The organism is Marinobacterium sedimentorum (genome assembly GCF_024267675.1).
Lineage (GTDB): Bacteria > Pseudomonadota > Gammaproteobacteria > Pseudomonadales > Balneatricaceae > Marinobacterium_A > Marinobacterium_A sedimentorum.
The window spans coordinates 57,516-113,529 of sequence record NZ_JALDYX010000012.1 but is presented as its reverse complement, the minus strand read 5'-3'; the positions used below and the strand labels follow the sequence as shown (position 1 = coordinate 113,529).

General features: G+C 58.1%; 58 protein-coding genes (2 of these 58 only partly in view). 21 read left to right on the top strand and 37 right to left on the bottom strand.

What is annotated here, in order from left to right; translation table 11 throughout:
- The 4 genes from MRS74_RS12385 to phoU all read left to right on the top strand — a co-directional run.
- On the top strand, positions 1–382 hold the end of the coding sequence (locus MRS74_RS12385; protein ID WP_254580601.1) for an ABC transporter permease subunit. It extends 1,895 nt beyond the left edge of the window; 382 of the gene's 2,277 nt are visible here — the last part of the coding sequence; the start codon falls outside the window, past its left edge; it ends in the stop codon at positions 380–382.
- Between the two features lie 23 nt (positions 383–405).
- Positions 406–2,094, top strand: a complete 1,689-nt coding sequence (gene pstA / locus MRS74_RS12380; protein ID WP_254580600.1) for a phosphate ABC transporter permease PstA — start codon at positions 406–408, stop codon at positions 2,092–2,094.
- Positions 2,095–2,132: 38 nt separating this feature from the next.
- Positions 2,133–2,966 (top strand): phosphate ABC transporter ATP-binding protein PstB, encoded by an 834-nt coding sequence (gene pstB, locus MRS74_RS12375; RefSeq protein WP_306421997.1) that lies wholly within the window; start codon positions 2,133–2,135, stop codon positions 2,964–2,966.
- A 111-nt stretch (positions 2,967–3,077) separates the two neighbouring features.
- Positions 3,078–3,830 (top strand): phosphate signaling complex protein PhoU, encoded by a 753-nt coding sequence (gene phoU, locus MRS74_RS12370; RefSeq protein WP_254580599.1) that lies wholly within the window; start codon positions 3,078–3,080, stop codon positions 3,828–3,830.
- Between the two features lie 97 nt (positions 3,831–3,927).
- Here phoU and MRS74_RS12365 read toward each other — a convergent pair whose 3' ends face one another.
- A complete protein-coding gene (locus MRS74_RS12365) occupies positions 3,928–4,503 on the bottom strand; it encodes a DUF1415 domain-containing protein (RefSeq protein WP_254580598.1) in 576 nt (191 codons plus the stop codon).
- A gap of 105 nt (positions 4,504–4,608) precedes the next feature.
- Between MRS74_RS12365 and MRS74_RS12360 the strand changes: the two genes are divergently transcribed.
- From MRS74_RS12360 to phoR, 4 genes are all read left to right on the top strand, one after another.
- Positions 4,609–5,172 (top strand): chorismate--pyruvate lyase family protein, encoded by a 564-nt coding sequence (locus tag MRS74_RS12360; RefSeq protein ID WP_254580597.1) that lies wholly within the window; start codon positions 4,609–4,611, stop codon positions 5,170–5,172.
- 5 nt (positions 5,173–5,177) lie between these two features.
- Positions 5,178–6,071 (top strand): 4-hydroxybenzoate octaprenyltransferase, encoded by an 894-nt coding sequence (ubiA, locus tag MRS74_RS12355; protein ID WP_254580596.1) that lies wholly within the window; start codon positions 5,178–5,180, stop codon positions 6,069–6,071.
- Between the two features lie 121 nt (positions 6,072–6,192).
- Entirely contained in the window at positions 6,193–6,888 is a 696-nt protein-coding gene (phoB, locus tag MRS74_RS12350) for a phosphate regulon transcriptional regulator PhoB (protein ID WP_254580595.1), read from the top strand.
- A gap of 33 nt (positions 6,889–6,921) precedes the next feature.
- On the top strand, positions 6,922–8,244 hold the full coding sequence (gene phoR, locus MRS74_RS12345; RefSeq protein ID WP_254580594.1) for a phosphate regulon sensor histidine kinase PhoR: 1,323 nt from the start codon (positions 6,922–6,924) through the stop codon (positions 8,242–8,244).
- Between the two features lie 11 nt (positions 8,245–8,255).
- On the opposite strand, the gene cysZ is transcribed toward phoR, so the two are convergent.
- Positions 8,256–9,029 carry a sulfate transporter CysZ gene (gene cysZ, locus MRS74_RS12340; protein ID WP_254580593.1) on the bottom strand — a complete coding sequence of 258 codons (774 nt, stop codon included), beginning with the start codon at positions 9,027–9,029 and terminating at the stop codon, positions 8,256–8,258.
- 125 nt (positions 9,030–9,154) lie between these two features.
- Complete coding sequence (locus MRS74_RS12335; RefSeq protein WP_254580592.1) at positions 9,155–9,382, bottom strand: hypothetical protein; 228 nt, start codon at positions 9,380–9,382, stop codon at positions 9,155–9,157.
- 156 nt (positions 9,383–9,538) lie between these two features.
- Between MRS74_RS12335 and MRS74_RS12330 the strand changes: the two genes are divergently transcribed.
- Positions 9,539–10,477 (top strand): NADP-dependent oxidoreductase, encoded by a 939-nt coding sequence (locus tag MRS74_RS12330; protein WP_254580591.1) that lies wholly within the window; start codon positions 9,539–9,541, stop codon positions 10,475–10,477.
- A gap of 24 nt (positions 10,478–10,501) precedes the next feature.
- Here the strand turns inward: MRS74_RS12330 and MRS74_RS12325 are convergent, their stop codons facing one another.
- The 3 genes from MRS74_RS12325 to MRS74_RS12315 are packed head-to-tail and all read right to left on the bottom strand — an operon-like array spanning position 10,502 to position 11,860.
- Positions 10,502–10,960: a hypothetical protein gene (locus tag MRS74_RS12325; protein WP_254580590.1), complete on the bottom strand. Its 459-nt coding sequence runs from the start codon at positions 10,958–10,960 to the stop codon at positions 10,502–10,504.
- A gap of 34 nt (positions 10,961–10,994) precedes the next feature.
- Positions 10,995–11,255, bottom strand: coding sequence for a hypothetical protein (locus MRS74_RS12320; protein ID WP_254580589.1), 261 nt, complete (start codon positions 11,253–11,255; stop codon positions 10,995–10,997).
- The gene (locus MRS74_RS12315) at positions 11,255–11,860 is read right to left on the bottom strand and encodes a YjaG family protein (protein ID WP_254580588.1); all 606 of its coding nucleotides are present in this window, start codon (positions 11,858–11,860) and stop codon (positions 11,255–11,257) included. The genes MRS74_RS12320 and MRS74_RS12315 overlap by 1 nt, the downstream gene beginning before the upstream one ends.
- A 141-nt stretch (positions 11,861–12,001) precedes the next feature.
- Here MRS74_RS12315 and MRS74_RS12310 point away from each other — a divergent pair, with 141 nt between their 5' ends.
- Positions 12,002–12,553, top strand: a complete 552-nt coding sequence (locus MRS74_RS12310) for a TRAP transporter small permease subunit (protein ID WP_254580587.1) — start codon at positions 12,002–12,004, stop codon at positions 12,551–12,553.
- A complete protein-coding gene (locus tag MRS74_RS12305; protein ID WP_254580586.1) occupies positions 12,550–13,929 on the top strand; it encodes a TRAP transporter large permease in 1,380 nt (459 codons plus the stop codon). The genes MRS74_RS12310 and MRS74_RS12305 overlap by 4 nt, the downstream gene beginning before the upstream one ends.
- Before the next feature lie 70 nt (positions 13,930–13,999).
- Here the strand turns inward: MRS74_RS12305 and MRS74_RS12300 are convergent, their stop codons facing one another.
- Positions 14,000–15,076, bottom strand: coding sequence for a TRAP transporter substrate-binding protein (locus MRS74_RS12300; RefSeq protein WP_254580585.1), 1,077 nt, complete (start codon positions 15,074–15,076; stop codon positions 14,000–14,002).
- A 206-nt stretch (positions 15,077–15,282) separates the two neighbouring features.
- Between MRS74_RS12300 and MRS74_RS12295 the strand changes: the two genes are divergently transcribed.
- Together MRS74_RS12295 and MRS74_RS12290 are read left to right on the top strand one after the other, a co-directional pair.
- On the top strand, positions 15,283–16,164 hold the full coding sequence (locus MRS74_RS12295; RefSeq protein ID WP_254580584.1) for a MurR/RpiR family transcriptional regulator: 882 nt from the start codon (positions 15,283–15,285) through the stop codon (positions 16,162–16,164).
- Between the two features lie 212 nt (positions 16,165–16,376).
- Complete coding sequence (locus MRS74_RS12290; RefSeq protein WP_254580583.1) at positions 16,377–16,583, top strand: PA3496 family putative envelope integrity protein; 207 nt, start codon at positions 16,377–16,379, stop codon at positions 16,581–16,583.
- Between the two features lie 69 nt (positions 16,584–16,652).
- Here the strand turns inward: MRS74_RS12290 and MRS74_RS12285 are convergent, their stop codons facing one another.
- From MRS74_RS12285 to hppD, 4 genes are all read right to left on the bottom strand, one after another.
- A complete protein-coding gene (locus MRS74_RS12285; protein ID WP_254580582.1) occupies positions 16,653–18,170 on the bottom strand; it encodes an FMN-binding glutamate synthase family protein in 1,518 nt (505 codons plus the stop codon).
- A gap of 273 nt (positions 18,171–18,443) precedes the next feature.
- Positions 18,444–19,670: a Glu/Leu/Phe/Val dehydrogenase dimerization domain-containing protein gene (locus tag MRS74_RS12280; RefSeq protein ID WP_254580581.1), complete on the bottom strand. Its 1,227-nt coding sequence runs from the start codon at positions 19,668–19,670 to the stop codon at positions 18,444–18,446.
- Between the two features lie 84 nt (positions 19,671–19,754).
- Positions 19,755–21,146: a sodium-dependent transporter gene (locus MRS74_RS12275; RefSeq protein WP_254580580.1), complete on the bottom strand. Its 1,392-nt coding sequence runs from the start codon at positions 21,144–21,146 to the stop codon at positions 19,755–19,757.
- Positions 21,147–21,250: 104 nt separating this feature from the next.
- A complete protein-coding gene (gene hppD / locus MRS74_RS12270; protein ID WP_254580579.1) occupies positions 21,251–22,345 on the bottom strand; it encodes a 4-hydroxyphenylpyruvate dioxygenase in 1,095 nt (364 codons plus the stop codon).
- Positions 22,346–22,513: 168 nt separating this feature from the next.
- On the opposite strand from hppD, the gene MRS74_RS24235 reads away from it, so the two are divergent.
- From MRS74_RS24235 to MRS74_RS12255, 3 genes are all read left to right on the top strand, one after another.
- Positions 22,514–23,002 (top strand): Lrp/AsnC family transcriptional regulator, encoded by a 489-nt coding sequence (locus MRS74_RS24235; protein ID WP_067386763.1) that lies wholly within the window; start codon positions 22,514–22,516, stop codon positions 23,000–23,002.
- 119 nt (positions 23,003–23,121) lie between these two features.
- The gene (locus MRS74_RS12260) at positions 23,122–23,262 is read left to right on the top strand and encodes a hypothetical protein (RefSeq protein ID WP_216821256.1); all 141 of its coding nucleotides are present in this window, start codon (positions 23,122–23,124) and stop codon (positions 23,260–23,262) included.
- Positions 23,263–23,381: 119 nt separating this feature from the next.
- Positions 23,382–23,522, top strand: coding sequence for a hypothetical protein (locus MRS74_RS12255; protein WP_216821256.1), 141 nt, complete (start codon positions 23,382–23,384; stop codon positions 23,520–23,522).
- A gap of 88 nt (positions 23,523–23,610) precedes the next feature.
- Here the strand turns inward: MRS74_RS12255 and MRS74_RS12250 are convergent, their stop codons facing one another.
- On the bottom strand, positions 23,611–24,954 hold the full coding sequence (locus tag MRS74_RS12250; protein WP_254580578.1) for a glutamine synthetase family protein: 1,344 nt from the start codon (positions 24,952–24,954) through the stop codon (positions 23,611–23,613).
- Positions 24,955–25,152: 198 nt separating this feature from the next.
- Between MRS74_RS12250 and MRS74_RS12245 the strand changes: the two genes are divergently transcribed.
- Positions 25,153–26,460, top strand: a complete 1,308-nt coding sequence (locus tag MRS74_RS12245; RefSeq protein WP_254580577.1) for an NAD(P)/FAD-dependent oxidoreductase — start codon at positions 25,153–25,155, stop codon at positions 26,458–26,460.
- Between the two features lie 148 nt (positions 26,461–26,608).
- On the opposite strand, the gene MRS74_RS12240 is transcribed toward MRS74_RS12245, so the two are convergent.
- From MRS74_RS12240 to glmU, 8 genes are all read right to left on the bottom strand, one after another.
- On the bottom strand, positions 26,609–27,322 hold the full coding sequence (locus MRS74_RS12240) for a ZIP family metal transporter (protein ID WP_254580576.1): 714 nt from the start codon (positions 27,320–27,322) through the stop codon (positions 26,609–26,611).
- A gap of 192 nt (positions 27,323–27,514) precedes the next feature.
- Positions 27,515–27,901 carry a SpoIIAA family protein gene (locus MRS74_RS24230; protein ID WP_368671266.1) on the bottom strand — a complete coding sequence of 129 codons (387 nt, stop codon included), beginning with the start codon at positions 27,899–27,901 and terminating at the stop codon, positions 27,515–27,517.
- 77 nt (positions 27,902–27,978) lie between these two features.
- Positions 27,979–28,173: a mercury resistance system transport protein MerF gene (gene merF, locus MRS74_RS24225; RefSeq protein WP_368671265.1), complete on the bottom strand. Its 195-nt coding sequence runs from the start codon at positions 28,171–28,173 to the stop codon at positions 27,979–27,981.
- Between the two features lie 11 nt (positions 28,174–28,184).
- Positions 28,185–28,397, bottom strand: a complete 213-nt coding sequence (locus tag MRS74_RS24110) for a GDCCVxC domain-containing (seleno)protein (RefSeq protein WP_306421996.1) — start codon at positions 28,395–28,397, stop codon at positions 28,185–28,187.
- 109 nt (positions 28,398–28,506) lie between these two features.
- The gene (locus MRS74_RS12230) at positions 28,507–29,148 is read right to left on the bottom strand and encodes a 3-keto-disaccharide hydrolase (RefSeq protein WP_254580574.1); all 642 of its coding nucleotides are present in this window, start codon (positions 29,146–29,148) and stop codon (positions 28,507–28,509) included.
- An 848-nt stretch (positions 29,149–29,996) separates the two neighbouring features.
- Complete coding sequence (locus MRS74_RS12225) at positions 29,997–30,455, bottom strand: tellurite resistance TerB family protein (RefSeq protein ID WP_254580573.1); 459 nt, start codon at positions 30,453–30,455, stop codon at positions 29,997–29,999.
- 145 nt (positions 30,456–30,600) lie between these two features.
- Complete coding sequence (gene glmS, locus MRS74_RS12220; protein ID WP_254580572.1) at positions 30,601–32,427, bottom strand: glutamine--fructose-6-phosphate transaminase (isomerizing); 1,827 nt, start codon at positions 32,425–32,427, stop codon at positions 30,601–30,603.
- A 176-nt stretch (positions 32,428–32,603) separates the two neighbouring features.
- Positions 32,604–33,971: a bifunctional UDP-N-acetylglucosamine diphosphorylase/glucosamine-1-phosphate N-acetyltransferase GlmU gene (gene glmU / locus MRS74_RS12215; RefSeq protein ID WP_254580571.1), complete on the bottom strand. Its 1,368-nt coding sequence runs from the start codon at positions 33,969–33,971 to the stop codon at positions 32,604–32,606.
- 121 nt (positions 33,972–34,092) lie between these two features.
- On the opposite strand from glmU, the gene MRS74_RS12210 reads away from it, so the two are divergent.
- Positions 34,093–34,833 carry a TrmB family transcriptional regulator gene (locus MRS74_RS12210; RefSeq protein ID WP_254580570.1) on the top strand — a complete coding sequence of 247 codons (741 nt, stop codon included), beginning with the start codon at positions 34,093–34,095 and terminating at the stop codon, positions 34,831–34,833.
- A gap of 222 nt (positions 34,834–35,055) precedes the next feature.
- Here MRS74_RS12210 and MRS74_RS12205 read toward each other — a convergent pair whose 3' ends face one another.
- From MRS74_RS12205 to mnmG, 13 genes are all read right to left on the bottom strand, one after another.
- Complete coding sequence (locus MRS74_RS12205; protein ID WP_254580569.1) at positions 35,056–35,481, bottom strand: F0F1 ATP synthase subunit epsilon; 426 nt, start codon at positions 35,479–35,481, stop codon at positions 35,056–35,058.
- Positions 35,482–35,515: 34 nt separating this feature from the next.
- The gene (atpD, locus tag MRS74_RS12200) at positions 35,516–36,892 is read right to left on the bottom strand and encodes a F0F1 ATP synthase subunit beta (RefSeq protein WP_254580568.1); all 1,377 of its coding nucleotides are present in this window, start codon (positions 36,890–36,892) and stop codon (positions 35,516–35,518) included.
- Between the two features lie 38 nt (positions 36,893–36,930).
- Positions 36,931–37,794, bottom strand: coding sequence for a F0F1 ATP synthase subunit gamma (gene atpG / locus MRS74_RS12195; protein WP_254580567.1), 864 nt, complete (start codon positions 37,792–37,794; stop codon positions 36,931–36,933).
- A gap of 73 nt (positions 37,795–37,867) precedes the next feature.
- Positions 37,868–39,412, bottom strand: coding sequence for a F0F1 ATP synthase subunit alpha (gene atpA / locus MRS74_RS12190; protein ID WP_254580566.1), 1,545 nt, complete (start codon positions 39,410–39,412; stop codon positions 37,868–37,870).
- Between the two features lie 15 nt (positions 39,413–39,427).
- Positions 39,428–39,964, bottom strand: coding sequence for a F0F1 ATP synthase subunit delta (locus tag MRS74_RS12185; RefSeq protein ID WP_254580565.1), 537 nt, complete (start codon positions 39,962–39,964; stop codon positions 39,428–39,430).
- Positions 39,965–39,976: 12 nt separating this feature from the next.
- A complete protein-coding gene (locus tag MRS74_RS12180; protein ID WP_254580564.1) occupies positions 39,977–40,447 on the bottom strand; it encodes a F0F1 ATP synthase subunit B in 471 nt (156 codons plus the stop codon).
- Positions 40,448–40,513: 66 nt separating this feature from the next.
- The gene (atpE, locus tag MRS74_RS12175; RefSeq protein ID WP_438362336.1) at positions 40,514–40,741 is read right to left on the bottom strand and encodes a F0F1 ATP synthase subunit C; all 228 of its coding nucleotides are present in this window, start codon (positions 40,739–40,741) and stop codon (positions 40,514–40,516) included.
- An 85-nt stretch (positions 40,742–40,826) separates the two neighbouring features.
- Positions 40,827–41,648, bottom strand: a complete 822-nt coding sequence (gene atpB / locus MRS74_RS12170; RefSeq protein WP_254580562.1) for a F0F1 ATP synthase subunit A — start codon at positions 41,646–41,648, stop codon at positions 40,827–40,829.
- 16 nt (positions 41,649–41,664) lie between these two features.
- The gene (locus MRS74_RS12165) at positions 41,665–42,075 is read right to left on the bottom strand and encodes an ATP synthase subunit I (RefSeq protein ID WP_254580561.1); all 411 of its coding nucleotides are present in this window, start codon (positions 42,073–42,075) and stop codon (positions 41,665–41,667) included.
- A gap of 251 nt (positions 42,076–42,326) precedes the next feature.
- Positions 42,327–43,205: a ParB/RepB/Spo0J family partition protein gene (locus MRS74_RS12160; RefSeq protein ID WP_254580560.1), complete on the bottom strand. Its 879-nt coding sequence runs from the start codon at positions 43,203–43,205 to the stop codon at positions 42,327–42,329.
- Positions 43,205–44,035 carry a ParA family protein gene (locus MRS74_RS12155; protein ID WP_254580559.1) on the bottom strand — a complete coding sequence of 277 codons (831 nt, stop codon included), beginning with the start codon at positions 44,033–44,035 and terminating at the stop codon, positions 43,205–43,207. Before MRS74_RS12155 ends, MRS74_RS12160 begins: the two co-directional genes overlap by 1 nt.
- Before the next feature lie 2 nt (positions 44,036–44,037).
- Positions 44,038–44,664, bottom strand: coding sequence for a 16S rRNA (guanine(527)-N(7))-methyltransferase RsmG (rsmG, locus tag MRS74_RS12150; RefSeq protein ID WP_254580558.1), 627 nt, complete (start codon positions 44,662–44,664; stop codon positions 44,038–44,040).
- Complete coding sequence (gene mnmG / locus MRS74_RS12145; RefSeq protein WP_254580557.1) at positions 44,664–46,559, bottom strand: tRNA uridine-5-carboxymethylaminomethyl(34) synthesis enzyme MnmG; 1,896 nt, start codon at positions 46,557–46,559, stop codon at positions 44,664–44,666. The genes rsmG and mnmG overlap by 1 nt, the downstream gene beginning before the upstream one ends.
- Positions 46,560–47,600: 1,041 nt before the next feature.
- Here mnmG and MRS74_RS12140 point away from each other — a divergent pair.
- Together MRS74_RS12140 and MRS74_RS12135 are read left to right on the top strand one after the other, a co-directional pair.
- The gene (locus tag MRS74_RS12140; RefSeq protein WP_254580556.1) at positions 47,601–48,851 is read left to right on the top strand and encodes a M24 family metallopeptidase; all 1,251 of its coding nucleotides are present in this window, start codon (positions 47,601–47,603) and stop codon (positions 48,849–48,851) included.
- Positions 48,852–48,931: 80 nt separating this feature from the next.
- A complete protein-coding gene (locus tag MRS74_RS12135; protein ID WP_254580555.1) occupies positions 48,932–49,810 on the top strand; it encodes a DMT family transporter in 879 nt (292 codons plus the stop codon).
- 203 nt (positions 49,811–50,013) lie between these two features.
- Here the strand turns inward: MRS74_RS12135 and mnmE are convergent, their stop codons facing one another.
- From mnmE to rpmH, 4 genes are all read right to left on the bottom strand, one after another.
- Positions 50,014–51,381 (bottom strand): tRNA uridine-5-carboxymethylaminomethyl(34) synthesis GTPase MnmE, encoded by a 1,368-nt coding sequence (gene mnmE / locus MRS74_RS12130; protein WP_254580554.1) that lies wholly within the window; start codon positions 51,379–51,381, stop codon positions 50,014–50,016.
- A 276-nt stretch (positions 51,382–51,657) separates the two neighbouring features.
- Positions 51,658–53,340 carry a membrane protein insertase YidC gene (gene yidC, locus MRS74_RS12125; protein ID WP_254580553.1) on the bottom strand — a complete coding sequence of 561 codons (1,683 nt, stop codon included), beginning with the start codon at positions 53,338–53,340 and terminating at the stop codon, positions 51,658–51,660.
- 13 nt (positions 53,341–53,353) lie between these two features.
- Entirely contained in the window at positions 53,354–53,728 is a 375-nt protein-coding gene (gene rnpA / locus MRS74_RS12120) for a ribonuclease P protein component (protein ID WP_067289207.1), read from the bottom strand.
- A 32-nt stretch (positions 53,729–53,760) separates the two neighbouring features.
- Positions 53,761–53,895 (bottom strand): 50S ribosomal protein L34, encoded by a 135-nt coding sequence (gene rpmH / locus MRS74_RS12115; RefSeq protein WP_082708503.1) that lies wholly within the window; start codon positions 53,893–53,895, stop codon positions 53,761–53,763.
- A 598-nt stretch (positions 53,896–54,493) separates the two neighbouring features.
- Between rpmH and dnaA the strand changes: the two genes are divergently transcribed.
- Positions 54,494–56,014, top strand: partial view of a chromosomal replication initiator protein DnaA gene (gene dnaA, locus MRS74_RS12110; protein WP_254580552.1) — the 5' portion only. Its footprint extends 66 nt past the window's final position; the window shows 1,521 of its 1,587 coding nt (coding positions 1–1,521); the start codon lies at positions 54,494–54,496; its stop codon lies off the right edge, out of view.

Sequence of the window (56,014 nt, the reverse complement as noted above, 5' to 3'; positions counted from 1 at the left end):
CTTCGCGGTGCCCAAGAGCCTGAGCTACGGCTCGCTGGCACTGGGTGCAACGCCCTGGCAGACGCTGGTGCGCGTAGTCATGCCGACTGCCAGCCCTGGTATCTTCTCGGCGGTGATGATCGGCATGGGCCGTGCGGTGGGTGAAACCATGATCGTACTCATGGCCACCGGCAACACCCCGATCATGGATGTGAACATCTTTGAGGGCATGCGTACCCTGGCCGCCAATATCGCGGTGGAAATGCCAGAGTCGGAAGTCGGCAGCACCCATTTCCGCATCCTGTTCCTGGCCGCCTTCGTACTGTTCATGTTCACCTTTGTGGTGAACACCCTGGCCGAGAGCATTCGCCAGCATCTGCGCCAGAAATATGGCTCTCTGTAACCGGGTGACTGAGGATTAATGTGATGAGAATTTCCGTTTCCGACTGGACCCGTTCCGGCTCCCCCTGGGTCTGGCTCAATGCCGGCGCCGTGGCCATCTGTATCATCATGGTACTGGGCCTGCTGTCGCTGATCGCCGTGCGCGGCCTGGGTCACTTCTGGCCCGCCGACGTGCTCAGCGCCAGCTACGAACAGAACGGACAACGCTCCGTTCTGGTGGGCGAGCTGGTGGAGTCCGAGCTTGTTCCCGCCGCCCAGCTGCGCGGTTCCGGCGTCGATGTGCCTGCCGGCGTCGACCACATGCAACGCGACCTGTTCAAGGTCGGTAACCGCGATATCACCGGCGCCGACTTTGTCTGGGCGCTGGACGACAGCGTGACCGACCGCAGTTATCCGGCGATGATGTTTGTCGCCGAGCGACGCGAATGGGGCAACCTCTACGGTTACCTGCAGGCCCTCAAACAGGACGGCGAGCTGGTCGCCCAGCATGACGGCTACGCCCCGGGCCCGGAATATGATGCGCTCTGGCAGGACTTTCAGCGTCGCATCAACCGTGCCCAGGATCTGCATGCCCAGATTGAGGATATCCAGCAAGGCGCTATAGGTTCCATCAACTATGAACTGGAGCGCCTGCGCCTGAAGCAGCGTTCGCTGGAGCTGAAAAACGTCACCGATCCGCAGCCCTATGCCGACATCGAAGACCGCCGCAGCGAGCTCAATGCCGAGTACGACGTCCTGCAGGTGCAGCTGCTGGAGCTGAGCAATGCGCTGAATCGCGACAGCTTCGTGGCCGAAGTGGCCGACGGTCGCAGCGTCGAAGTACAGCTGTCCAAGGTTGTGCGCGCCTTCCTGCCCAACAGCATGAACATCGGCAACAAGATCATGCACTACCTGGCCAAGATCTGGGAATTCATCGCCGATGATCCCCGTGAAGCCAACACCGAGGGCGGCATCTTCCCGGCCATCTACGGTACCGTGATGATGGTACTGCTGATGTCCGTGATGGTGACACCGTTCGGCGTTATCGCAGCGGTTTACCTGCGCGAGTATGCCCGCCAGGGCTTCACCACCCGCGTGCTGCGCATCGCCGTCAACAACCTGGCCGGTGTACCCTCCATCGTCTACGGTGTGTTCGGCCTGGGCTTTTTCGTCTACTTCCTGGGGGGCAGCATCGATGACCTCTTCTTCCCTGAAGCCAAGCCGTCGCCAACCTTTGGCACCGGCGGCCTGATGTGGGCCTCACTGACCCTGGCGCTGCTGACGGTACCGGTGGTCATCGTCGCCACCGAGGAAGGTCTGAGCCGTATCCCCCGCGCCGTGCGTGAAGGCTCGCTGGCACTGGGCGCCACCAAGGCCGAAACGCTGTGGAAGGTGGTGCTGCCCATGGCAAGCCCCGCCATCATGACCGGTGTTATCCTGGCCATTGCCCGCGCCGCCGGTGAAGTGGCGCCGCTGATGCTGGTCGGTGTCGTCAAGCTGGCGCCCAGCCTGCCGCTGGACATGAACTACCCGTACCTGCATCTGGATCAGAAATTCATGCACCTGGGCTTCCACATCTATGATGTGGGTTTCCAGAGCCCGAACGTGGAAGCGGCCCGTCCGCTGGTTTATGCCACAGCGCTGCTGCTGGTGGTTGTAATCGCCCTGCTGAACCTCTCGGCCATCGCGATTCGCAACCATCTGCGCGAGAAATACAAAGCGCTTGAAATGTAACGCTGGCCTGACGTGCTGACTTAACAAAGGTTTGAGACATGACTAGCAATATGAAAACCCATGCGATCGACATTTCCTCGCTCAGGCGCGACCCCCGTGTACTGAACATGGACGATGAGGAAATCACCCTCAGGGTAAATGACCTGCGCCTGCGCTACGGCGACAAGGAAGCGCTGCACGGCATCAACATGCAGATTCCGAAGAACCGGGTTACCGCCTTTATAGGCCCGTCAGGCTGCGGCAAATCGACACTGCTGCGCTGCTTCAACCGCATGAACGACCTGGTGGACGGCTGCCAGATCGACGGCGAGATACTGCTGGACGACAACAACATCTACGGCCGTGGCGTGGATGTCGCCGAGCTGCGCCGTCGCGTTGGCATGGTATTCCAGAAGCCCAACCCCTTCCCCAAGTCCATCTACGAAAACGTGGCTTACGGCCTGCGCATTCAGGGCCTGAAGAAGAAGCGCCTGATTGATGACACCGTCGAATGGGCGCTGCGCTCCGCCGCCCTCTGGGACGAGGTCAAGGATCGTTTGCACGAAAGCGCTTTGGGCATGTCCGGTGGTCAGCAGCAGCGTCTGGTCATCGCCCGCACCATCGCCGTGAAGCCCGAAGTCCTGCTGCTCGACGAGCCGGCATCGGCACTGGACCCGATCTCTACCCTGAAGATCGAGGAACTGATCCATGCGCTGAAAAAGGACTTCACCATCGCCATCGTTACCCACAACATGCAGCAGGCGGCCCGTGTGTCCGACTACACGGCCTTCATGTACATGGGCGACCTGATCGAGTTTGGCGTCACGGACACCCTCTTTACCAAACCGGTGCAGAAGCAGACCGAAGACTACATCACCGGCCGCTACGGCTGATGCAGCCTTGCAGCCTGTCGGGCTTACCACTGATCTACTGCGGAAAAGTCCGAAAGGCTGCTTGCCTGCCAAGACGCGATACCCCGAATAACCGCTACGGAGAACGACACCGTGGAATATGAAAAAGACGGCTACAGCACTCACATTTCCCAGCAGTTCAACGAAGATCTGGAGCAGATCCGTACCGAACTGCTGACCATGGGCGGGCTGGTGGAGCGCCAGGTGCAGGACAGCATCGAAGCCCTGCTGAACGGCGACAGCGATCTGGCCGAACGCGCACTGCGCGGCGACAAGCAGACCAACGACATGGAACTGATGATCGACGAGCACTGCACGCGCATCATAGCCCGCCGTCAGCCCGCCGCCAGCGACCTGCGCATGATCATGGCGATCTCGCGGGCGGTGGTGGATCTGGAGCGCATCGGCGACGAGGCGACCCGCATCTCGCGTCAGGCCATTGAGCTGGTCAAGGGCGGCGAGTCTCCCCGCGGCTACCAGGAGATTCGCCATATCGGCAGCCTGGTACGCGTCATGGTGCGCGATGTCCTCACCGCCTTTGCCCGCAGCGATATCAACCTGGCCTACCAGGTTGCCAAGCAGGACAAGGCCGTGGACCAGGAATACCGTTCCGCCATGCGCTCGCTGGCCACCTACATGATGGAAGATCCGCGCTCCATCAGCAGCGTGCTGAATGTGATCTGGGTGCTGCGCTCGCTCGAGCGTATCGGCGATCACGTCTGCAACCTGGCTGAGCATCTGGTCTATCTGGTCAGCGGCACAGACGTGCGCCACCAGAGCTTGCAGGAAATGCGCCGCACCGTGCGTGAAGAAACCGATACCCCGGACGACGACGACGACGCCTGAGTCGCGTTGCCACGCCGCATGCAACGGGCACACCTGCAATGGCCGCGGCAGCCTAAAGCTCCGCGGCCATTGTCGCTAGGCCGTTGTCTGGCAGGTATCAGCAGTAGTCGGCGAAAGGCGGGAAGAGCCGGATAAGCCCGTCGCGGCCCAGGGCCCGCAGGTGCGCAATATTGCGTTCGGGAATGGCATCCGGGTCGGGATAGTGTGCCAGCACGCGGCTCATCTGGCCTTCACGCAGCAGGTGAAACATCGGATAGGGTGAGCGGTTGGTCCAGTGGCTGATATCGTCCGGCGGCACGCCACCAAAGCGATAGCGCGGATGGAAGCTGGCCAGCTGAAACACCCCCTCCAGCCCGGCTTCGGCGATCAGCGTCTCGCACTGCGCCAGCACATCCAGATAGTCGTAGAAGTCACCCAGGGCTGCGGGCAGGATCAGCAGCGTGGTGGCGATCTCATCTTCCGGCGCCTGCTGGATCAGGGCCAGTTCCTGCAGGAAATCGCGGGTCACGGCCTCGGCGCTGCCTGCCTGTGAAACGGCGAAGCGCAGCTGCTCACGCTTGAGGACAGCAGCGGCAAAGGGGCACAGATTCTCCCCCACCACCATGACCTCAACCCAGCGCTCGGTCAGCGCACGTACCTGATCGGCACTCAATTTTGTCGTCTTTTCGTTCATCGCGCGATGCTACCACAGCCTGACCGCAAAGATGTATGCCCCCGCCCGCTTGAGCCCAGCAACCTGAGTGCTAAGATAGGCCCCTTTCCAGCCCCGGATCCTGCCGTGACACCCGCTCAAGCCCTGACTCGCAACCACTTTTCCACCCGCTGGCGGGCCTTCAGGCGACCGTCCCGGCTGGCCGCACCGCAGCCATGGCGCAACTGGTTGCAGGATCGCGGCAGCCTGACTAAGCGGCTGACACGGGCCAGTCACGGCCAGTTCAGTGTCCGGCTTGTGCGTCTGGGCTACGCCCGCCCAACCCGCTCCGAAGCCCGCGCCCTGGGCATGCAGCCCCGGCGCCTGGCGCTGATTCGCGAGGTGCAGCTACTGGGCCAGGGTGAGCCCTGGGTCTATGCCCGCTCGGTGTTTCCCATCGATACCCTGTCGGGGCCCCAGCGTCAGCTCAGGGGCGTGGGCAGCCGCTCCCTGGGCACACTGCTGTTCAGCGACCCGTCGATGCTGCGCGAGCCACTACAGATCGGCCAGCTGCGCCTGCACGGCAGCGACCCGCTCTGGGCCCGCCGGTCGGTGTTCCGGCTGGCCAACAAGCCCTTGCTGGTGTGCGAGGTGTTCCTGCCCGCGCTCCGGCACGTCGACTATCCCCGCTATCGGAGTCACAACGGATAACGCCCATGCACCAGCCACCCGCTAGCCACCATCTGTCCGAGCGCCTGGACGCCTATATCCAGCTGTCCAGAGTCAACAAGCCGATCGGCATCTACCTGCTGCTGTGGCCCAGCTTCTGGGCGCTGTGGATCGCGGCGGACGGCGTACCGCCGCTCGACATCCTGCTGATATTCAGCGCCGGTGTGGTGCTGACCCGCGCCGGCGGCTGTGTCATCAATGACTTCGCCGACCGCAAGGTCGACGGCCATGTCAAGCGTACCGCCGGCCGGCCGCTGCCCTCCGGCCGCGTCAGCAGCCGCGAGGCCCTGTACCTGTTCGCCGTGCTGATGATACTGGCCTTCATACTGGTGCTCTATACCAACTACACCACGGTGCTGATGTCCCTGGGCGGCCTGCTGCTGGCGTTTTGCTACCCCTTTATGAAGCGCTACACCCATCTGCCCCAGGTGGTACTGGGCGCCGCCTTTTCCTGGGCCATCCCCATGGCCTTTACCGCGCTGGAGGCCGAACTGATTCCCAACGCCTGGCTGCTGTTCCTGGCCAATCTATTGTGGACCGTGGCCTACGACACTTACTACGCCATGGTGGACCGTGACGACGACCTCCAGATTGGCGTCAAATCCACCGCCATTCTGTTCGGCGATGCGGACCGGCTGATTATTGGCCTGCTACAGGGGCTGTCACTGCTGTGCCTGGTACTGGTGGGGCAAAACCTCGACCTCGGCGTCTGGTACTACGGCGGCCTTGTCGCAGCAGCCGGCCTTTTCGTCTACCAGGCCTGGCTCGCCCGCGAGCGGATGCGCGATGCCTGCTTTAGTGCCTTTCTCAACAACCACTATGTGGGCCTGGTGATCTTTATCGGCCTGGCAGCGGACTACGGACTGGGCACAGGCGCCTGATCGGCACTTTTTAGCCAGAAAAACCAATGGATTAGCGCTGATTACGGCCTTCGTCACATCTCTGTCATAATTTACGTTTGTAATGATGTCGTCTTAATTGCTACGTACAGAGGCAGGACCCATGTCTGCAGCAAAACGTGTACTGATTGTCGACGATGAAGCGCCGATTCGTGAAATGATCGCGGTGGCGCTGGAAATGGCCGGCTACGAGTGCCTGGAAGCTGATAACGCCCGCGATGCCCACGAACTGGTCGTGGACAGCCCACCGGATCTGGTGTTGCTGGATTGGATGATGCCCGGCATGACCGGCATCGAATTTGCCCGCAGGTTGCGCAAGGATGCACTCACCGCAGAAATTCCCATCATCATGCTGACCGCCAAGGGCGAAGAGGACAGCAAGGTGAAGGGGCTTGAGGCCGGAGTGGATGACTATATCACCAAGCCCTTCTCGCCACGCGAGCTGGTGGCACGGCTGAAAACGGTCTTGCGCCGCACCACGCCCAAGGGCGTCGAGGAACCGGTCAGCGTAGATGGCCTGATGCTGGACCCCATCTCGCACCGCGTCACCGCCGACGACAAGCCCATTGAACTGGGGCCCACCGAGTTCCGCCTGCTGCAGTTCTTCATGACGCACCAGGATCGCGCCTATTCCCGCAGTCAGCTGCTGGACATGGTCTGGGGCGGCAATGTCTATGTAGAAGAACGTACCGTCGATGTGCATATCCGGCGCCTGAGAAAGGCACTGGGAGAACGTCACGACTACCTGGTGCAAACCGTTCGCGGCACCGGTTACCGTTTCTCGTCCCAGGTGGCATAATTCGCCATCTGACAACCTGGGGCACAGACGACTATGCAGAACACGCAGCACGCAATGTTCGTCAGCCTGTGCCTGAGCGCACTGGCCGGAGCCAGTGCCGGTCTGCTGTTTGGCCTCCCTGCCTGGGGTGCCATTGCCGGCCTGCTGGGCTGGGGTAGCTACCAGATCCGCCAGTTCCAGAAACTGCAGGCCTGGCTTCAGCGCAACGATGGCACAGCGCCACCCGAGGCCACCGGTTACTGGGGTGAGCTGCTGGACGAGCTGGCACGCACGCAAAAGACCGACCGCGGCCGCGAGCAAAGCCTGCAGGCCGTCATCCGGCGTTTCCATCAGTCCTCCGCCGCCCTGCAGGACGGCATCGTCATTGTCGATCGCAACAATAACCTGGAGTGGTGGAACCGTTCGGCAGACAAGCTGCTGGGCCTGAAGGCGTCTTCGGATCGCGGCAAGCCGGTGATCAACCTGCTGCGTGATCCGCGCTTTATCCGCTATTTCCGCAAGGGACAGTATGCCGAGCCACTGGAGCTGCCGAGCCCCGTCAACAACGACCTGCACCTGCAGTACCAGATCACCAGCTTCGGTGAAGGCGACCGACTGCTGGTGGCCCGGGACATCACCCGGCTGGTGCGTCTGGAACAGACCCGCCAGGACTTTGTCGCCAACGCCTCCCACGAGCTGCGCACACCTCTGACGGTCATTCGCGGCTACGTCGAAACCTTTATGGATCAGGATCTGCCGCGCCCGCTGGCCCGCGCCATGGGGCAGATGCAGGCCCAGGCAAAGCGCATGGAGAGCCTGGTCAATGACCTGCTGCTGCTGTCACGGCTGGAGTCCAGCAACCATATCGCCGATGAGCACCAGATACAGCTCAGGCCCATGCTGGAGCAGATTCATCAGGATGCGCTGGTGCTGACGCAAACCCAGGAAAAAGACCAGGCCATCAGTCTGCAGCTGGACAGCCGCTTCGACCTTGCCGGCCAGGAGCTGGAGCTGCACAGCGCCTTCTCGAATCTGGTATTCAATGCCGTGCGCTACACACCGGCCCGGGGCACTATAGTGCTGCGCTGGTGGACAGACGCCAGCGGTGGGCACTTCTCGGTCACGGACGACGGCATCGGTATCGACTCCATCCATATTCCGCGCCTGACCGAACGCTTTTACCGCGTCGATGAAAGCCGCTCATCTTCCAGCGGTGGCACCGGCCTTGGGCTCGCCATCGTCAAGCATGTGCTGGTGCGCCACGGCGCCCATCTCAGTATCGACAGCCGGCCCGGCAAGGGCAGCACCTTCAGCTGCCACTTCCCGCCCGAGATGCTGGTCAGCAGTGCTGAGCGGGCCGGTAGCCAGACGGGCTAACGCACTACGGGCTATCGCAACTGCAGCCCAGACGACCCGCCCTCCACCACAGGCGCATGCTCCTCCACCCAGTACAGGGTGGCACCCACCACCGCCGCCGGCATCAGGAGCAGGTTCAACAACGGCACCATCATGCCCAGCTGCACCAGGCCCCCAAAGCCGATCGATGTCAGACGTTTCTCTTTGAGCAGCAGTTTCATCTGCCCAAAGCTGACCTTGTTGTTGTCCATGGGGTAGTCGCAGTACTGGATTGACATCATCCAGGCCCCGAACAGGAACCACAGCAGCGGCGATATCAGACCGACCACCGGCACAAAGGTCAGCACCAGCAGCAACAGCACCCGCGGCAGATAATAGATGATCTTGGAGACTTCCCGCGCCAGGGTACGCGGCACCAGTGCCAGCACGCCCCGCCAGCCCTCATCCGCGGTGCGCACACCGCGCAGGTTGTTTTCGACCTTTTCCGCCAGCAGACCGTTAAAGGGGGCGGCAATCAGATTGGCCACCAGGGTAAAGCTGTAGTAAACCAGCACCAGCACCACCAGCGCCAGCAGCGGCCACAGCAGATAGCGCAGGAACGACAGCCATTCCCAGTCCGGCAGCAGCTGTGTCAGCAGGTAATCGACCCAGCCATCAAACTGGCTTGTCAGCAGCCAGATGGCACCGCTGAACAGCAGCACATTCACCAGCAATGGAATCAGTACGAAATTGCGGATCGAGGGGTGGGGCAGCATTTTCAGGCCACGCAGCAGATAGCCGGCGCCCTTTGCGGGGTTTCCTTTCATGACAGACCTTGCATGATTGCACTTGGATGGCGGCCCGTAGCACTGAGCTTGGCAGCCTGTCGGGACTTAACGCTAATCTACTGCGCAAAATCCGACAGGCTGCTAGGCCGGCACTTACGAGATTATTAGCTGATATAAAACAGATAGCCCTTCAGTACCACCGCCAGGATCATCATCAGCAGGGCGATGCGGTTGATACGGTTCTCATTAGCATTAAAGGCAATGGTCGGCTGCCAGAACATCAGCAGTGAGCGGTAATCCCGGGTGCGCAGACCGTAGAGTCCCAGCGATACCAGAAACAGTATAACTCCGCCCCAGAACAGCAGTTGTTCCAAAATTCCTAAATACACCATACTCTTGCTACCCGAACGCAGTGACTTGTTAGATGGGCATGGCAGACCGGCCTCGGACCACCTCCAGTGGGTCCAAGCCTAACAAATTCAATCCTCAAGAGCTGCAGTTCCGACTACCACTTTCGCCGCAGCCGCTCAGTCCAGCAGGAGACTTTCATGAAAGCGATCCGCATTCACGCCTTTGGCGGTCCCGACGCCCTCAGCTATGAGGAAGTACCGACCCCCACCATTCTCGACAACGAAGTACTGGTGCGCAACAAGGCGGCCGGCATCAACCCTATTGACTGGAAAACCTGCAGCGGCGGCGGGGCCGCCTCTTTTATCGGCAAACTGCCCTTCGTACCGGGTTGGGAGTTTTCCGGGGTGGTGGAACTGGTCGGAGCGGCGGTGGAAGGCTTCAAGCCCGGCGATGAGGTCTTCGGCTTGATCCGTTTTCCGGAAGCGGCCGGCTGCTATGCCGAACACCTGGCGGCGCCGGCAAGCCAGATCGCCCACAAGCCCGTGCAGATGTCATTCAGTGAAGGCGCGGGGCTCGGCCTTGCAGGTCTCACCGCCTGGCAGGCGCTGTTCGACAAGGGGCAGCTCAGTGCCGGCCAGCAGGTGCTGGTACTGGCCGCCGCGGGCGGTGTGGGACATCTGGCGGTGCAGCTGGCCAAGGCAGCCGGCGCCCAGGTGACAGGTTCCGCCTCGGCGGCCAACCATGACTACCTGCGAAGCCTGGGCTGTGATGCTGTGATTGATTACCAGACGCAGGATCTGGGGCAGGCGCTGCAGGGTATCGATCTGGTGATTGACGGCATGGGCGGCGACGTTGGCATCAATGCATTGCAGTGCCTGAAACCTGGCGGGCGCCTGGTCACCCTGCCCTCGGTTACCTGCGATGCGGTGGTACGCGCCGCGGAAGCGGCCGGTATGCAGGCAAGCGGCATCCGGGTGGAACCCAATGGCGCGCAGCTGGCAGAACTGGCCAAGCGCTATGCCGAGGGCAGCCTCAAGCTGACCCTGGCGGCTGAAATACCCCTGGCTGAAGCCCGTAGCGCCCATCAGCAAAGCGCCGGTGGGCATGTCCGCGGCAAGCTGGTACTGACAGTGTGACAAGTACCCAGTGAAGACCTGGCATTACTGCGCCGGCGCATCGGCGGCAACGCCGTCACTGCATTCATACTGTTGCTGGCGCAGCAGCAGGCGACAGCCTTCACCGCGAATATTGCCGTCCCAGCAGGCGTACTTGGCCCAGGACTTGTCATCCTCGGTGGGCGTGAGCCGGTACGCAGGGACGCCGTCGCAGAACCCCTCGGAAGGCGCCGCTTCAGTAAGGCAGGCCTTGAGATAATAGTCATGCTGCAGGGTGCATTCAAAGCCAATGCAGCCATTGAAGTCATTCAGCGTCTGGGTCAGGCAGGCCTGCTGATCATGGCTCTGGCCAAACAGCCGCCCCTGGGTCTGAAAGCTGTCCCGTGCATCGCTCTGGCGGTCATTGAACTGCTCCAGCCACAGTGGGCCGCGCAACCAGCACCAGAGGCCCAGCACCAGCGTAATGAGGCCAAGCCCGATAAGGACTTTGCTGCGTGATTTCATAGTCAATCCGGTGTTTCAGAAAGTAGAAAGGGCTTCAGCTGCGCCTGGTGTACAGGCCGCCAAGACACAGGAACAGGCCCAGTGTCGATAGCAACATGCCACCGTTCACCAGCAACGGGTTGCGCACGCTAAAGGGTACAAAGGCATGGTTGCCCACCGGGTCACAGGCCTCGGCGGCATAGTCGAAGGATCCGCCGGCATCGAGGCAGGCATCAATCAGCGACTGTTCCATCATGTAACCGACCATCATGCCGATCGCCGGCACCAGCAGCAGTAAAAGACCCAGTCGCAGCATCAGTCCTGATCACTAATGCCGATGTTACTGAAACCTTCATTGCGACCCAGTTCGCGCAACTGCGTCACCAGTGCCGGGTTGAAGGGGCCATCGGCTTCCAGCAATTCCAGCGCAGTATCCACAAAGGCTTCTTCCTGCAACATCATGTCGTGGGTATTGATGAAGCGCACCAGCTCCTCGTCGGACATCTGGTCATCCCCTTCGGTGACCTCTATATAGGACGCCACACACTCACGGGACAGGTTCGATACCGCCACGGCTTCAGCCGCGTCGTTGTCCAGAATCGCGCTCAGGGTGGAAAACAGCGCCAGAACCGAATCCAGTGCCGGAGAGGCGCCGTACATGTCAAAGGCATCAAGATCCGGCATATTGCTTTCGACCTTGTCCAGCTGCACCTCGAAGTTCATCTTGGCGCCGCTGTTGGACAGATGATCCCAGACCCCATTCAGAATCTGGCGCAGCTGCTGCGCATCGCCAAATTCCACCAGCCGGGAAAAGAGCGCAAAGTTCGGAAACATGCGTTCGGACAGGGTGGCGCAAAACGCCGTCAACCGGACCTGCTCCAGTTCTGACAGGCGTGCTTCTATATCCAATTGATCACTCATTGATCTCTCCGCAGGTCGAGGCAGTTTCGTAGGCCCTATTGTAAGGGTTTTACAGCAATTTGCAGTACGGGAAGTCATGACGCCCCTGGCTGATGCGGTTATATTAGTACCTCCTCGAATTGAATCGTGGTTATAACAAAAATGTCCTCATTCTCGTCGATCAATCGACTGGTCCAGATGCTGGATTGTTTCAGCGAATGGAGCGGCCGCATTATTTCCTGGCTGACACTCTTCATGGTGCTGACGACCTTCGTGGTGGTGGTCATGCGTTACCTGTTCAATGTCGGCAATATCGCCGTGCAGGAATCGGTTATCTACATGCACAGCTTTGTCTTCCTGCTGGGCGCCGCCTACACCCTCAAGCACGACGGCCATGTGCGGGTGGATATCTTCTACCGCCCGCTGGGTGAGCGCGGCAAGGCCTGGATCAACCTGTTCGGCACCCTGTTTCTGCTGATGCCGGTGTGCATATTCATTCTGGTGGTTTCCTGGGAATACGTCGCTACCTCCTGGGGCCAGCTCGAAGGCTCGCAGGAAGCCGGGGGTATCCCCTACCGCTACCTGCTCAAATCCACCCTGATCGTCATGCCCTGCATGATGGTTCTGCAAGGACTGGCCGACCTTGGCCGCTGCCTGCTGATACTGAACGGACAGGGACATCTGCTGCCGACTGACGAGGAACACGGTCTATGAGCGAACTTCTTCCGCTGCTTCTTTTCGCCGGCGCCATAGTCGTATTGCTACTGGGTTACTCCGTTGCCTTTTCCCTCGCCGGCACCGGCCTGCTGTTTGCCGCCATTGGCACCTGGACCGGCCACTTCGACGCCTCCTTCCTGGAGGCCATCCCCAACCGCCTGTTCGGCATCATGAACAACGAGGTGCTGATCGCGGTGCCGCTGTTCGTGTTCATGGGCGTCATGCTCGAGAAATCCCGCATCGCCGAAGAACTGCTGGATGCCATGGCGCTGATGTTCGGCCCCATGCGCGCAGGCCTGGGTATCTCCGTTACCCTGGTGGGCATGCTGCTGGCCGCCAGTACCGGTATTGTCGGCGCCACCGTGGTGACCATGGGGCTGCTGTCGCTGCCCACCATGCTGCGCCGGGGCTACGACCCCAAGGTGGCAAGCGGCATCATCTGTGCCTCAGGTACCCTGGGACAGATCATCCCTCCGTCCATCGTGCTGGTACTGCTGGGGGATGTCATTTCATCGGCCTACCAGCAGGCCCAGATTGACCAGGGCATGTTTTCGCCTGAAACCGTCACCGTGGGTGATCTCTTCCTCGGCGCCCTGATTCCAGGCCTGATCCTGGTCGTAGCCTATATCCTCTACCTGCTGTTCAAGGCCGTGGTGGATCCCACAAGCGTACCGGCCATTCCCCAGGCCGAGCGCGATGCCGTAGATGACCTCACAGCCCGCGTCCTGAAGGCACTGGTGCCCCCCATCCTGCTGATCGGCCTGGTGCTGGGCTCCATTCTGGGCGGCTTCGCCACCCCCACCGAGGCCGCCTCTGTCGGTGCAGTCGGTGCCATCCTGCTCAGCATGATGCGCGGCAACTTCAGCTACACCGTGCTCAAGCAGGTGATGAAATCCACCACCGAAGTCAGCTCCATGGTGTTTATCATCCTGGTGGGCGCCTCTATCTTCTCGCTGGTGTTCCGTGGTTACGGCGGTGATGACCTGGTGCGGGACTTCCTGACCGACCTGCCCGGCGGCGTATTCGGCGCCATGGCCATCGTCATGCTGGTGATCTTCCTGCTCGGGTTCTTCCTCGACTTTATCGAAATTACCTTTGTGGTTGTGCCCATAGTGGCACCGATACTGCTCACCATGGGGCTGGACCCGGTCTGGCTGGGCATCATGATCGCGATCAACCTGCAGACCTCCTTCCTGACGCCGCCCTTTGGCTTCGCGCTCTTTTACCTGCGTGGCGTGGCACCGGGGTCGGTCTCAACCATGCAGATATACCGCGGCGTAATTCCCTTCATCCTCATACAGCTGGTGATACTCAGCCTGCTGGCCTACTGGCCGGCCCTGGCCACCTGGCTGCCGGAAGTGGTGTACGGGTAGGCTGCAACAAGAAGCTTGCAACAAAAAAGGGGCCGGCTAATGCCGGCCCCTTTTTTGTTTAAGCGTTCTATCAGAGCGAGCGTGCGTTCAGGTAAGCCTGCTCGGAAACGGCATGCCACTTCTTCGCCTGATCGCGGAACTTGACGAAGGAGTCGAAAACCTTTTTGGTAATCTCGTCCTGCGCGGCTTCTTCCGCAATCACTTCGTCGGACAGATCGCGCAGTTTCTTCAGCACGTCATCCGGGAAGCGACGCAGATCCACGTTCTGCTCGTTGACCAGCTGCTCCAGGGCCTGGTTGTTCTTGGCCGTGAAGTCCGCCAGCATGTCCTGGTTGGCAATGCGGATAGCACTGCGCACGATGAGCTGAAGTTCTTCGGGCAGTGCTTCCAGCGCTTCCTTGTTGATCATGCACTCCAGCGTGGTGCCCGGCTCATGCCAGCCCGGGTAGTAGTAGAACTTGGCCGCCTTGTGCAGACCGAAGGCCATGTCGTTGTAGGGGCCAACCCACTCGGTGGCATCAATGGCACCGGATTGCAGCGACGGGAAGATCTCGCCACCGGGCAACAATACCGGCGTGCCTCCGGCACGTTTCAGCACTTCGCCACCCAGGCCCGGAATACGCATTTTCAGGCCTGCCAGATCGGCAACACTGTTGATTTCCTTGTTGAACCAGCCGCCCATCTGCACGCCCGTGTTACCCGCTGCGCCCGGCACCAGACCAAAGGGTGCGTAGACTTCTTCCCACAGCTCCATGCCGCCGCCATGGTACAGCCAGGAGTTCATTTCCTGTGCGGTCAGACCGAAAGGCACCGCCGCAAAGAACTGCGCCGCGCTACTTTTGCCTTTCCAGTAGTAGGATGCGCCATGGCCGAGCTGCGCCGTGCCGCGGGATACGGCGTCAAAGACCTCCAGTGCACCGACCAGTTCACCGGCACCGTACACCTTAACCTCGATGCGGCCATTACTGAGCTTGCCGATCAGCTCGGCCAGATAGTTTGCACCTGTACCCAGTCCCGGGAAATTCTTCGGCCAGGTGGTGACCATTTTCCACTTGTGTTCCGGTGCCGCCTGCGCGACCCCTGATACCAGAGTGCCTGCTGCCAGAGTAGCCGCACCCGCTCCTTGTAGGAATTGACGACGTTTCACAGAACCTTCCCCGCTGTTTTGCATTATTCAGAATTTTTATTTGCAATTCAAAAAGGTAGCACGCACCTGCAGAAGCTGCAACGCGCTTTTCTGCGCCGGCATGGCGCATTTGATATGACCGGCAAGCGCAGTTAAATAGGATCGCTGTCACATTCATTGCTATAATTGCCGCCTTGCCAAGTAGTTGTTCGAAAAAGAGAAAAGCCTTGCACCCCCTCAACCTGCTGAAAATGATCGCAGAGGCACGCCCCAAGCTGCGCAAGTCCGAGCAGAAGGTGGCTGACTACGTCCTGGCAAAACCCAGCGATGTCATTCATATGCGCATTGTCGACCTCGCGGCCGAGGCCAGTGTCAGTGAACCGACAGTGGTGCGTTTTTGCCGTGCGCTCAACTACGATGGCTTTCAGGACTTCAAGCTGACGCTGGCACAGGGCCTGGCCAGCAACCCCAGCTTTGAGCAGTTTGCGCTGAACTCGACCGACACTGTGCACGAGTTCAAACAGAAGATTTTCGACTCCATGATCGGCAACCTGATCAATATCCGCGAGGATCTGGACTCGGAAACTCTCGAAAGCGCCATCGATGCACTGGTCAAGGCGCCACGCGTTGAGATCTACGGTTTTGGTGCCTCGGCACCGGTGTGCATGGATGCACAGCACAAGCTGCACCGTCTGAAGATTCTGGCGGCCGCCTATTCCGACCCCCACATGCAGACCATATCCGCCGTCACCCTGAGGGAAGGCGATGTTGTCATGGCCGTATCCCAGACCGGCCGTACCAAGGATCTGCTGCACAGCGTGCGTCTGGTGCGCGAGACCGGCGCCACCGTCATTACCCTGTGCCCGGGCAACACCCCCCTCGCCGACCTGGCCACGATTGCGATCCATACCGACCTGGAAGAAGACAAGGATCTCAGCGCACTGATGTCATCCCGCGTCATGCATCTGGTCGTGATTGATGTACTGGCGGTGGGTGTCGCCATGAAGCTGGGCCCGGCCCTGCTCGACCACCTCAAGACCATCAAGCGCAGCCTTCGCAGCCTGCGAGTGAACGACAAACGCCCCTCCGCCGCCGCCGCCGAAGACTGACATCAGCCTGTAACAGCGGCCCATTACTCTGTCTGCAGTGTTTGAAAAACAAACAAAGTTACGATAAAACATAGTAACCCGTAGCGATTTCCGTCATGGAGTGCAGCATCGCACCCGGTGGGAATCGTGTTTGAGGCAGTCTCTGAGTCAGTGACAGGCAGCGGGCAGGTCACCGGCAGATACAGAGACTCGAGCGACGAGGAGCTGTCATTATGCTGATACGCAAAGAGCAGGATCTAAACGCCATTCAAACCGAAGTATTCGACATTCTGATCGGATTCAACGACGAGGAAAAGCAGGTACGCAAGCAACGCGCCTCGCGCCGTGCTCTGGAAGCAAGGCGGGCCATCGAACGACACATGGAAGAACGCAACCTGACGCGGCATATCGATACCCACGCCTGGCTCGAAGAAGCCTGAGCCTCCCCCATCAAACAGCTGAGCCCTGCAACCGCAGGGCTCAGTGCGTTTAGCCCTTCGCCTCAACCGTCACGCAATCCCTGTACCCTCATCGGCGCGGGGCTCGGGATAGATAATATTCAGCGGCACCGAGCGGCCGCCTTCCACCACCATGGCCGCATGCTCGCGCCGCAGCAGTCTGGGTTCTGAAACACCGCAGCTGTGGGCGATCAGTTCGACTTCGTGTACCAGATTATCGTGGAAATGACGTACCCGCTTGGCCTTGTCGGCGGGCACCAGGCCGCGCTGCAGAACCGGATTATGGGTCGTCACGCCGGTGGGGCAGCTATTGCGGTTGCACTGCATGGCCTGGATGCAGCCCAGTGAGAACATGAAACCGCGGGCACTGACCACAAAGTCCGCCCCCATGCACAGTGCCGCCGCCACATCAGTCGGGTTGATCAGCTTGCCGGACGCGACCAGCCTTACGCGTTCGCGCAGGCCATGTTCCAGCAACTTGTTGACCAGCAGCGGCAGGCTTTCGCGCAACGGCAGACCAACGCTGTCCATCAGCGGCATGGGCGCCGCACCGGTGCCGCCATCGGAGCTGTCCAGGGTGATGAAATCGGGCGCAGACTCAATGCCGCGGTCATGAATCATCTGGCAGAAATCGTCCAGCCAGTGCGCCGACCCCAGCACCAGTTTGATGCCACAGGGCTTGCCGGTCACGCTGCGCACATGCTCGATCATGTCCAGCAGGTCGCCAATGGAGTCGATTTCCGGGTGCCGATTGGGGCTGATGGAGGCCTGCCCTTCGGGGATGCCGCGAATGCTGGCGACTTCCGCGCTGACTTTCACCGCCGGCAGCAGCCCCCCCTTGCCGGGCTTGGCCCCCTGGGACAGCTTGATTTCAAACATCCGCACCTGACGAATTTCCGCCTTTTCGCGCAGCTTTTCATCGGACAGTGCGCCGTGCGCATCACGCACGCCGTATTTGGCCGTACCTATCTGGCACACCAGATCGCAGCCACCTTCCAGGTGATAGGGGGAAATGCCGCCTTCACCGGTGTTCATCCAGCAGCCGGCCAGCTGCGCACCGCGGGACAGCGCCTGCACCGCGGGTTTGGACAGGGCGCCATAGCTCATCCCCGATATGTTGAACCAGGAGGGGGCATCGTAGGGCTCAGTGCAATAGGGGCCGATGCGCATCGATACCGAGTGGGTACTCTCCTCGGACAGCTTGGGAAAGGGGCAATTCAGGAAGTAATAGGTACCGGGGGTGCGCAGATCGCGGGTCGAACCGAAGGCGACTGTGTTGTCGATGTTCTTGGCCGCCCGATACACCCAGGAGCGCTGGGCGCGGTTGAAGGGCATTTCTTCCCGGTCCATGGCAAAGAAGTACTGACGGAAGAACTCGCCCAGATGTTCAAACAGGTAGCGAAAGCGCCCCACCAGCGGATAGTTGCGCCTCAGGCTGTGTTGGGTCTGATGCTTGTCGATCTGGTAGTAGGCCAGCGCCGCCAATGCGATGCCCACCAGCACAATCAGCACCAGCACACCGATCACTGCGATGAAATTGATCGCAAAACTCGTCACCGCATCGTTCATGCATTACACCTCCAGCCAGAATCAGGCCCCTATCCTACCCCTGCCATGGCAAACCTCAATGGCTGCGCAGGTTGCAGGATCAAGGGGCAGGAATCCCATAACAATTTTTTCCTTAATCTAGAAATTAAAACCTAAAAAGTTATGAGTCTGTCCGGGTAACCTAATAACCAGAGCTCTGATCGATAAAAAACACGCACAAACGCACAAAGCCCGTTACACCGGAATGTAACGGGCTTTGGCGACAGTTTCAGGCAATAGACTCAGCGGGGAGTTTCAGACCAGCTGCTTGAGGGCAATCTCGAATGCCGTGCTGGCGATGCCGGTTCGGGCGCTGGACTGAGCGTGGGTCAGCGCCAGGGCATTGCGTACCGTGCTGGTCACATCGCTGAAAATGGCCTCATCGCTGATCTCGACATTATTATTCATCAGGAAGGCGAACACCCGGGCCATGCCGCAGTTGGCGATAAAGTCCGGCAGCACGCTGATTCTGGAGTCCACGTATTCGTAAACCTTGCCGTAAAAAATCTCGGGATCGTTAAAGGGCACGTTGGCGCCACAGGAGACCACTTCCAGCCCCCTGTCGATCAGGCGGTCCAGCTGATCCTGGGTTACCAGGCGCGATGCTGCGCAGGGCAGGAAGATTTCCGCTTCCATGTCCCAGATGCGCGCCTGAACCTCCTCGAACGACAGCAGCCCTTCGGCCGCCAGTTGATTGCCCTGCTTGTTGTGGAACAGTTCGCGTACCTGCTCGAACGACAAGCCCTCGGGTGCCAGCAGACCGCCGGCACGGTCGATAATGCCAACAATCTTCGCGCCCTGCTGCGCAAGATAATAGGCCGCAGCCGAGCCGACATTGCCCCAGCCCTGCACTATGACGCGCTTGTTGCGCACCTCGCCACCGTAGATGTTGTAGTAGTGGTGCACCGCCTCCGCCACACCCCAGCCGGTGATCATGTCGGCGACCGTGTACTTGCGACCGTGATCCGGCGTATAGCGGCTGTCTTCAATGATCTTGGCCACGCCCAGGCGAAGCTGGCCGACCTTCTGGATCTGTTCGCTGGTGGTGGGCTTGAAGTGGCCGTTGACTACGCCTTCCTGCGGGTGCCAGAGGCCGTAGCTTTCGGTGATGGGGATCACTTCATGCACTTCATCGACGTTAAGGTCGCCGCCGGTGCCATAGTAATGTTTCAGCAGCGGTGCCACCGCCTTGTACCAGCGCTTGAGCACATCGAGCTTGCGTGGATCCGCCGGATCAAAATCAATACCGGACTTGGCGCCGCCGATGGCCGGGCCCGAAACCGAAAACTTCACTTCCATGGTTTTGGCCAGGGATTCCACTTCGTGCCGGTCCAGTCCCTTGCGCATGCGGGTACCGCCGCCGGCCGCACCGCCGCGCAGCGAATTGATCACCACCCAGCCCTTGGCTTCGGTTTCGGCATCGTGCCATTCAAAGACGATTTCCGGCGTCTTGCTTTCAAATGCCTGCAGTAGTTCTTTCATCGTTATATACCTGTGTTACCGGCACCGGCAGCGCCGGTACCTGGCCAGGCACGCAGCCTGGCCTGATTATCGTTAGTAAGGGAATCAGAGGTTGTAGAGAAACAGCACCAGCAGCGCGACCGGCGTCAGATAGCGCACAGTAAACAGCCAGAGCCGATGCACGGTGCCGCCCCCCAGTTCCTCTTTGCTGGAGGACTTCTTCATCACCCAGCCGACAAAGACGGCGGTCAGCAGCGCCACCAGCGGCATCATCACGTTGGCGGTGAGGAAGTCGTACAGATCAAACAGGGTCTTGCCTTCAAAGCGCTCGAAGCTGTCCAGCGGCGTAAAATCGGACCAGACATTCAGCGACAGCACCGTGGTCAGTCCCACCAGCCAGGCCGCTAGACCGCCCGAAATGGCCGCCTTGCGCCGCGCCATGCCCTGCTCCTCCAGCCACTGCACCACGGCCTCCAGCATCGACAGCGCCGAAGTCCAGGCGGCAAACAGCAGCAGCACAAAGAACAGGGTCGCAAAGAAGCTCCCGCCCGGCATCTGGCCGAAGGCCACCGGCAGGGTATTAAAGATGAGGCCGGGACCGGCACCGGGTTCAAGGTCATTGGCAAAGACGATGGGGAAGATTGCCAGACCCGCCATCAGCGCCACGACGGTATCTATCACCGCCACCAGCATGGAGGTGCGCACGATCGACACCCCCTTGGGCAGGTAGGCGCCGTAGGCCATCATCGAGCCGCTGGCCAGGCTCAGGGTAAAGAACGCGTGACCGAGCGCAACCAGTACCGCCGCCGCACTCAGGCTGGAAAAGTCCGGTTCAAACAGAAAGCGCACCGCGGTACCGAAGTGATCGGTGCTCATGCCAAACCCCACCAGCATCACCAGCAACAGCAGCAGCGCCGGCATCAGCCAGGTCACGGCCCGCTCAAGCCCCTGGCGCACACCGCCCACCGAAACGATCACCGCCAGCACCATGAACAGGCTGTGCCAGATCGTCAGTTCAACCGGGGACGCCAGCAGCTGTCCGAACATCTCACCGGCGCCAGCCCCGTCCACACCGACAAAATCGCCCTGCAGCGCATGGAAAATATAGGGAATGGTCCAGCCGGCGATGACGCTGTAGAACGACAGGATCAGGAAGGCCGCCAGGGTTGCCAGCCAGCCGATGGCTTTCCAGTGCCGCGACACCCCTTCCTGACGGGCGACCTCGCGCATGCTGTTGATCGGACTGTGGCGGCCGCGCCGGCCCAGCATGACTTCGGCGATCATCACCGGGATACCGATCACGGCGATACAGGCCAGGTACACCAGCACAAAGGCGCCGCCGCCGTTCTCGCCGGTGATATAGGGGAATTTCCAGATATTGCCCAGGCCCACGGCGGACCCGGCCGCCGCCAGGATGAAGGCCAGGCGGGACGACCACATGGCCGGTGCAGGCGCAGCCGTGCTGCTCGCCGAGGATGCGATAGAAGTTGAAGACACGAAGTGCTCCTTGAAAACCTGTTATTAGCGTTGTTATAGGTACCCGCCAGCGCCCCTCTGAGTAGAGCGGAGCTGGGTCAGGTCAGATTGAGCAGATGGAATGATCAGCCGTTATCGGCCGGCAGAACACCGCGGCGGATCTGGTCTTCCTCGATGGATTCGAACAGCGCCTGGAAGTTGCCTTCGCCAAAGCCCTCGTTGCCCTTGCGCTGAATGATCTCGAAAAAGATCGGGCCTATGACCGTATCGGTAAAGATCTGCAGCAGCAGGCCCTGACCCTGGGTCGGCGCGCCATCGATCAGGATATGATCCTTCTGCAGTCGTGCCACATCTTCGCCGTGGCCCGGCAGGCGCTGGTCGATGCGTGCATAGTAGGTGTCCGGCGTGGTCAGGAAAGTCACACCGGCTGCGCGCAGGGTTTCAACGGTCTGGAAGATATCGCCGGTACCCAGGGCAATATGCTGGATGCCTTCGCCGTTGTAATCCTGCAGGAATTCCTCGATCTGACTCTTGTCGTCGGTGGATTCGTTGATCGGGATACGAATCTTGCCGCAGGGGCTGGTCAGGGCGCGGGACTTGAGCCCGGTCAGCTTGCCTTCGATATCGAAATAGCGCACTTCACGGAAGTTGAAATGCTGCTCGTAGAAACCGGCCCACAGGTCCATGTTGCCCCGCGCCACGTTGTGCGTCAGATGGTCGATATAGGTCAGACCCACACCTGCCGGATGCTGGTCGACACCCTTGATGGGGCGAAAATCCACATCATAGATGCTCTTGTCGCCGTAGCGATCCACCAGGTAGATCAGCGATCCGCCGATACCCTCAATCGCCGGAATCTGCAGTTCCATGGGGCCGGCACCGGACTCGACCGCTTTGGCGCCACCGGCCACCAGCGCCTTGAGCGCGGCGGCGGCATCGGCCACCCGAAACGCCATGGCATTGGCGCTGGGACCGTGTTCATGGGCAAAGCTCTGGGCGCGGCTGTTGGGCTCGGCATTGAGAATGAAATTGATATCGCCCTGGCGGAACAGGGTGACATTCTTGCTGCGGTGCCGGGCGATGGCGACAAAGCCCAGGCTTTCGAACAGGCGGGTCAGGATTTCAGGCGTATCCGAGCAGTACTCGACGAACTCGAAGCCGTCGGTGCCCAGGGGGTTTTCCCACAGGCCTGGGGTAGTTGCAGTTTGTGTCTGGGCCATTGTTATTATCTCCATCCGTACCGTTGATGCTGGCAAGTGATCCGGCGTGATCTGAATCGCGCCGAGTGATTGAGAAATAGCTTAAGGCAAATGCCATGCGTTTATTTTGCATAAAACGCTCGTACCGCTTAACTTTCACATGATTCCCGCATCCAGGAGATCAAAAACGTGAGAAACACGCATTCCGTTGCGCTCGACCGTCAGGACATCAAAATTCTCGAGGCGCTGCAGCAAAACGGCCGGCTCAGTAACGTGGAATTATCGGAGCTGGTGCACCTGTCCGCGTCCCAGTGTCAGCGGCGGCGTCAGAAGCTGGAAGAAACCGGGGTGGTGTGCAAATACATCGCACAGCTGGACCCGGAAAAGATCGGGCTTGGCGTCATGGCACTGGTCAGCGTATCGCTGGACAAACACAGCGAGAAAATCGCCGACGCTTTCCGTACTGCCATTATAGAGTACCCCGAGGTACTCGAATGCTGGGGTGTGGCGGGCGATGCCGACTATATGCTAAAAATCGTGGCACCGGATCTGAAGGCCTTCGCCGATGTTACCCTGCACCGGCTGCTGAACCTGCCCATGGTATCCAACGTCAAATCCAACCTGCTGCTGCAGACGCTGAAATCGACCACTGAACTGCCGGTACGCTGGTCGCTGTAAGCGCTCGACCCTGCACCTCCTGCTGCAAACCCTGAAATCCGCCATACCACGGGCGAACTGCCGGTGCGCTGGTCGCTTTAGCATAGCCGGCGCTGCCGGCACCCACTGCGCTAAAAATCGTGGCACCGGATCTGAAGGCCTTCGCCGATGTTACCCTGCACCGGCTGCTGAACCTGCCCATGGTATCCAACGTCAAATCCAACCTGCTGCTGCAGACGCTGAAATCGACCACTGAACTGCCGGTACGCTGGTCGCTGTAAGCGCTCGACCCTGCACCTCCTGCTGCAAACCCTGAAATCCGCCATACCACGGGCGAACTGCCGGTGCGCTGGTCGCTTTAGCATAGCCGGCGCTGCCGGCACCCACTGCGCTAAAAATCGTGGCACCGGATCTGAAGGCCTTCGCCGATGTTACCCTGCACCGGCTGCTGAATCTGCCCATGGTATCCAACGTCAAATCCAACCTGCTGCTGCAGACGCTGAAATCGACCACTGAACTGCCGGTACGCTGGTCGCTGTAAGCGGGTCTCCCCGCAGCAGACCCTGAAATCCTCTATTACACAATGAACTGTCGGTGCGCTGGTCCCTGCTGCAGCCCCCGCGAGGCCGTCACACCCGCAGCAGCAGATGCTCACGCTCCCAGGAGCTGATGACCTTGTTAAAGGCTTCGTACTCCGCCAGCTTCACTGCTACGTAGGCTTTTACAAAACGCTCACCCAGAATCGCCTGCAGCGGCTCGCAATTCGACAGCAATCGCAGCCCCTCCTCCAGAGTGCGGGCAATCTCAACCCGGCTGTTGGCGCCATAGGCGCTGCCCTGGGTGGGGGCCGAGGGCTGCAGCTGCTCCTTCAGCCCCAGGTAGCCACAGGCCAGCGACAGGGCGATGGCCAGGTAGGGGTTGGCATCGGCGCCGGCAAAGCGATTTTCCACCCGGGTGGATTCAGGCGTACTCTGGGGCACCCGCAGGCCGGTGGTACGGTTATCCAGACCCCACTGCAGGTTGATGGGCGCGGCTATATCCGGCACGAAACGGCGGTACGAATTCACGTTGGGCGCGAAGAAGCTGATCGCCGCCGGCACGTACTTCTGCAGCCCACCCAGATAGTGATAGAGCGCCTCGCTGAGGCCACCCTCCGGGGTAGCGAAGATATTCTGGCCGCTGGCGATATCCTGCACACTCTGGTGAATATGCAGCGCACTGCCGGGTTCATGCTCCATCGGCTTGGCCATGAAGGTGGCGTAGATATCGTGCTGCAGCGCCGTTTCGCGCAGCGTACGCTTGAAGGTGAACACCTGGTCGGCCAGTGCCAGGGCATCCCCATGCTTGAAGTTGATCTCCATCTGACCGGCACCGGACTCGTGAATCAGAGTATCCACATCCAGCTGCTGCAGTTCGCAGTAGCGGTACAGGGTATCGATAATGGGATCGAATTCATTCACCGCATCGATGCTGTAGGACTGGCGCGCACTCTCGGTACGGCCAGAGCGCCCGATCGGCGCCTTGAGCTCGTAGTCCGGGTCCAGATTCTTCTGTACCAGATAGAACTCCACTTCCGGCGCCACTACCGGCCTCAGGCCTTCTGCCTCGTACAGCGCCAGCACCCGGCGCAGCACGCTACGGGTCGACAGCGGATGCAGCGCACCCTGCATGTCGTAGCAGTCGTGGATCAGCTGCGCCGTCGGCTCCTTGGCCCAGGGTGCCAGGCGCAGCGTGGTCGGGTCCGGCTGCAGCACCATGTCCCGATCCGCCGGATCCACCAGCTGATCATGCTCGCGGGACCAGTCGCCGGTCACTGTCTGGATCAGAATGCTTTCGGGCAGGCGGGCATTCTGCTCGGCGATAAACTTGCGCGTGGGCAGAAACTTGCCGCGGGCATTGCCGGTCATATCCGGCACCAGGCATTCAATCTCGCTTATATTGTGTTGCTGCAGAAACTGCTCAATCGTATCCATCGCGCACCATCCCGAGAAGTGTCCATACCCGTTTCAGTGTATGACAAGATTCTGCCCACGGAGCTGTCAAACAGACGAATTATGGCCATAGTATGCTGATAAGAAAGCGTTTTTCTGCATGGATGCAGGAGCTAGGGCGAAGCAGGATGCCGAGCCGAGTAGATCAGCGTTAAGCCCAACAGGCTGTCAGGAGATCCTATGGACGACACCGGCTTTGCCGCCTCCTATTACGCCGCCAGCGCCCACGGGGCCGCCCCCTGGCCAACTCTGCAGGCCGAAGTTCAGGCCGATGTCTGTATCATGGGCGCAGGCTACACCGGCCTGTCGACGGCGCTGCATCTGCGCGAGCAGGGTCACAGCGTGGTAGTACTGGAAGCGGCCCGCGTGGCCCAGGGCGCCTCGGGGCGCAACGGCGGCCAGGTGTGCGTCGGCCTGAACCTCGGCCAGAGCGAACTGGAGACCTGGCTCGGGGCCGAACATGCGCAGCAGCTGTGGGAGCTGTCCGTTGAGGCGCTAGCACTGGTGAAAGACCTGATCGCGCGGCACAAGATCCACTGCGACCTGAAAGACGGCATCCTGCACACGGCCTTTAAACCCTCCCATGTCGGCCCCATGCAGCGCGAAGCCGAGCATCTGCAGCAGCACTACGGCTACCAGGGTGTGCGTTTCGTAGCCAGGGATGAGCTGCGCAGCATGCTTGGCACTGAACGCTATCAGGGTGCCCAGCTGTTTGCGGATGCGCTGCATCTGCACCCGCTGAATTACGCCCTGGGGCTGGCCGAGGCCGCCCGGGCAAAGGGCGTGCATATCTTTGAAAACAGCCGGGCGCTTGGCTATCAAAAAAAAAGCAGCAACAGCGCTGGGACTGGCAAATACTCCTGGGTAAAGACCGCCCAGGGGACGGTGCGGGCAAAGACTCTGGTGCTGGCCTGCAACGGTTACCTGGGTGCGCTGGAGCCACGCATTGCCGGCAAGATCATGCCCATCAACAACTTTATTCTTGCCACCGAGCCACTGGGCAAAGACCACGCCCGCAGCCTGATCCGGGATGATGTGGCGGTGGCCGACTCGAAATTCGTGGTGAATTATTTCCGCCTTACACAGGACAATCGCCTGCTGTTTGGCGGCGGCGAAAACTACAGCAGCCGCTTCCCGGCGGACATTCCCGCCTTTGTACGCCGGCATCTGCTGCAGGTGTACCCGCAGCTCGAAAGCACCCGCATCGACTATGCCTGGGGCGGCACCCTGGCCATCACCCGCAACCGCATGCCCTTCTTTCGCCGCCTCGACAGCAACCTCTACGTCGCCCAGGGCTACTCCGGCCACGGCATCGCCCTGGCGACACTCGGCGGCAAGCTGATCAGCGACGCCATCAGCGGCTCATCCCAAGGTTTCGATATCCTGGCCGCCGTGCCCAGCCCAGGTTTCCCGGGCGGCACCCTGCTGCGCTGGCCGGCGCTAGTCGCTGGCATGCTGTATTACCAGCTGCGTGACCGGTTGAGCTGATGTCACAGCCCGCGTCTGGCTGACCTTCCAGCAGCCACCCGAAGTTAAATGCCAATCGGATCTTAGCTCCATTAACGCGCCTCTATGTTTTGTTGCGGCTGAAAGAAGAGACGACATTAAGAGCGCCGTTATTATATTTTTATGCTTTTCATGTGATCACCATTAATCCAACCATACCAAGCGCGAACCCTAGTACCGCGCCCATCGGGGGCATCCAATGTTTTTCCAGCTTCACTTGAGGGGCAATATCTTGAAACACAGAATATAGAATTCCTCCAGATGCTACCAAGACAATAACCGCAACAGCAATGGGTTGATCTTGTAACCATAAGTAACTGGAAATACCTGCAATTGGCCCCATAAAGGCCATTAAAAAGAAAAGGGCTATAATATTTTTTGAGGAAATATCAGATGACCGACTCAAATCCCTATATGCATTAAAACCCTCTGGGATATTCTGTAATGTAATGAGTGCTGCAAGTAACACTGCATCTCTACTTCCAAATGCAAATGCAGTTCCTAAAGCTATTGACTCCGGGATAAAGTCGATAAGCATTGCCACTAGTAGACTGGCCGGCGTTTTTAATTTTAGAAGATAAATGTCAAGGATCATGAACATAAATCCACCAACTATGAGGCAAGAAGAAGCGATCAACGGATCAAGCCTGTAAATACCATAAGGAACCAATACGAATGCAACAGCTGACAACAGCGCCCCACCGCCAAATGCCATAATACTGTGATTTAATTCTGCCTCAAAAATTTTTGATTTTAATTTTTCTATACTAGCCAGAAATGCACCTAAAGGCATAGCCAATCCGGCCGCAAATGTTAACCCAAAAAGAGTTATAAAATCATTCACGATACAGTCCTGGCAAAGGTATTACACCTGGATAAATTGCAAAAAAACTCAGATTTTCTGGAGTTAATTTTACCAACTTATTATACATAACTTATAAATAAACCCGAAAATTGATTAAAACAAAATCATGGAATAATAGACTCCAACGGAATGACCCTGCACGAACTTTCCGTATAAGGCTATATCATTATTTCAATAATTCAGCCAGTCTATTGCATCTTTTTTATTTTCAAAAAACTTAACCTCTCCCGAAATAAACCAAGAGCCTAATTTTGTTAGAGTTTCTTGCCACTTTTTATTTCCATAAATTGCGACTTTTACAAACTCGTTTCCATGTTTTAAACCAAGTTTGAAATCATCCCATGCAGCCCTTGGCTCCCAACCTTCCAGTTCTGTTCCATCTATCAACGCTTTGACCTTAGGTTCTTTAACTGCACCCAACGCAGAATCTATCATCGGAGTAATGATTTCATAATCTTCATGGCTGAGTTTTCCTTTAGCTTTTAATTTAAGAAAAAAACTATTCCCACATCTTTCAATCCCGATAGATAATTCATGTGTTGTCAAATTAGTATTCATATCTCTTACCTTTTCTTCCGGTTTATATATAACTCCGCCGGAACAGGCCGAAGCTGGATTGTAAATTGACGGCCTTGTCATAAGTTGTTTTTCTTCGCATACCTTGCGATACCTATTAGCAGTAACAGGATGAAAATGCCAAGCAATGGAAAAATGACGTAGTCCAAATAACCGACCATTGCTGAAAATCCAAGAGCTGCAAAAGCCCATACCAGTATTGGCGTGAAACAGCACAATGCGGTTACCAAACCCCCAACCAGACCTATTTTCATGAGTTTGCTATTCATCGCTTGCAGCAGGACTGTTGTAATTGGATAGGTGGGCAAGGCGTGTCACCATAAGTGCAGAAGACACAACAGGCACCCGCCTTTGGCTTCAGCAGGGCGTGGCAGCCCTTGCAATCATAATAATACTGGCATGAATCCTCTGGCATGTTTTCCACTTCTTGGTGCCCGCACTCAGGACAAGTGATAGTGGATTCAAGTTTAGGCTCCATAGATTTCAACCTCGCTTGTTGTACCAGAGCTGGTCACTAACGCTCAGGATCTGCGGCCACTAAGCAGCACCTATGGAACGGTCCGCTGCATCGGATGGTTGGGCCGCAGCTACTTGTCGATGGAGTGAATGGAAACCTCCCTGAAATAGACTGAATTTCCATGGGGATGATTCTGGAGGGCAACATAACCACTCTCGGGCCTTGGGCCACGCTCTGGGTCCCAGGTATTTTTCTTGGGCGGCACTGGATCTCCCTCATTGTAATCCGCGACAAGAGCGTCGTTTATGTGAACCACTGTACGCAGGCCATCAAGGGTTATCTCCATCGTGTTCCACTCTCCTATCCTGCCCGGACGCGACACAGCCTTAGAGAAAGTGTATATCGATCCGGTGCGATAATAGTCGGACTCTTCTGCCTCGTTAATTTGCACCTCCAAAGCCGTGTCGACCGGGATCCATTGGCTTTCTGGTGGATCCGGAATTCGGACAAAAACGCCACTGTTGTCTGTTCGCGCTCGCACCATATAAACCACCCGAACCACCGCATCGCTTACCTTCTCTCCCTCAAACCACAGAAGTCCCACGCCTCCTTCCGGGTGCAAAAGCCCATCCTCCACGACGAACCGGCCGTCACCGACATGCTTCCACCCGGCCAAATCGTGGCCATTGAAGAGTTGTCGCGTATCAGCCTTTGACATGGCTGGAATAGCCAGCATTACCATTGTGAGAAGCGTGCAGGCAATTTTATTCATGGTCGGGTTTCTCGGCTTGCGGCCCAGCATCTTATTAATGCACATACGCATTCACGCTCGACCGCAGGAGAACCTATAAAAGGCTAAGTAACTGAATAGAATAGCTAATCTAAATATCACAGCCATTCTCCTCGCTGGAAACCTGCGCGCTCGTTCGCGTCTAAAGCTGTGCACAATATTCAACAGCATTCACTTTCTATTACCTTGATAGTGAACCCTTACAGACCTTCGCGCCAGTGAAAATAAAGTACCCTGTCGTGTCGATTCACGCACAAACGCTGGATATTGATCAATATACTGTGAATAAACACCGTAATTAGCGACAAGGTGGTACTCAAAGCGTACGAAGATGAGCAGCAAACCTTTCCTTAATCAGGTGCGACAGGACCTGAGACTACAGGGATTATCGCCTTCGTACCTGGAAAACGTAGCTGAGAAGGATCATTTCCACTTTAGCTAGAAAGTGGCTGGCAGGTCGGCCTGATCTGGACGGCGGTTATGAAAGAAACCACAAAACAACAAAGGCCCGGCGTTGCTGCCGGGCCTTTGTATTATGCTTCAGGCTCTGTCTCAGCCAGGCCGGTCATCCAGTCTAGCGACCGCGCGACTAAAAGCCGCTATTCCACCGTCACAGACTTCGCCAGGTTACGGGCTGGTCGACGCCGGTGTCCTTGAGGATGGCGACCTGACAGGACAGCAGCTGCAGCGACAAGGTGAAGGCGATGGGCTCCGAAATGCCGGACATCGGTGGCAGTTCCCGTAACTGCAAGCTGGCCTTGTGCCAGTTGCATCACGGATCGCCGGATCTGCGTTTACTGGTCAGTCTGTCCGCCCCAACCAACAAGCGCTCAGCGCGGCGTTTCGGCCCGGAGTTTTGCGGCGATAAAGTCCATGTGAGACACATGAATCAGGTCGGCGATGCGACGAATGACATGCTCTTCGTAATGATGCAGCTCACCGTCGGCGAAGGCGATGTGCCAAAGATTCTCGATCAGCGCCACCTTTTCCCGTGGCGTGCAGATCTCATTGAGGCGTGAGGTAAAACGAAAGTAGTCGGTGGATCGCTGATGCGCTTTTTCAGCTTGCTGCAGCAGTTGCACAGCGTCCGCGGCATTGAGCCCGAAACTGCGCTGCACGATCGCCAGCAGTATCTCCCGCTCCTGCGGCCGGTCTTCGTAGTCGCACGCTATCACCTCCACCATCAGCGCCGCCGATGCCAGGGAAACATCGTCTGGCGGCACCACGCCGGCGTTTTGATCCCTCAGCTGAAACACCTCGGTCAACACCGCTTTTAGTCTGTTCAGCATCACTGTTCCTCCTCAGTAGCGCAGTGGACTCGACGGTGACCGGAAAAGTTCATCGCGGCGCCCTGATTCCCGCTCCGACGCCCATCCTGTAGCCTTCGCTCAAGGATGAGTTGTCGGCCAGCAAAGGACACCTTCTGGTGTCGCGCTATTCCACCGTGACGGACTTCGCCAGGTTGCGCGGCTGATCGACGTCAGTGCCCTTGAGTACGGCGACGTGGTAGGACAGCAGCTGCAGCGGCAGGGTGTAAACGATGGGCTCCAGAATGCCCGGCACCGGCGGCAGTTCCAGCACCTGCACGCCCTCTTCGGGCTGTACTTCCTGGCGGCTGCCGGCGAAGACGAACAGCTCGCCGCCCCGGGCGCGCACTTCCTGCAGGTTGGCCTTGAGCTTGTCGAGCATCTCGTTGCGCGGCGCTACCGTGACCACCGGCATGTCCTTGTCGACCAGCGCCAGAGGGCCATGCTTGAGCTCGCCGGCGGCATAGGCCTCGGCGTGGATGTAGGAGATTTCCTTGAGCTTGAGGGCCCCTTCCATCGCTACAGGGTTCAGGGTACCGCGGCCCAGAAAGAGGGCGTGCTGTTTCTCGGCAAAGGCTTCGGCCATTTTCTCGATGGCCGGGTCCAGCCCCAGTACCTGTTCCAGCAGCCCCGGCAGTGTTTTAAGTTCGGCCACTATCCGGGCTTCAGTGTCAGGAGTCAGTTCGTGACGCCGGCCCAGCACCAGAGTGGTCATCAGCAACGCGACCAGCTGGGTGGTGAACGCCTTGGTGGACGCCACGCCGATCTCGGGGCCGGCATTGGTCATGAGGCAGAGGTCGGATTCGCGCACCAGGGAGCTGCCCGGTACGTTGCAGATGGTGAGACTCGCCAGAATGCGATCACGTACCTCGCGCAGCGCTGCCAGGGTATCGGCGGTTTCGCCCGACTGGGAAATACTGACAAACAGGGTCCCCGACGGCAAGACCACCTTGCGGTAACGGAATTCACTGGCCACTTCCACCATGCAGGGAATGCCCGCCAGATCCTCGATCCAGTACTTGGCGATCAGGCCCGCATGGTAGCTGGTGCCGCAGGCCACGATCTGCACCTGTTTGACCTGGTCGAAAATGGCCGGCGCGGTCACGCCAAAGGCTTCCTCCAGCACCCGTTCGGCACCCAGGCGCCCTTCCATGGCCGCATGCACGACCCTGGGCTGCTCGTAGATTTCCTTGAGCATGTAGTGCTTGTATTCGCCCTTGTCGACGCTGCCGGAACCATGCTCGAACCGCAGAACCGGGCGCTCAACCGACTCGCCGGCACTGTTCCAGATTTCGATACCAAGGCGGCGCAGGCGGGCCACATCACCCTCTTCCAGGTAGATGAAACGGTCGGTGACCTGCAGCAGCGCCAGCGGATCAGAGCCGATAAAGTTCTCGCCTATGCCTACACCTATCACCAGCGGGCTACCCTTGCGCGCCGTGATCAGCTCGCCGGGATAGTCCTCGTGCATTACACCCAGGGCAAAGGCCCCGTGCAGCTGCGCCACAGAGTCACGCACCGCATCCAGCACGCTGGCGCCGGCGGTGATGGCGCTGTCCAGCAGGTGGGCAATGACTTCGGTATCGGTGTCGGAGGTGAATTCGTAGCCCCTGGCGATCAGATCACGCTTGATACTCTCGTAGTTTTCGATAATGCCGTTGTGCACTACCGCCACGCGGGAGCCGGACATGTGCGGATGGGCATTGTTCTCGGTGGGCTTGCCGTGGGTGGCCCAGCGCGTGTGGGCGATGCCCAGCTGGCCATCCAGCGGGGTTTCGGCCAGGGCATCGCCCAGCGCCTGTACCTTGCCGGCGCGGCGCAGGCGGTTGATCTGGCGGCCATCCCACACCGTCATGCCGGCGGAGTCATAACCGCGGTATTCCAGCCGACGCAGGCCTTCGAGCAGTATTTCCGATACCGGCCTTGCGGCTATAGCCCCTACGATTCCACACATGTTTCGATCCTTCCGTTTATACGGGTACTGCTGCTGTATTAACTTGAGGACACACCGGCTTTGCTGCCGGTGTGTCCGTTACCCCACAATGACCGCCAGACGCCAGTCCCTGCGGGGCTGGTTTGGCTGCAACTATATAACTGTGTAACTGACTGGTAACTAACGGGCTCGTGAGCTCAGTCCTGGCGCTTGGTCGGGCGCGGCCAGTTATCCAGATTGCGCTGCTTGCCACGGGCCACCGACAGCTGATCGTCGGCCACATCCCTGGTAATAGTAGAACCTGCGCCCACGGTTGCGCCCATGCCGACCTTCACCGGCGCCACCAGGGCCGTGTTGGAGCCGATAAAGGCACCATCGCCGATCTCGGTCTGTGACTTGTTGATGCCATCATAGTTGCAGGTAATGGTACCGGCGCCGACATTGACGTCACTGCCAATGGTCGCATCGCCGATATAGCTCAGGTGGCTGACCTTGGAGCCTTCACCGATACGGGCTTTCTTGGTTTCAACGAAGTTGCCGACCTTGACCCCCGCCGCCAGCTCAGTACCCGGGCGCAGGCGTGCAAAAGGCCCGACATCGCAGCCTTCCTGCAGCGTCGCCTGTTCGATCACGGAGTTGGCCTTGATATGACAGCCATCGCCGATTACCGCATCACTGATATGGCAGTTCGGGCCGATGGTCACATCGTTGCCAAGGGTGACCTTGCCTTCAAACAGGCAGTTGATATCGATCACCACATCAAAGCCTGCGCTCAGGTTGCCGCGCACATCCAGTCGCGACGGGTCCAGCAGAGTTACGCCGTTGTGCATCAGGCGCTGTGCTTCGCGCAGCTGATACCAGCGCTCCAGCTCGGCCTGTTGCTGGCGGTTGTTCACGCCCTGCACTTCCTGCTCGTGCTCAGGCTGAATCGCCTCGATCAGCACTCCCTGGTCCGCCGCCATGGCAATGACATCGGTGAGATAATACTCGCCCTGAGCATTGTTGCTGGACAGCCTTGGCAGCCAGTCGGCCAACAGCCTCGTGGGCAACGCCAGTATGCCGGTATTGACCTCATCCACCGCCCGCTGCGCCTCGCTGGCGTCCTTATGCTCTACGATGGCCACCACCTGATCGGCGTCGTTGCGGATAATGCGGCCATAGCCGCTGGGGTCGGCCAGCTTTACGGTCAGCAGGCCGAGCTTGTCCTGAGCAGCGATAGCAACCAGCTGGCGCAGGGTCTCGCTGCGGGTCAGGGGGACATCGCCGTACAGCACCAGGCTGATACCTGAGGGCTCGGTGCCGTCCAGCGCCTGGGCCACGGCATGGCCGGTACCCAGCTGTTCGGCCTGGAGGGCAAACTTGAGTGCCTGATTACCCAGGGCTTCGCGCACCTGATCGGCGCCATGCCCCACCACCACATGTATGCGTGGCGCATCCAGCTCAAGCGCGCAATCGATCACATGCTGCACCATCGGCTTGCCGCCGATGCCGTGCAGCACCTTGGGTTTCTTCGATTTCATACGGCTGCCCTGTCCGGCCGCCAGAATAATCACATCCAATGACATCGTTACGCTAATCCTGCGCGCTGCGCATTTTATCCGGTTGACTGAAGTAAAACTGGTTGTTGCTGACTTTAGCTGATACAAAAGCAGATTCAATATTAGTTGTCAGTAAAGTTTTGACAAAATGACCGAATCCATCTTTAGCCTGCTGGGCCTCGACGAACGCGAGGTGCGCATTTACCGCGCCCTGCTGAGCCTGGGCCCCAGCGCCATCCGTACCGTTGCCGACAAGGCCGGCATCAATCGTGGCACCGCCTACGAGTGCCTCAAGAGCCTGCAGAGCAAGGGGGTTGTTACTTACCTGCCCAAGGGCAAGCGGCGCTACTTCTCACCCCGTGATCCTGAGGTACTGCTGCAGATGGCACAGGAACGTCAGGCTTCGCTGGACAATGCGGTGGGCCAGCTGCGCGGCAAGATAATCCCTGAACTCAATCATCTCAAGCCCGACTTCAGCGCCGCCAATGTGCAGTTCTATGAAGGCGACGACGGTATTGAGTTCGTGCTGCGGGATATTCTCAATACGGTGTCCGGCCAGCCGAATCCCGCCTATTCGGTATTTTCGTCCAAACCCATCCGCCGCCACCTGTACCGGCCCTTCCCGACCTATACGGTGCAGCGCATTGCCCGCGGTATCCAGGTGCGGGTCATTGCCATTGGTGAAGGCGGCGAGGATGCGGAACTGTCGGAGCGCAAATGGATTCGCACCCAAGGTCCGGTGGATGCAGCCTATATCGCCATCTATCCGCCCAAGGTGGCGATTATTTCCCTGGCTTCGGAAAACTATCCCACCGCCGTGGTGATCGATTCCCGCGAAGTGTCGGCCGCGCAGAAGATCGTGTTTGATACCCTGTGGGGGCTGTTGTGATGCGGGGCGGAGCTGGAAGCTGGAAGCTGGAAGCTGGAAGCTGGAAGCTGGAAGGAATGATGTGACCATCCCGGTGTTGAGTTTCGCTACGTTGTACCCCACCTGAAAACTGAAAATTTACCGCTCCTGCGCATCCATGCGCCCGCGGTATACCGTTCATCCTGAACACAAAAAAGGGGTAGCCAATGGCTACCCCTTTTTAATCGAGATCAGTTCGCAGGATCAGCGTTTGCCTTTCTTGCGAAGCTGCTGCAGTGTGCGGAGCTGCGCAGCAGCTTCCGCCAGCTGCGTGGCCGCCCGCGAGTATTCAAACTCGGCGGATTTATCAGCCATCTCCTGTTGCGCATGCGTCTGTGCCTCGAGCGCCGCCGCTTCACTCAGATCATTGGCACGCAGAGCGGTGTCTGCCAGCACTATGATCTTGTGCGGTTGCACTTCGAGGAAGCCGCCGGAGACGTAAAATACGTCTTCCTGGCCGCCCTGCTTGCGCAGCTCGACAGGGCCTGGTTTCAGTTCCGTCAGAAGCGGAGCGTGACCGGGGTAGATACCCAGGTCACCCAGGCTACCTGTTACCGATACGAACTCGATCAGGCCGGAGAAAACTTCGCCCTCGGCACTCACGATATCGCAATGAACAGTCATAGCCATGCTTGTTACCTCTTAAAGGTTTCCGACCTGAACCTTACAGGTTCTTGGCTTTCTCAACCGCTTCTTCGATGCCGCCAACCATGTAGAAGGCCTGTTCCGGCAGGGAGTCGTACTCGCCGTCCAGAATGCCCTTGAAGCCACGGATGGTGTCTTTCAGCGAGACGTACTTGCCGGATGCACCGGTAAATACTTCCGCTACGAAGAACGGCTGAGACAGGAAGCGCTGGATCTTACGCGCACGGGATACGATCTGCCTGTCTTCTTCAGACAGCTCGTCCATACCCAGGATCGCGATGATATCCTTCAGTTCCTTGTAACGCTGCAGCACGTTCTGCACCTGACGGGCGATGTCATAGTGTTCCTGGCCGATAACCAGCGGATCCAGCTGACGGGACGTAGAGTCCAGCGGGTCCACAGCCGGGTAGATACCCAGCTCGGCGATCTGACGGGACAGTACTACAGTCGCATCAAGGTGGGAGAAGGTGGTCGCCGGAGACGGGTCAGTCAAGTCATCCGCCGGTACGTAGACCGCCTGGATGGACGTGATGGAACCGGTCTTGGTAGAAGTGATACGTTCCTGCAGAACGCCCATTTCTTCGGCCAGAGTCGGCTGGTAACCTACCGCGGAAGGCATACGACCCAGCAGTGCCGATACTTCGGTGCCCGCCAGGGTGTAGCGGTAAATGTTGTCGACGAACAGCAGTACGTCACGGCCTTCATCACGGAATTTCTCCGCCATGGTCAGACCGGTCAGTGCTACGCGCAGACGGTTACCCGGCGGCTCGTTCATCTGTCCATATACCAGAGAGACCTTGTCCAGTACGTTGGACTCCTTCATCTCGTAGTAGAAGTCGTTACCTTCACGGGTACGCTCACCTACGCCTGCAAACACGGAATAACCGCTGTGCTCGATGGCGATGTTACGGATAAGCTCCATCATGTTGACGGTCTTGCCCACACCGGCACCACCAAACAGACCAACCTTGCCGCCTTTGGCGAACGGGCACACCAGGTCGATGACCTTGATGCCGGTTTCCAGCAGTTCGTTGGAAGCTGCCTGCTCTGCGTAGGTCGGTGCCTTGCGGTGAATCGGCATCCGCTCGTCTTCACCGATGGCACCGGCGTCGTCGATCGGGTTGCCCAGCACGTCCATGATCCGGCCCAGGGTCGCTTTGCCCACGGGTACGGAAATAGGAGCGCCGGTGTTTTCTACAGTCAGACCACGGCTTACGCCTTCGGTCTGGCCCATGGCAATTGCACGTACCACGCCATCACCCAGCTGCTGCTGAACTTCCAGCGTCAGGCCGACTTTGGCGACTGTCAGGGCGTCATATACTTTCGGCACGCTGTCACGCGGGAATTCCACGTCGACGACGGCGCCGATAATCTGAACGATTTGTCCGCTACTCATGTTCGGATCCTCTTAAACGTTGAAACCCGTTTACTGCATCAAACTGCAGCGGCACCGCTGACGATCTCGGAAATTTCCTGAGTAATCGCAGCTTGACGAGCCTTGTTGTAAACCATCTTCAGCTCGTCTATTAGGTCACCGGCGTTATCTGTTGCGTTCTTCATCGCCAGCATACGGGCTGCCTGTTCACAGGCATTGTTCTCGACCACCGCCTGGTAGACTACCGACTCGACGTAACGACTGAGCAGCCCGTTGAGCAGCTCTTTCGCGTCCGGTTCGTAGATGTAATCCCAGTGATGGCTCAGCTGTTTATCGTCGTCTTCAGCCCGCAGCGGCAGTACCTGCTCAACCACGGGTTTCTGTGTCATGGTGTTGACGAATTCGTTCGACACCACAAACAGGCGATCCAGCCTGCCTTCTGCAAACGCATCGAACATCACCTTGACCGAGCCGATCAGCTCAGACAGTACAGGTGCGTCACCCAGATGCGTTTTCGCTGCTACCACGTTGCCGCCGTAGCTCTTGAAGAAGGTCAGTGCCTTTGCGCCCAGCGCACAGACTTCGATCGCAACGCCCTTGTCGTGGTAACCCTTCATGCTGGCGATGGTGGCCTTGAACGAATTGGTGTTCAGGCCGCCACAGAGACCACGGTCACTGGCTACAACTATGTAGCCGACACGCTTGGCCTCACGTTCCTGCATGTACAGGTGAGAATATTCAGGATTGGATTTCGCCAGATGCTGAATAACGCCACGGATACTGCGAGCGTACGGTCGGGACGACTGCATGCGATCCTGAGCCTTGCGCATCTTACTGGCGGCCACCATTTCCATGGCGCTAGTAATTTTGCGCGTGCTGCTGATGCTCGCAATTTGCGTCTTTATCTCTTTTCCGACTGCCATAGTTCCGCCTTTATACCTTGAACCGGTTATCGGTCTGCGGGGTTAAGCCCGCAGACCCTCTGCCCTAGGGCTGTTACCAGGTCTGGGTTGACTTGAACTTCTCGATTCCGGCCTTGAACTGCGCCGCAATCTCGTCGTTGTAGGCACCGGCAACGTTAACCTGAGCCATCAGGTCCGCATGTTCGGACTTGAAGTAGGAGATCAGGGCCGATTCAAAGGCACCAATCTTGTTCAGCTCAACATCGTTCAGGAAGCCTTCGTTCGCGGCATACAGGCTCAGACCCATATCGGCAACCGACATCGGAGAGTACTGTTTCTGCTTCATCAGCTCGGTAACGCGCTGACCGTGTTCCAGCTGACCGCGGGTCACGTCATCAAGGTCGGAGGCAAACTGCGCGAACGCAGCCAGCTCACGGTACTGAGCCAGTGCCAGACGCACACCGCCACCCAGTTTCTTGATGATCTTGGTCTGGGCTGCACCACCGACACGGGATACAGACAGACCTGCGTTGATCGCCGGGCGAATACCTGAGTTGTACAGGCTGGACTCCAGGAAGATCTGACCATCGGTGATGGAGATAACGTTGGTCGGTACGAATGCCGATACGTCGCCGCCCTGAGTCTCGATGATCGGCAGCGCCGTCAGCGAGCCAGTCTGGCCTGTCACTTCACCGTTGGTGAACTTCTCGACGTAGTCAGAGTTCACACGCGCAGCACGTTCCAGCAGACGGGAGTGCAAGTAGAATACATCACCCGGGTAAGCTTCACGGCCCGGCGGACGACGCAGCAGCAGGGAGATCTGGCGATAAGCCCAGGCCTGCTTGGTCAGGTCGTCAAATACAATCAGGGCGTCTTCACCGCGGTCGCGGAAATACTCACCCATGGTTGCACCGGCGTAAGGCGCCAGGAACTGCATGGCAGCAGGATCAGATGCGCCGGCAGCGACAACGATGGTGTGATCCATCGCGCCATGCTCTTCCAGCTTGCGTACCACGTTGGCAATGGTGGACTGTTTCTGCCCGATTGCGACGTAGATACACTTGATGCCTGTACCTTTCTGATTGATGATCGCGTCAATGGCGATCGCCGTTTTACCGATCTGACGGTCACCGATGATCAGCTCACGCTGGCCACGGCCGATTGGAACCATCGCATCGATGGCTTTCAGACCGGTTTGAACCGGCTGATCAACCGACTGACGATCGATAACGCCCGGTGCAACTTTTTCAATTGCATCGGTCATCTTGGTTTCGAGCGGACCCTTGCCGTCGATCGGAATACCCAGGGCGTCTACGACGCGACCGAGCAGTTCCGGACCAACAGGTACTTCCAGGATGCGGCCGGTACAACGGGCAGTCATGCCCTCGACCAGATCCTGGTAGTCACCCAGTACCACGGCACCGACGGAGTCACGCTCCAGGTTCAGTGCCAGACCGTATACACCGCCGGGAAATTCGATCATTTCCCCGTACATGACATCAGCCAGACCGTGGATCAGGATGATACCATCGGATACGCTGACGATAGTGCCCTCGTTGCGGGCTTCAGAAGACACATCGAGTTTCTCGATACGCTTCTTGAGAATCTCGCTGATCTCAGATGGATTCAGTTGCTGCATGATTTTTCCTCAGCCTCAGGAGCTCATCGCTTCGGTCAGTTTTGCCAGTCGGGCACGGACCGAACCGTCGATCACCAGGTCTGCGCTACGAATCACAACGCCACCCAGGATAGACTTGTCTACCTGAGAGGTCATTTTCACTTCGCGGCCCAGCTTGGCACCGATAGCCTGAGTAAGTTTCTGTTGCTGCTGCTCGTCCAGTTCGAAAGCCGTAGTCACGTCTATATCGACGGACTTTTGCTGATTGGCTTTCAGCTGCTCGAACTGCGCCAGGATTTCCGGCAGCAGAGCCAAACGACGATTTTCCGCCAGCAGGGCAATAAAGTTCCTGCCGGGAGCGCTCAGGCTGTCTTCACAGACACTGAGCATCGCCTGAGCTTTCTGCTCGCTGGTAAACGCAGGGTTACCTAACACCCGGGCCATATGCTCGTCCTGCGCGACAGCGGCAGAAAGTTTGAGCATGTCGGACCAGGCGTCGAGTGTTCCCTCAGCCAGCGCATATTCAAACGCAGCTTTTGTATAGGGCCGAGCGACTGTGTTGAGTTCAGCCATCATAAACCTCGCTTAAAGCTCAGCAGCCAGCTTATCAAGCAGCTGTGCGTGGGCTTTCTCGTCAATAGAGGCTTCCAGGATCTTCTCGGCGCCGGCCACAACCAGGGCTGCAACCTGCGAACGCAGGGCTTCCTTGGCACGGTTGGCGTCTTGCTCGATTTCTGCCTGAGCGGCTAGCTTGACACGGTCAGCTTCTACACGTGCCTGCTCTTTGGCTTCATCGACGATCTGGCTCGCCCGCTTATTGGCTTGTTCAATGATGGCGGCTGCTTCCAGCTTGCTCTCACGCAGATTGGACGTGGCCTTTTCCTGGGCCAGGTGCAAATCACGTGTAGCGCGGTCGGCAGCGTCCAGGCCTTCAGCAATCTTCTTTTTGCGCTCTGCCAGGGCACCGGTAATCGGTGGCCACACATACTTCATGCAGAAAACTACAAACAAGAAGAATGCAATGGCCTGACCAATGATGGTTAGATTGATATTCACGCCATTACCTCTCGCGGTTGTCTAATTAAGTAGTTACCCATAGGGGAACAGGATCGATTCTACTTATTAGCCAGCAACAGCGAACAGTACGTACAGACCCAGACCCACGCCGATCATCGGAACCGCGTCGACCAGACCCATTACGATGAAGAACTGAGTACGCAGCAGCGGGATCAGTTCAGGCTGACGTGCAGCACCTTCGAGAAATTTACCGCCCAGGATACCGATGCCAATCGCAGCACCTACAGCGCCCAGACCCATCATCAGCGCACCAGCAATGTACAGTAAGCCCATTTCCATTTGTGTTTCTCCACTCTCAAGTTCAAGGTTAAAGTTGAAATCAAACGCGTCGCGAATAAGAGCTATTCGGCTATCTCACTCAGTGATCTTCGTGGGCCATCGCAAGGTATACGATGGTAAGAACCATGAAGATAAATGCCTGCAGTGTGATGACCAGAATGTGAAAGATTGCCCAGGGTACCGACAGAATCCACTGTGCCCAGAAGGGAAGCAGTGCAATCAGGATGAAGATCATTTCACCGGCGTACATGTTACCGAACAGTCGCAGTGCCAGGGATACCGGCTTGGCCACCAGGCCTACAACTTCCAGGAACAGGTTAAACGGCAACAGCCATTTGCCCAGCGGCTGGAACGACAGTTCAGCCATGAAACCACCGAGTCCCTTCTGCTTGACGCTGTAGTACAGGATCAGCGCGAACACGCTGAGCGCCATACCAGCAGTCGCATTGACATCGGTAGTGGGAACGACCTTCAGGAAGTGAACGCCCATTTCACCAGCCAGGAACGGCAGCCAGTCAACGGGGATCAAGTCCATGGTATTCATCAGGAAAATCCACACAAAAATGGTCAGCGCCAACGGAGCGACGATTTCATTTTTGTAGTGGAAGATACTCTTGACGTTGTCATCGACGAACTCGATGATCGTCTCGATGAAGTTCTGGGTATTGCCAGGCACGCCGGAGGTCGCAGTTATTGCTACCTTGCGGAATAACCAGATAAAGAACAGCCCCAGCCCGACCGAAAACAACATGGTATCGACGTTGATTGCCCAGAAGCCCATTTCAGCAGCTTCCTGAGCGCCTTCTGCCAGTTTCCATCCCTGATCAGGATGGTTGCCAAACGTCAGGTTGGTCAGGTGGTGCGCTATGTATTCTGAGGATGTAACTGTCCCGCTCGCCATTCTCAGTCTCTCTCGCTTAAAGTTTCAGGAACCGGTTTTTGAGTTTCACCTGCAGCAGCATGCCGAGCAGCTGCAACAGGATGAAACTACCAAATAAGGAAAATGGACTGATGGGATGAACCCAGACAAAGGTAGCCGTAAAACCGGCAACCGACAGCGCCATTTTCCATATTTGGCCTATATATAACTCCGCGAGGACCTTCCGGGCCCTGGATCCCGCGCGGTGGGGTAAGCTGCGCAATGCGACAAACAGGTTGGGGACTATATATATAAGCCCACCCAGCAGCGCCGAGTAGGCCAAGACGTCTCCCATCAGCAGCAGCAGCGCCGCCGACAATACCAGCATTACGATCGTTTGAATCAACAGCACGCCAAGGATTTGCTGCCTGGTATCCCGGGACTGGGTTCCTGTACGCTGGTTTCCCATGTTTTCCCCGAGAATTACAAGCCCTGACGAATGGCTCCGACCTTTCCCCCCTTAAACAGCGTGCCGATTATAGGGGTATTGCTGTATGGCATCAACCGAAGTCAGCGCCTTTTGCACTAAGGTACTAGGAAGGTACCTTTTAGGTTACGAAGTCATTAGAAAGTGTTCACAGGACAGCAAAACAGACGACTATCCAAATGGCCGGAAGTAAACAAAAGATTAAAAAACAATCAACATGATTTAATTAATATCTATTTCAGATTTTCAAGAATGGCATTCAATTCGGCTTCGCTATTGTAGGCAATGCTGATCTTGCCCTTACCCCGGGTATTGCGACTGATGGACACCAGTGCTGAAAAGCGGGCCGACAGTTCACCGGCCAGTTGCTCCAGTGCCGGATCCTGCCGGGCCGGTTCTGCAGTCTGTGGCTGGGGAGTTTGCAACTTGCGCACCAGGGCTTCGGTCTGACGCACCGTGAGGCCACGGGCAACCACGTCTCGTGCAGCTTCAAGCTGAGCTTCGCTTTCAAGCGCCAGCAGGGCACGGGCATGCCCCATTTCGAGGTCGCCGTAGTCGAGCATTTTCTTGACCTCCTCCTCCAGCTTCATCAGCCGCAGCAGGTTGGCGATGGTGGAGCGCGACTTGCCGACGGCCTTGGCCACCTGCTGCTGCGTCAGCTCGAATTCCTGCTGCAGCCGCTGCAGTGCCACGGCTTCCTCGATGGGATTGAGGTTTTCGCGCTGAATGTTTTCGATCAGCGCCATGGCAATGGCGGACTCATCGGAGACTTCGCGTACCAGCACCGGGATTTCCGTCAGGCCCGCCATTTGACCGGCGCGCCAGCGGCGCTCACCGGCAATGATCTCGAAGCGGTCGTTGCCGTCCACCGAGCGCACCACTATCGGCTGCATGATGCCCTGGGCACGAATGGAGTCGGCCAGCTCTTCCAGGGCACCGGGCTCAAGATCGCGCCTGGGCTGATAACGGCCGCGCTGAATGGCGTCGACCGACAGCAGACGGTAACCGTCCAGCGGCGCGACCGACTCCCTGGTCACCGGTTCATGTACCTGTTCCACAGTGGACAGTAACGCATCCAGCCCGCGTCCCAGGCCCCGTTTCATTGCAGCCATCAGTTTGTTTCCTGTACCTGTGCTTTATCGGCCACCACGGCATCGGCAGCCGGGGCCGCCTTAACCTGCGCCGTTTTGCGAATCAGCTCACCCGCCAGAGCGAGGTAAGCCAGGGCGCCGCGGGAGCTTTTGTCGTACATCAGCGCCGGCAACCCATGACTGGGAGCTTCGGCCAGGCGCACATTGCGCGGAATTACGGTGCGATAGACCTGATCACCGAAGTAGTCCACCAGATGGTTGGACACATCGCGGGTCAGACTCATGCGTGGATCGAACATGGTACGCAGAATGCCTTCGATCTTCAGCTCCGGATTAAGGCGCTGATTGATCTTGTTGATGGTGCCCACCAGAGCGCTGATGCCCTCTAGCGCGTAGTACTCGCACTGCATGGGGATAATCACGCCGCTGGAGCAGGCCAGGGCATTGACAGTCAGGAGGTTCAGCGAAGGAGGATTATCCAGCAGGATATAGTCGTACTCGTCCACCACTTCCAGCAACGCCATCTTGAGGCGGAACTCGCGCCGCGGCAGGCTCAGCAGCTCAACCTCGGCCGCGGTCAGATCGCCATTGGCACCAATCACGTGATAGCCGCCTGGCACCTCGGTCAGGCGCGCTTGCGCGGCGCTGGCCTGGTCGGTGAGCACATCATAGGCCGACAGCTTGAGGGTATGCTTGTCGATGCCGCTGCCCATGGTGGCGTTGCCCTGGGGGTCCAGGTCGATCATCAGCACGCGTTTTTTGGTCGCTGCCAGTGAGGCGGCCAGATTGACGCAGGTCGTTGTTTTGCCCACCCCGCCTTTCTGGTTGGTAATGGTGAGGATTTTCGCCAAGGTCAGGCTCTCCCGAGAATCAGCAGATGACGTGCACCCTCACTGCCCGGCACCCGCAGAGGATGACTGGCCTTGAGTTCGATTCCAGACGGTAGCGCCTGGAGTTCGTCCTCAGGATACAGACCTTTCATTGCAAGAAAAACACCATCCTCACGACACAGGTGTGAGGTCCAGTGCAGCATGGCTTCCAGCGAGGCAAAGGCGCGGGAAATCACCTGATCAAACGGCGGCCGGTCACAGCTTTCGGCCCGGGCGTTGATTACCTCGAGGTTATCGAGCCCCAGTTCCGCCTTGACCTGCAGCTGAAAGCGGGTCTTTTTACCGTTGCTGTCCAGCGTGGTCACGGCGATATCGGGGCGACAGATGGCCAGCGGTATACCGGGCAGACCCGGACCGCTGCCCACATCGATCAGACGGGGCCCCTGGATATGGGGCAGCACGCTGAGGCTGTCTATCAGATGGCGGTCTATCATTTGCGCCGGATCACGCACGGCGGTGAGGTTGTAGGCCTTGTTCCATTTCACCAGCAATGCCAGATAGGCCATCAGCTGATCTGCCTGTTGCTGGGTCAGTTCGATTCCCATTGCACCGCTTTGGCGCAATAGCTGTTCCTTGAATTTTGCATCCATTAACTGGCGGCCTGCTCCTGGCTGGATTTAAAGCGGTGTTTTTTCAGGTACACCAGCAGCAGCGAAATGGCTGCCGGTGTCATGCCCTGAATACGTGATGCCTGGGCAATACTTGCCGGTTGAACGGATTCAAGCTTTGAGCGCAGCTCGTTCGACAGACCACTGATCAGGCTGTAATCCATGTCGGCGGGCAGCGCAGTATTTTCCTGACGCTGCATCTGCTCGATTTCCTCGCGCTGGCGATCAATGTAGCCGGCGTACTTGAACTGGATTTCGACCTGCTCGGCCACCTGCGGGTCAACCCCGGGCCCACCGGCCGCGGCGGCAACATCGCGGTACTCCAGCTCGGGACGCTTGATCAGGTCTGCCAGGTTGTATTCCCGCGTCAGCGGCGTTTTCAGCTTGGCGTTCAGCACACTGGCGCGATCGCTGCCGGGCTGCACCCAGGTTTCACGCAGGCGCTGCTTTTCCAGTTCTATGGCTTCGCGCTTGGCGCAGAAATGCGCCCAGCGCGCATCGTCGACCAACCCAAGCTCGCGGCCTTTTTCGGTCAGGCGCAGGTCGGCATTGTCTTCGCGCAGTATCAGGCGGTATTCGGCCCGGCTGGTGAACATGCGATAGGGCTCGGCGGTGCCGTGGGTAATCAGGTCGTCCACCAGGACACCGATATAGGCCTCGTCACGACGCGGATGCCAGGCATCACGCTCGAAGGCGCGGTTGGCCGCATTGATACCCGCCAGCAGACCCTGGGCGCCGGCTTCTTCGTAACCGGTGGTGCCGTTGATCTGACCGGCAAAGAACAGACCCTGCATGTGCTTGGTTTCCAGGCTGTGCTTGAGATCCTGGGGATTGAAAAAGTCGTACTCGATGGCATAGCCGGGTCTGGTGATATGGGCCTGCTCGAAACCGCGGATCGAACGCACGGCCTCAAGCTGAATATCGAACGGCAGACTGGTGGAAATGCCATTGGGGTAGAGTTCGTGCGTCGTCAGTCCTTCGGGCTCGACAAACACCTGGTGCGAGGTCTTGTCGGCGAAGCGCATGATCTTGTCTTCCACCGACGGGCAGTAACGTGGACCTGCACCTGCGATCACACCGGTATAGAGCGGCGAACGATCAAGCCCCTTGCGCAGTATCTCGTGCGTCTGTTCGTTGGTATGGGTGATATAGCAGCTGACCTGACGCGGATGCTGGCTCAGCTTGCCCATGAAGGACATCACCGGTACCGGGGTATCGCCCGGCTGTTCCTGCATCACGGAAAAATCCACGGAGCGCGCATCAATGCGCGGCGGAGTACCGGTTTTCAGGCGGTCGACCCGCAGGGGCAATTCACGCAGACGCTGTGCCAGGGCGATGGACGGTGGATCACCGGCACGGCCGGCTGAGTGATTTTCCAGACCTATGTGAATCAGGCCACCGAGGAAAGTGCCCGCGGTCAGCACAACCGAGGTGGCGTGGAATCGAATACCCGTCTGGGTGACGACGCCGCGCACCGTATCACCTTGCATGATCAGGTCATCGGCGGACTGCTGGAAGATCTGCAGGTTCGGCTGATTTTCCAGTATCTCGCGGATGGCAGCCTTGTACAGGATACGGTCAGCCTGGGCACGGGTTGCTCTCACCGCCGGACCCTTGCGGGAATTCAGTACCCGAAACTGGATACCACCCAAATCCGTGGCCGTGGCCATGGCACCGCCCAGGGCATCGATCTCTTTCACCAGATGACTTTTGCCGATGCCCCCGATGGCGGGGTTGCAGGACATCTGTCCGAGTGTCTCGATATTGTGAGTGAGCAACAGGGTCTTAGCGCCCATGCGTGCAGCGGCCAATGCAGCTTCAGTGCCTGCATGACCTCCACCAATCACGATTACGTCGAAACGACCTGGATAGTCCACCGATGAGTACCTCTGGTTGAGTATTGCCCGTCTGACAGACGAGTCAGTCGTAAAATGGGCGCTAAGTATACTCCCATGTTGTCGATTAGAAAATGTTCAAAAAATGAACACTGTCTTTGTTCAACGCTTTGGGTTCTTAAAGAGTTAAATATATTTTTCTTTATATATGTGTTTAATGATTGTTGTTGTTATTAGTAAGGACCTCTTCTGTTCAAAAGGCTATTTAATACATATATAACAATAGCTTGCGTTGATTGTTAGGTTGTTATGAAGGTGCTATCGGATGGGGGCGCAAGCGTTGCATAGCCTGTTGATGAAACTGGTGGTTATGCACAGGCCTGGTTATGCACAGCGATATCCCAAGGTCTGTCCCGTAGCTATACACAGGATAAAATCGATCCTGGCCGTCCAAACAAATATTTGCCGCTGCTGTGCCTTTTCTGTCAACAAGCTGTTGGCAAGACGAGGTTCTATCCACAATGGCTTCAATTCAGACTGCGTCTCCCTGTTTATCTGACAACAGCCACCATAGGCAGCCGCCCTACTGTGTTGATAGTTTCTGTGCGTAAATAATATAAACTGTTTTAATACAATATCTTGTATGTTGAACAACTCAGTTCATTAGCTGTTGTTTCATGGGGGTATAGCAGGTGCATAGCCACTGAATATGCGTTTGTGAATAACCTTGTTTTGCGTGTTATTCGCTGATTAACTGTGTGTAACCTTATTGGTGTGAATAACTATTTTGCCACTATTGCCTGTGGATACTTTTAAGGGCAGTGCAGATCTCGCCTGTATAATTCAAAAGTCTATATTGATGGCTCGAAATCCGATAGTTCGCTGATAAAGCTGTTGGGGTAGGCCGTCGAGATACCCGTTGATTTGGTCCGCTCAGAAGCCGCCGATCCTGGCCCCTCCTGCGGCTGTAGGTCGGGTGATTTTTGGTAATGACCCGGTGAGTATTTGTCGATTTACAGCGCCTCTGGTTAGCGTATTTTGGACGCCACAATAACGACAATATGCTGCCTTTAAAGGTGAGTTATGCCGGACAAGAACAAGTGCACGGGCCAGTTACCTGCAGAGCAGGCCCCCTTGCGCAATCCCGTCACGGCAGAGACGCACCGCGGGGCCAGGCGCTATCGCCTGCAGCGTGTGCGCGAGCAGCTGCTGGCAAATGACTGCACCGCCATCTTGCTGTACGACCCGGTGAATATCCGCTATGCCACCGACAGCTCGAACATGCAGGTCTGGACGCTGCACAACTATGCCCGCTATGCGCTGGTGTTTGCACAGGGGCCGGTGATTCTGTGGGAGTTCCACAACTGCGAGCACCTGCAGCACGGCAATGAGCTGATCGACGAGATTCGCCCGGCGCTGAACTGGAGCTACTTTGGTGCCGGCTCGCGCATAGGTGAAAAAGCCGCGCTCTGGGCCGCCGAGATCGCGGATCTGGTACGCCATCATGCTGGCAAGGGCGCGCGGCTGGCGGTGGACAGGGCCGAGTTCGAAGGGCTTGAGCTGCTGCAGCGTCTGGGTTTGAAGCTTGTTGAAGGCCATAGCCTGATGGAGGAAGCCCGACGTATCAAGTCGGCGGACGAGCTGGCGCTGATGCGCTGGACCATCAATGTCTGTGAGCAGGGCATCGCCCGCATGCACGATGAGCTGCGCCCCGGCATGACGGAAAACGAACTCTGGGCCTGGCTGCACTTCGAGAATATCCGTAACGGCGGCGAGTGGATCGAGACAAGGCTGCTGGCCTCCGGGCCGCGCACTAATCCCTGGATGCAGGAGTCCAGCGACCGGGTAATGCAGGCCGGCGAGATAGTGTCTTTTGACACCGACCTGATTGGCCCCTACGGCTACTGCGCGGATATCTCCAGAGCCTGGACGGTGGGCCATGTGGCTCCCACGGATGAGCAGCGCAGGCTCTATAGCCTGGCCCATGAACAGATCCATACCAATATGGCATTGCTCAGGGCCGGGCTCAGTTACCGGGATTTTACCCACCGGGCCTGGCCGATTCCGGCAGAATTTCACCACAACCGCTATTGCTGCCTGGTGCATGGCGTGGGGCTGGCGGATGAGTTTCCGGCCGTGGCCCATGCGGGGAAAGACTGGGACAGCGGCGGTTACGACGGCCTGTTCGAGGAGAACATGGTGGTTTGTGTTGAGAGCTATATCGGTGAAGAAGGTGGTCGTGAAGGTATCAAGCTGGAGCAGCAGGTACTGATTAGCGCCCATGGTTGCGAGCCGCTGTCAGGCTATCCGTGGCAAGACGACTGGTTGCTTTAGATTTGCCGGATCGGAAACACTTTTTTGGGATTCATCGCATTGACCGGTGATTCCCTATTTACTTTGTGGATACCTTACTCATGCCAATCAAGTTTTATTTGCAGGGTGCATCCCTGGTGCTGCTGGCGGCGCTGGGCTTTAGCCTGCAGCCGCTGTTTGCCCGCGAGGTCTATGCCGACGGTGCCAATGCGCTGGGGCTGGTGTGGTTACGTTTTCTGGTGCCCAGCCTCCTGCTGTTACTGTTCATACCTGGCAAAACCCGGCGCCTGAGACCGGGGGCTGGCGTACTTGGAATGATCAACGGCATGGCATCGCTGTGCTATTTCATTGCGCTGCAGCAGGTCACAGTGAGCCTTACTGTCATGTTGCTCAGCCTGTTTCCGCTGCTGGTGTTCCTGCAGGGCTGGGCACGACGCCAGGAAAGCCTGACCGTATCGCGCCTGCTGGCGCTGGTCGGTGCCCTGGCGGGGGTCTATTTTACTCTGGATGGCGACTTCGCCGGTTCCTGGGTCGGTATTCTGTTTGGCCTGGGGGCGGCACTGTTTTACAGCGCCTATCTGGTGGGGGCACCACGCTGGATGCCCGCCGGTGATGCGCTGGGCTCCTCCGCCTGGACGCTGATCGGGGCGGCGCTGGTGTTCTCGGTGCCGGCCATTCTGGGCTACGCCGACCTGCCCCAAAGCGCACGGGGCTGGAGTGCGGTGCTGGCGCTGGGCATCGTCTCGACCTTTATCCCCTTCCTGCTGCTGATCAAGGGTATCGGGATACTCAGGCGCCAGTTTGATGTGGCCATTTTCTCGACGCTGGAACCGGTGGCGTCGATCTTCTGGGCCTGGCTGCTGCTGCACGAAACCCTCAGTGAAAACAGCCTGCTGGGCGGAGTCCTGGTGCTTTCAGCGGCGCTGCTGATGATCTGGTCTCAGTCCAGGCGCCAACCTGCCAGGCTTTTGGGGGCATGATTAACGTCATTGGCCCAGGGCCGAAAAATCGTTTGCGGGTTGTGGCGTAACGTACCGATTGCTTTGTGCATGGCGGCAGCGATGAGCAGGCAGCGGTTTCCGGTGCCTGAATAGCTGCTCGAGTTTCGCCTGATTTCGTACCCAAAACGCAAAAGCCCGCGACGGACTTCATGCCGGTCGCGGGCTTCTTCGTATTCACATTCTTACTTGCCGATACAGAAGCTCGAGAAGATACGCCCGAGCAGGTCGTCGGAGCTGAATTCACCGGTGATCTCGTTCAGTACCTGCTGGGCCTGACGCAGGTCTTCGGCCAGCAGTTCGCCCGCCCCCATATGTTCGAGTTGGTCGCGGCCTGTGTGCAGCAGTTCATGGGCGCGCTCAAGGGCATCCAGGTGGCGCCGCCGCGCCATAAAGCCGCCTTCGGTAGTGCTCTTAAAGCCCATGCAGTCTTTCAGATGCTCGCGCAGTTCCTCTATGCCCTGCCCGCTTTTAGCGGACAGCGAGATAAGTGTGTGCTCACCAACCTGTGTTTTACCCGGTTCCTCGCCGCTGATATCGGCCTTGTTGCGGATCACGGTGACTTTGGACAGATCGGGCAGCTGCTCGACGAAATCGTGCCAGAGCTCATCCGGTTCGGTGGCGCTGGTTTGGGTGCTGTCGGCCATCATCAGGATGCGATCGGCCTTGCGGATTTCCTGCCAGGCGCGGTCGATACCGATGCGCTCGACTTCATCCGGCGCATCGCGCAGGCCCGCGGTGTCGATAATATGCAGCGGCATGCCATCGATATGAATGTGCTCGCGCAGGACATCGCGGGTGGTGCCGGCGATATCGGTGACGATGGCGGTTTCACGCCCGGCCAGCGCATTCAGCAGGCTGGATTTGCCGGCGTTGGGGCGCCCGGCGATCACCACGCTCATGCCCTCGCGCAGCAGGCTGCCCTGGCGGGCTTCATTCTGTACCGCCTCCAGCTGATCGATGATCTGCAGCAGGTCGCCCAGTACCTTGCCGTCGGCCAGGAAGTCGATCTCCTCCTCGGGGAAATCAATCGCCGCCTCAACATAGATACGCAGCTGTATCAGGGCTTCGACCAAAGCGTGGATACGGCGTGAGAACTCGCCCTGCAGGGAGCGCAGTGCACTCTGTGCTGCCTGCACTGAACTGGCGTCAATCAGGTCGGCAATTGCCTCCGCCTGGGCCAGGTCGAGCTTGTCATTGAGGAAGGCGCGCTCGGAAAACTCGCCAGGCTTTGCAAGCCTTGCACCGAGTGTGAGTACTCGCTTCAGAAGGAAGTCCATCACCACAGGGCCACCATGGCCCTGCAGTTCCAGCACGTCTTCGCCGGTAAAGGAATTGGGCCCCGGGAAGTAGAGTGCGATGCCCTGATCGATCTCCTGCCCTTGCGTATCCTGGAAGGCGCCGTAGTGGGCATAGCGGGGCTTGGGCAGGTGCCCGAGGATACTCTGGGCTATTTCGCCAGCGCGGCGCCCGGAGACCCGGATGATGCCGACGCCGCCTCGGCCGGGCGCTGTGGCCTGGGCTGCAATGGTGTCCTGATTGATTGGGCTCATGGTAAACAACGTAGAGTTAATAGTTGTAAGGCGTCTTCTGCCAAGCAAAACATATCGCGAGTATTTATGCAGCTATGCTGAGCGCGCGCGGCTCATGCGCTTCCATGCGCCCGCGACATACAATCGCCATGGAGGGCGAGAGTGCCAAAAACGCAGGAGCAGTTGTTGGCCGTTCATCCTGAACATTTACCGCTCCTGCGCATCCATGCGCCCGCGGTATACCGTTCATCCTGAACATAAAAAGGCTCCCGAAGGAGCCTTTTTTGATGCAGCCCGTTAGCTGCTGGCCTTGGCTTCTTTCTTGCCGCCGCCTTCGATCTGCTTGTTGATCACGTACTGCTGTGCGATCGATAGCACGTTGTTGCACACCCAGTACAGCGTCAGACCGGAGGGGAACCAGAGGAAGAAAAAGGTGAAGACGATAGGCAGCATCTTCATGATCTTCGCCTGCATTGGGTCCGGCGGAGACGGGTTGAGCGACTGCTGGATAAACATGCTCACGCCCATCAGGATCGGCAGGATGAAGTACGGATCCTTGGTGGACAGGTCTGCCAGATAGAGGAAGTCGGCCTGGCGCAGCTCAACGGACTCCATCAGTACCCAGTAGAGGGCGATGAAGATCGGCATCTGTGCAACCATCGGCAGGCAGCCGCCCAGCGGGTTGATCTTCTCTTTCTTGTACAGCGCCATCATTTCCTGGGACATCTTCTGGCGGTCATCGCCATAGAGTTCCTTCAGACGCTGCATTTCCGGGCCAAACTTGCGCATGTTGGCCATGGATTTGAAGGCTTTGGCATTGAGCTTGAACAGTGCACCCTTCACCAGAATGGTAATGGCGATGATCGACAGACCCCAGTTGCCCAGCACGCTGTGGATCCAGGTCAGCAGCATGTGCAGCGGCGAGGCGATCCACCAGAGCCAGCCGTAGTCCACGGTCAGTCGCAGGTCTTCCTGGGCGGCGGCCAGCTGTACCTGATCCTTGGGACCGGCATAGAAGGTAGCCTTGACGCTCTGCTGCTGGCCGGCGGCGGCAGTAATGGTCGGTGAGACGAAACCGGCAATGTAGTTGTCGTTCTGCTTGCGGGTGCTGTAGGTATATTCGGCACCCGGGGCCGGAATCCAGGCACTGATGAAGTAGTGCTGCACCATGGCAACCCAGCCATCGGCGGAACGCTGCTTGAAAGTTTCGTCGTCTATATCGCCGAACTTGACCTTCTGATAGTTGTTATCTGCGGTGGAGAAAATCGGACCCAGATACGACTGCATGCCCATATCGGTGGTGGACGACGGATCGGCACTGCCGTCCCGCTTGATCTGGCCAAACAGGTTCGCCGTCCAGCTCTGCTGGCTCTGGTTGTCGACAATATATTCCAGGCCGATCTGGTACGAACCCTTGGTGAAGCTGTAGCGCTTGGTTACCTTGACGCCGGCAGAATCGGTGAAGCTCAGGTCAACGTTCAGGCTGTCGGCGGCACCCAGTTCAAACGCGGACGCGTCCACACTGTAAACCGGACGACCCGAGGTGGCGGCATCGGGACCATTGGGGCCGATCAGGCCGCTCTGGGCAACATAGGTGCGATTGCTGGTCTGCTCCAGCAGTACAAAGGGCAGATCAGCGTCGATCGTCGCCTTGTATTGGGGCAGTGCAACCTGAATGATGTCGCCACCGGTGGTGTCAACCAGCACGTCCAGTACATCGGTACGGATGCTGATCAGACGGGATTTGGCTGCGGCGGTCGGGGTGGTTTCGGTGCCTGTAGCGGGGAGTTCTGCACTCTGCGCTGTAGCGGTTATGTCTGCCGTGGGCAGTTCGTCACCGGCAGGACTGCTATAGGCCGAAACAGATGTCTGGCTTGCGGGAGCGGCGGGCTTTGACCCGTAATCTTCGTTCCACTGCAGCACCAGCACATAGGAAATCAGTGCAAGGGCAGCAAATGATATGACTCGCTTTACATCCATGGCGTAAGGACCATTATCTCTGCGGGTTAGCTTTTTTTGCCTTGTGTTTCAGCCGTGACCAGCATTTTTTCATAAGCTGATGCACTTCTTCGGGTTCAAGCTCATCCAGGCCTTTGCGTGCCAGAATTACGAGATCAACCGGGGGAAGGTTATGCTGATTGAGGCGAAATGACTCGCGAATGATACGTCGAATACGATTGCGTTTCACAGCGCGACGTACATTTTTTTTGGAGATGACAAACCCGATACGGGGGTGATCGAGCTCGTTGAAGCTGGCAAGTATCAATATGGGCTGATCAGGGACTTTCAGAGAGACTTTGTCAAAAACCTTCTGGAAGCCCTCGCCAGTCAGAATCCTGAGCTGGCGAGGATATTCGAATCCGGCCATCCACTGCTACCAGATCATAAGCGTTGTGTACATTAAGCACACAGACGCTTACGACCTTTTGCACGGCGACGGTTCAGTACCAGGCGGCCATTTTTGGTAGCCATGCGAGCACGGAAACCGTGGCTGCGCTTACGTTTCAGTACGCTGGGTTGAAATGTTCTTTTCATGGGTTCAGTCCTACTCACTCAGTCCTGACTAACATCGCAAGGAGTGTTAGGAGACTGGAAAAATCACGGGTAAAAATCAGACGCGACACTATAGGGTAAATAACAGGCCTTCGCAACGGCTTCGTTGGCACTAATGCACATTAAATGACCGTTTTTTGCGCTTGATGGCCCGCCGCGGGAGGCTTTCCACGCCGCCGTATCGTGACTTCTTTATATAAGAAGGCTGTGCACGACTCTGCCCAGGGGTCTTGTGAGGGCGAGGCTGCCGCAGCTATTAGGGCTTGAATAGCACAGTGCGAGTGCCTTGTGTGCCATGTTTGAAGATTGCGGTATATTTTTGTTAGTAAACCATATAAATACTTTAAAAACATATAAATACACTGTTTGTAACCTGTTATATAAGCTGTCATTAAGTAGTGAGTTAGCTTACTTTGGCCGCGCAGGGAGGCATCAGGCGGTGGTTTTGGCCGCTTCAGATCCGGTACTGGCAGGGTGGGAAATAAGTTTTCAACACTGTGGATAAGTTTCATTTTACCCGTTAGAATCACCCGCTATAACGTTGCTAGTGATAGCGTTCGGCCGCGCCACAGGAGAGTCAATGTCCACCGAGCTTTGGGAACAGTGCTTGAGGAGTCTGCAGGAGGAGTTCCCGGCTCAGCAGTACAACACCTGGATTCGCCCGCTAAAGGCGGAGCCCGGTCGTGACAGTCTGCTTGTTCTGATGGCGCCGAACCGTTTTGTGCGTGACTGGGTAAACGACCGTTTCCTCAACCGTATTCGCCAGGTGGTCTGTGATGTCACCGGCGACATCAGCGCCGATGTACGGCTCGAAGTCGCGCAGCATGGCGGCGGCGCACTGCGTTCCCCCGTCCGTGCGGCCATGGCGCCACTGCGTACCCGCCCGGCGGCACCGCCGCGGGACCCGGCTCCGGCTTATGCGGAACCTGCCTATAACAGCGCACCGGCCGCGCAGCCTGAAGCACCAGCGCAGCAGCGTTACACCGCTGCGCCCCAGGAACAGGAGTATGAGCCAGAGGCCCTGCCCGGAGTGCCTGAACCACAGCTGGAGCTGGACATGGCGCCGGCAGAACCTGTGTTCGCGACAACCATGAGCCCGCGGCATGATCGCAACAAGGTTGTGGAGGTCGAGGGCGGTGTGCGGCACCAGTCTAACCTCAACCCCTCCTTTACCTTCCAGTCCTTCGTGGGCGGCAAGTCGAACCAGCTGGCGCTGGCGGCCGCGCAGCAGGTGGCGGACAATCCCGGCGGCTCCTACAACCCCCTCTTTATCTATGGCGGTGTGGGCCTGGGTAAAACGCATTTGATGCACGCCGTGGGCACAGAAATGCTCAAGCGCAACCCCAACGCCCGTATCGTTTATCTGCACTCCGAGCGTTTTGTCGCCGATATGGTGAAGGCGCTGCAGTTGAACGCGATCAATGACTTCAAGCGCTATTACCGCTCGGTGGATGCACTGCTGATCGATGATATCCAGTTCTTTGCCGGCAAGGAGCGCTCCCAGGAAGAGTTTTTCCATACCTTTAATGCCCTGCTTGAGGGCGGTCAGCAGATGATTCTGACCAGTGACCGCTATCCCAAGGAAATCAGCGGCGTTGAAGAGCGGCTGAAGTCACGCTTTGGCTGGGGGCTGACGGTGGCCATCGAGCCGCCTGAACTGGAAACCCGTGTCGCCATCGTGATGAAGAAGGCTGAAGAAGCCAAGATTATCCTGCCCGATGATGCCGCCTTCTTTCTGGCGCAGAAAATTCGCTCCAACGTGCGTGAACTCGAAGGTGCGCTCAAGCGTGTTATTGCCAACGCGCATTTTACCGGCAGCGTTATCAGTACGCCCTTCATTAAGGAGTCGCTGAAAGACCTGCTGGCATTGCAGGACAAACAAGTTAGTATTGATAATATTCAGCGGGTTGTAGCCGATTACTACAAGATTAAAATGTCCGATCTGCTTTCCAAGCGCCGCAGCCGGTCTATTGCCCGGCCCCGGCAGGTCGCGATGAGTTTGTCGAAAGAGCTGACTAACCACAGTCTGCCCGAAATCGGCAATGCGTTTGGGGGTCGTGATCATACTACCGTGTTGCATGCCTGTCGCAAGATCAAGGAG

What these genes read in the sequence shown, in the direction of transcription:
- rsmG (WP_254580558.1), bottom strand. Translation starts at nt 44,664, where the DNA reads ATGGATGCAAAATTCAAGGAACAGCTATTGCGCCAAAGCGGTGCAATG.
- merF (WP_368671265.1), bottom strand. Translation starts at nt 28,173, where the DNA reads ATGAAAATAGGTCTGGTTGGGGGTTTGGTAACCGCATTGTGCTGTTTC.
- MRS74_RS12320 (WP_254580589.1), bottom strand. Translation starts at nt 11,255, where the DNA reads ATGCTGCGACTGGGTCTTTTACTGCTGCTGGTGCCGGCGATCGGCATG.
- MRS74_RS12140 (WP_254580556.1), top strand. Translation starts at nt 47,601, where the DNA reads ATGCCGGACAAGAACAAGTGCACGGGCCAGTTACCTGCAGAGCAGGCC.
- phoB (WP_254580595.1), top strand. Translation starts at nt 6,193, where the DNA reads ATGTCTGCAGCAAAACGTGTACTGATTGTCGACGATGAAGCGCCGATT.
- MRS74_RS24230 (WP_368671266.1), bottom strand. Translation starts at nt 27,901, where the DNA reads ATGAATACTAATTTGACAACACATGAATTATCTATCGGGATTGAAAGA.
- atpA (WP_254580566.1), bottom strand. Translation starts at nt 39,412, where the DNA reads ATGCAGCAACTGAATCCATCTGAGATCAGCGAGATTCTCAAGAAGCGT.
- yidC (WP_254580553.1), bottom strand. Translation starts at nt 53,340, where the DNA reads ATGGATGTAAAGCGAGTCATATCATTTGCTGCCCTTGCACTGATTTCC.
- MRS74_RS12325 (WP_254580590.1), bottom strand. Translation starts at nt 10,960, where the DNA reads ATGAAATCACGCAGCAAAGTCCTTATCGGGCTTGGCCTCATTACGCTG.
- glmU (WP_254580571.1), bottom strand. Translation starts at nt 33,971, where the DNA reads ATGTCATTGGATGTGATTATTCTGGCGGCCGGACAGGGCAGCCGTATG.
- MRS74_RS12310 (WP_254580587.1), top strand. Translation starts at nt 12,002, where the DNA reads ATGTCCTCATTCTCGTCGATCAATCGACTGGTCCAGATGCTGGATTGT.
- MRS74_RS24110 (WP_306421996.1), bottom strand. Translation starts at nt 28,397, where the DNA reads ATGGAGCCTAAACTTGAATCCACTATCACTTGTCCTGAGTGCGGGCAC.
- MRS74_RS12245 (WP_254580577.1), top strand. Translation starts at nt 25,153, where the DNA reads ATGGACGACACCGGCTTTGCCGCCTCCTATTACGCCGCCAGCGCCCAC.
- atpB (WP_254580562.1), bottom strand. Translation starts at nt 41,648, where the DNA reads ATGGCGAGCGGGACAGTTACATCCTCAGAATACATAGCGCACCACCTG.
- MRS74_RS12185 (WP_254580565.1), bottom strand. Translation starts at nt 39,964, where the DNA reads ATGGCTGAACTCAACACAGTCGCTCGGCCCTATACAAAAGCTGCGTTT.
- MRS74_RS12335 (WP_254580592.1), bottom strand. Translation starts at nt 9,382, where the DNA reads ATGGTGTATTTAGGAATTTTGGAACAACTGCTGTTCTGGGGCGGAGTT.
- MRS74_RS12165 (WP_254580561.1), bottom strand. Translation starts at nt 42,075, where the DNA reads ATGGGAAACCAGCGTACAGGAACCCAGTCCCGGGATACCAGGCAGCAA.
- MRS74_RS12285 (WP_254580582.1), bottom strand. Translation starts at nt 18,170, where the DNA reads ATGAACGATGCGGTGACGAGTTTTGCGATCAATTTCATCGCAGTGATC.
- cysZ (WP_254580593.1), bottom strand. Translation starts at nt 9,029, where the DNA reads ATGAAAGGAAACCCCGCAAAGGGCGCCGGCTATCTGCTGCGTGGCCTG.
- MRS74_RS12330 (WP_254580591.1), top strand. Translation starts at nt 9,539, where the DNA reads ATGAAAGCGATCCGCATTCACGCCTTTGGCGGTCCCGACGCCCTCAGC.
- MRS74_RS12315 (WP_254580588.1), bottom strand. Translation starts at nt 11,860, where the DNA reads ATGAGTGATCAATTGGATATAGAAGCACGCCTGTCAGAACTGGAGCAG.
- pstB (WP_306421997.1), top strand. Translation starts at nt 2,133, where the DNA reads ATGACTAGCAATATGAAAACCCATGCGATCGACATTTCCTCGCTCAGG.
- hppD (WP_254580579.1), bottom strand. Translation starts at nt 22,345, where the DNA reads ATGGCCCAGACACAAACTGCAACTACCCCAGGCCTGTGGGAAAACCCC.
- atpG (WP_254580567.1), bottom strand. Translation starts at nt 37,794, where the DNA reads ATGGCAGTCGGAAAAGAGATAAAGACGCAAATTGCGAGCATCAGCAGC.
- MRS74_RS12365 (WP_254580598.1), bottom strand. Translation starts at nt 4,503, where the DNA reads ATGAACGAAAAGACGACAAAATTGAGTGCCGATCAGGTACGTGCGCTG.
- MRS74_RS12135 (WP_254580555.1), top strand. Translation starts at nt 48,932, where the DNA reads ATGCCAATCAAGTTTTATTTGCAGGGTGCATCCCTGGTGCTGCTGGCG.
- MRS74_RS12250 (WP_254580578.1), bottom strand. Translation starts at nt 24,954, where the DNA reads ATGGATACGATTGAGCAGTTTCTGCAGCAACACAATATAAGCGAGATT.
- MRS74_RS12280 (WP_254580581.1), bottom strand. Translation starts at nt 19,670, where the DNA reads ATGAAAGAACTACTGCAGGCATTTGAAAGCAAGACGCCGGAAATCGTC.
- rpmH (WP_082708503.1), bottom strand. Translation starts at nt 53,895, where the DNA reads ATGAAAAGAACATTTCAACCCAGCGTACTGAAACGTAAGCGCAGCCAC.
- MRS74_RS12290 (WP_254580583.1), top strand. Translation starts at nt 16,377, where the DNA reads ATGCTGATACGCAAAGAGCAGGATCTAAACGCCATTCAAACCGAAGTA.
- MRS74_RS12230 (WP_254580574.1), bottom strand. Translation starts at nt 29,148, where the DNA reads ATGAATAAAATTGCCTGCACGCTTCTCACAATGGTAATGCTGGCTATT.
- MRS74_RS12160 (WP_254580560.1), bottom strand. Translation starts at nt 43,205, where the DNA reads ATGGCTGCAATGAAACGGGGCCTGGGACGCGGGCTGGATGCGTTACTG.
- MRS74_RS12210 (WP_254580570.1), top strand. Translation starts at nt 34,093, where the DNA reads ATGACCGAATCCATCTTTAGCCTGCTGGGCCTCGACGAACGCGAGGTG.
- rnpA (WP_067289207.1), bottom strand. Translation starts at nt 53,728, where the DNA reads ATGGCCGGATTCGAATATCCTCGCCAGCTCAGGATTCTGACTGGCGAG.
- glmS (WP_254580572.1), bottom strand. Translation starts at nt 32,427, where the DNA reads ATGTGTGGAATCGTAGGGGCTATAGCCGCAAGGCCGGTATCGGAAATA.
- MRS74_RS12305 (WP_254580586.1), top strand. Translation starts at nt 12,550, where the DNA reads ATGAGCGAACTTCTTCCGCTGCTTCTTTTCGCCGGCGCCATAGTCGTA.
- phoR (WP_254580594.1), top strand. Translation starts at nt 6,922, where the DNA reads ATGCAGAACACGCAGCACGCAATGTTCGTCAGCCTGTGCCTGAGCGCA.
- MRS74_RS12205 (WP_254580569.1), bottom strand. Translation starts at nt 35,481, where the DNA reads ATGGCTATGACTGTTCATTGCGATATCGTGAGTGCCGAGGGCGAAGTT.
- pstA (WP_254580600.1), top strand. Translation starts at nt 406, where the DNA reads ATGAGAATTTCCGTTTCCGACTGGACCCGTTCCGGCTCCCCCTGGGTC.
- atpE (WP_438362336.1), bottom strand. Translation starts at nt 40,741, where the DNA reads ATGGGCTTACTGTACATTGCTGGTGCGCTGATGATGGGTCTGGGCGCT.
- ubiA (WP_254580596.1), top strand. Translation starts at nt 5,178, where the DNA reads ATGCACCAGCCACCCGCTAGCCACCATCTGTCCGAGCGCCTGGACGCC.
- mnmE (WP_254580554.1), bottom strand. Translation starts at nt 51,381, where the DNA reads ATGAGCCCAATCAATCAGGACACCATTGCAGCCCAGGCCACAGCGCCC.
- atpD (WP_254580568.1), bottom strand. Translation starts at nt 36,892, where the DNA reads ATGAGTAGCGGACAAATCGTTCAGATTATCGGCGCCGTCGTCGACGTG.
- MRS74_RS12225 (WP_254580573.1), bottom strand. Translation starts at nt 30,455, where the DNA reads ATGCTGAACAGACTAAAAGCGGTGTTGACCGAGGTGTTTCAGCTGAGG.